Raw genomic sequence first — 57671 nt, 5'->3', positions numbered from 1 at the left:
CCGGGTGGCATCCACGTCGAGCTGACCGGCGAGGACGTCACGGAATGCCTCGGCGGCGCGCAGGAGATCTCGGATCTGGACCTTTCGGGCCGGTACGAGACGGCTTGCGACCCGCGGTTGAACACTCAGCAGTCGCTGGAGCTGGCGTTCCTGGTCGCGGAGATGCTGCGCGGCTGACCTGCCCCGTTACGCGCGCTATGAACGGGCCGTTCCTTGCAAAATTTGCAAGGAACGGCCCGTTCATAGCATTCGCTAGGCGGTGTCCAGCAGGCGCGAAGCGGACTTGAGCACCCCGTCCCGCAGCGAACCCACGTCCGAGACCGCCGCCCCGTTCGCCTGAAGTCCGATGTGGACCGAGTCGCGATAGGTCGCCACCGCGATCCCGATCGCCTGCCGAGGCGCCAGCGGGACGAACGGGTAGACACCCGAGACCTTCGACCCGTCCAGGGTGAGCCGGTTGGGCGGCACCGGCACCGTGGTGACCACGAGGTCGAACAGCAGCGGCGCGGCCAGCCCGGCGGCCTTCGAGCCGAGCCGGTGCAGCATCGGCGGCATCCGGTCGGCGAGCAGCGGGAACGCGCCCGCTCCCCGGGCCGGGCCCGCCGCCTTGTTCCGGCTCATTTCGCGCTGGACGGCCAGCAGCCGCTCGACCGGGTCGTCGAGACCCACCGGCAGATCGCAGAGGTAACCGGACAGCTTGTTCCCGCCGAGCTGCTCGGCGGATCGCCCGCGCACGCTGACCGGGATGAGCGCCCGCAGCGTCCGGTCGTCGGCGCGCTGGCCGCGGTTGATCATCCAGTCGCGCAGCGCGCCGCTGAGGATCGCCAGCACGACGTCGTTGGCGGTCCCGCCGTGGGCCCGGCGGATCCGCCGGATCTCGGCGGTGTCCAGGCGGACGAGGCCGAGCCGTCGTTCGGTCGACGGCGGCGCGCTGATCGGCGACAGCGGCGAACGGGTCGCGCGGACGACCGAGGACGCGATGCCTGCCTGGGCCAGCGTCGAGCCGACGGCTTCCTTGACAGCGTCCACAGGGGAGCGAGGCGCGGGCGGCCCGGTCCCGCTGTGCGGACGCCTCGGCGCGCGGGGGAGTTCGTCGAGCAGGCCCACGGCGACGGCGTACGCGCCGGCCCCGTCGGTGAGGGCGTGGTGCAGTTTCAGCAGCAACGCGAATTCGCCGTCCGGCAGGCCGGTGACGAGATGCAAGTCCCACAACGGTTTTCCGGTGTCGAGCGGCCGTCCCATCCAGCGCGAGGCATAGGCGGAGAGCGGGTCCGGTTCGTACAGGGAGCTCAGGTGGTGATGTGAAATATGTTCACTGGCAACGAAATCCGGGTCCTCGGCCCAGGTGGCGGCGCCGGGCGGGAACAGTGCGGTGCGAGGACGCTGGCGCAGCTTGGGGAGCCGGGACGCGCGTTCGGCGAGCAGCGCGGTCAGCTCGCGCGCGTGCACCTGCCCGTGCGGGCGGAAGGTGACCACCGCCCCCATGTGCATGGGCGTCGTTTCGCTTTCCAGGCAAAGGAAAGCGACATCGAGTGCGCTCAGCTGCAGGCCTGACATCAGTGACCTTTCTCGGTACTCCGGCGGCGATGTGCACAACTGCACCAGCCTGACATGACGGGCGGGTGGTCGTCATGTTTCCTCGGCGCTAACTACCGCCGGTTTCACTCGAACGATGGGATCGCGGTCGGACATGGACCACCGCTCTGCGACAGATGGTGGACAGTTCGTCCCGGGGTAACTCGTTAGCGGATCATCCGAGGAAACCGGCAGACTGCACGACCATGACCGACGAACCGAAGCGTCCCGAACCGCCGCTCACCGGCGACGAGCGCACACAGCTGAACGGCTTCCTCGACTTCCTCCGCGCCACGGTCGTGTGGAAGTGCTCCGGCCTCACCGACGAGCAGGCCCGGCGGCCGCTCGTCCCCAGCGAACTGACCACCGTCGCCGGTCTGCTCGGGCATCTGACCCTGGTCGAGCAGTACTGGTTCAACGTGGTGCTCAACGGGCAGGAGGACGTCTGGAAGGAGGCGCTGGAGGCCGATCCGGACGCCGAGTTCCGGGTCGCCATGCAGACCCCGATCGAGCAGCTGATCGCCGCCTACGAGGCCGAGTGCGAGCGCAGCCGTAAGATCGTCGAGGCGATGGGGCTGGACGACGAGGTCCCCTTCCGCGGTGATCGCAAGGTCAACGTCCGGTTCGTGGTCGCGCACATGATCGAGGAGACCGGCAGGCACGCCGGCCACCTCGATCTGCTGCGCGAGCTGACGGACGGTCTCACCGGGGAGTGAGTTTGCGAGGGGGCAGCGGGAAGAACCCGCTGGTCCGCTCGACGTACGTCGCGTATCCCGGCCGTGAACGCCGCAAACCCTTCTCCAGCAAAGGTTTTCCGGTCCCCTTGGCCAGCGTGTACGTCATCGCGATCGGCGAGAGCACGGTCGCCGCCCCCACCCAGCTCGAACACGCCAGCAGATACAGGCCCCACCACACGCACGCGTCACCGAAATAGTTCGGATGCCGGGTGTAGCGCCACAGCCCGCTGTCGAGCACCTTCCCCTTGTTGCCCGGGTCGGCCTTGAAACGCCGCAGCTGCTCGTCGCCGATCGTCTCGAACCCGAAGCCCACCAGCCACACGGCGACACCGAGCCATGCCGTCACCCCGAAGGTGTCGCCGTACATCGCGAACTGGACCGGCAGCGAGACGAACCAGAGCACCACGGCCTGGACCAGGTACACGCGGACGAAGAGCTTGAGCGCCGGATTCTCCCCGGCGCTCTCGGCCATCCGCACATAACGCGGGTCTTCGGGCAGGTTGTGGTTGCGCAGGTGGAGGTGGACGCCGAGGCGTACGCCCCAGATCGCGGTCAGCAGCGCGGTGACCACGCGCAGCGCGACCGACCCGTCCCCGAGCGGGGCCGCGACCAGCGCGACGAGCGCGAAGCCCGGCCCCCACAGCGTGTCGACGGTGTCGTATCGCTTCCGCCACCGCGCGATGCCGAAGGTGACGACGAAGGCCAGCAGCGTCGCGCCCGCCGTGATCGCGAGTGTTCCGCCGAGCGGCATCAGGACCACTCCCGGGTGGCGGGCAGCGCGCTCAAGCCCTCTTCCGACGACCGGACCGCGAGGATCTGGTCCACGCCCATCCGGTTCTCCTCGAACGCGAGCGCCCCGCCGACCAGGTACAGCCGCCAGACCCGCGCGCCGGATTCGCCGATCAGCGCGACGACGTCGTCCCAGTTGCTTTCGAGCGTCTTCTCCCAGGCCCGGACCGTGCGCACGTAGTGCTCTCGCAACGCGTGGACGTCGCGGATCTCGAACCCGGCGGTCTCCAGATGCCCGAGCGTGCGGCTCAGCGGCCGCATCGTCATGTCGGGGGCGATGTAGCGCTCGATGAAGGCGCCGCCGCCGGGCGCCACCGCGCCGCGGGACATCTGCTGCAGGACCAGCCGTCCGGTGGGCTTGAGCATCCGGTACAGCGTCCGCGTGTACTCCGGGTAGTTCTCCTCGCCGACGTGCTCACCCATCTCGATGGAGGCGACGGCGTCGAAGGGCTCGTCACGCAGTTCGCGATAGTCCTGCCGCCGGACCTCGACGCGATCCTCCAGATCGTGCTGGACGAGGCGGCCGCGGACGTGCTGCAGCTGCTCCGCCGACAGCGTGATCCCGACGGCGGTCACACCGTGATGTTTCGCCGCGTGCACCAGGAGCGAGCCCCAGCCGCAGCCGACGTCGAGCAGCCGCATCCCGGGGCGCAGGCCGAGCTTGCGGCAGATCAGTTCGAGCTTGTCCCACTGCGCCTGTTCGAGGTCGTAACCCTCCTCCTCGGACGTCCAGTACGCCGACGAGTAGGCCATCGATTCGTCCATCAACAGCTGGTAGAAGGCGTTGCTGAGGTCGTAGTGGTGCGCGATCGCCGACTTGTCGCGAAGCAGCGTGTGCAGCTTCCCGGACAGCCGGGCCTCCTCGGCGGGCGGCTTGGGCGGCGGCCCGACGACACCGAGGCTCACGGCGAGACGCAAGGCCTCGGCCCAGTCGCGCGGGCCGAGCTTCGCACCGCGCACGGCACCCGAACGGGTCAGCGCCCAGATCCGGCGGAATCCGTCGGCGAGGTCGCCTTCGACGTCGAGATCACCCGAGACGTAGGCCCTGGCCAGGCCCAATTCGCCGGGGGAATAGAGAAGACGGCGCAGCGCGCGCCGGTTGCGGAGCACCACGGTCGGGGCATCCGGCGGACCGGCGTGTACGCCGTCCCAGGTACGCAGACCGACCGGCAGGGAGCCGCCGAGAAGCCGCTCGACGAAAGGGACTAGGCGGGACACGGGACTGTTCGGCATAGTCGTCATTCGCTCCCGGACCGGAAAGGGATGGGTCGGATGCCGCGCCGGTTCACGAGATCCAATCCTCGCCCGATCCGGCTCCGAATGCTTCACGTGCACACCAAGGGTCAACGCATCGGAGTCATCGGCAGCGGCGTGGCCGGCCTCACGGCCGCCTATCTGCTGCAACGCCGCTACGAGGTACTGCTGTTCGAAGCCGACGACAGGCTGGGCGGGCATGCGCACACCCACGACGTCCCGAGCGCGCACGGCGGCACCGTCGGCGTCGACTCCGGCTTCATCGTGCACAACGAGCGTACCTACCCCAACCTGCTCCGCCTGTTCGCCGAGCTGGGCGTCGCCACCCGCGACACCGAGATGTCGATGAGCATCCGCTGCGACGGCTGCGGGCTCCAGTACGCCGGCGCGAAGGGCCTGAAAGGCCTGTTCGCGCAGCCGCGCAACGTCGCACGGGGCCGCTACCTGCGGATGCTCGCCGACGTCAAGCGCTTCCACCGGCACGCGAGGCGCGTCCTCGAAGCGCCCGAGGCCGGAGACGTCACCCTCGGCGCCTTCCTCGCGATCGGCGGATACACGAAGTACTTCGTCGACCACTTCATGCTCCCGGTCGTCTCGACCGTCTGGTCCGCCGACCGGACCGACACGCTGAAGTACCCCGCGCGGTACCTGTTCGAGTTCCTCCGCAACCACGGGATGCTGTCGGTCGGCGGGTCACCGAGGTGGCGCACCGTCGTCGGCGGCTCGCGCGAATACGTCGAACTGGCCGCCAAGCAGCTGACGGCCGTGCATCTGTCGACGCCGGTCCGCTCGGTGAGGCGCACCGCCCGGGGGATCGAGGTCCGCGACGACGCCGACACGCGGCACCGGCTGGACAAGGTCGTCCTGGCCACTCACGCGGATCAGGCGCTGAAGCTGCTCTCGTCGCCGACCGAGGCCGAGCGCGAGGTCCTCGGCTCGTTCCGGTACTCCAGCAACGAGGCCTGGCTGCACACCGACACCGGCGTGCTCCCGACGGCGGAATCGGCGCGTGCGGGCTGGAACTACGCCACGCCGTTCTGCGGCGCCCACCACGGCGCGGTCCAGGTGTCCTACGACATGAACCGCCTGATGCGGCTCGACGAACCGACCGGCTACGTAGTCACGCTCAACCCGGGCACCGGCCCGGCCGACGGCTCGGTCCTGGCCAAGATGACCTACGAACACCCCGTCTACACGCCGGAATCCGTGGCCGCCCAGCGCCGTCTGCCCGAACTGAACGACGCCACGGTCGCCTTCGCCGGCGCCTACCACGGCTGGGGGTTCCACGAGGACGGCTGCGCGTCCGGTGTCCGCGCGGCCGAGAACTTCGGGGTGCGATGGTGACCGTCATGGCCGTGCTCTACGACTCCACGGTGGCGCATGTCCGGCGCCTCGATCCGCCGATCTCGTTCGCCCACCGGATCTACCTGTGGTTCGTCGACCTCGACGTACCGCCGAAGCTGCCGTGGTGGCTTCGCCCCTTCGCTCGCTTCGACTCGCGAGACCACTTCGCGCCCGATGACACCTCCAGCATCCGGTCCAAATTGGACCGCTGGCTCGCGGCGCGCGGCGTGGACCTCCGCGGCGGCCGGGTGCTGATGCTGGCGGGCGCGCGGATGCTCGGCCACAACTTCAACCCGATCACCCTGTACTGGTGCCACCGGCCCGACGGCGAACTCGAATGCGTCGTCGCCGAGGTGCACAACACCTACGGGGGGAGACACGCGTACCTCCTTCGCCCCGACGCGGACGGGAACGCCTTCGCGGACAAGGAGTTCTACGTCTCGCCATTCCAGTCGATGGAAGGCGAGTACCGGATGGCGGTACCCCGGCCCGAGTCGCTGCTTTCGGTCAAGATCGCCCTCCACCAGGACGGGCGGACGCCGTTGACCGCGTCGCTGCGCGGCGTGCGGCGGCCCGCCACCGCCAAGTGGCTGGCGCACATGCTGATCACCCGTCCGCTCATGCCGCACCGGGTCTCCGCGCTGATCCGGCGGCATGGCGTCAAACTGTGGTTGAAGAAGGCGCCGATGACGCAGAGGACGCCGCAGACGGCCGGAGGCACCCTTGATGGATGAAGCGGCACGCCCGCGCCGGATGGCGCCCGTTCCCGGAGAGGGCGAACCGGCCGGACCGACGGCCGAGGACCTGCTCGTCCGGGTCGCGAAGGGTGACGAGCGCGCCTTCGACGCCCTGTACGACCGGCTGGCCGGTCCTGTTCTCGGCCTCGTGCGCCGGATCCTCCGAGACTCCGCGCAGTCCGAAGAGGTCACCCAAGAGGTGATGGTGGAGCTGTGGCGCACGGCCACGCGCTACTCCCCGGAGCGGGGGAGCGCGCTGAACTGGGCCATGACGCTCGCGCACCGCCGTGCCGTCGACCGCGTCCGCTCGGCGCGCGCCAGTTCGGATCGCGAGGTCAAGGCGACCTTCGAGGCCGCCCGCGCCCGGCCCTTCGACGAGGTGGCCGAGGCCGTCGCGGTCCGCTGGGAACGTTCGCAGGTGCGCCGCTGCCTGACCACGCTCACCGAGCTGCAACGGGAATCCGTGCTGCTCGCCTACTACCAGGGCTACACCTATCGCGAGGTCTCAGAGGTGCTGCAGACCCCGCACGGGACCATCAAGACCCGTCTCCGGGACGGCCTGATCAGGCTCCGGGACTGTTTGGGGGTGACGGCATGACCATGCCCGAAATGCACACGCTCACCGGCGCCTACGCCGTCGACGCGCTGTCCGAAGTGGAGCGAGCGCAGTTCAAACGGCACCTCGCCGAGTGTGCTTCGTGCGCGCAAGAGGTCCTCGAACTGCAGATGACCGCGACCCGGCTCGGTGCCGCGCTGGCCGAGGACCCGCCGCCCGAACTCAAGCGACGCGTACTCGCCGAGGCGATGGCGACCAGGCAGCAGCCGCCGATGACCCGCTTCGGCGCGGGGGAGCGCGTCAAGGACCGGCGTCGCGTTCCGCGCTGGGCGATCGCCGCGGTCGCGGCCGCGGTCGTCGGGCTGGCGGGCACCGCCGTCTTCGGCGGGATCGCCTACGACAACCACTCGCAGCTGACGGCCGCGCGGGAGCGGGCGGCGGAGTACGCGGACCGGTACGCCCCGGTCGCCGACGTCCTTTCGGCCGCCGATCTCCGGACCGGGCACGCCGAGACCTCGGCCGGCGGCGGTGGCACCGTGATGATGTCGCGCGCGAAGGACCGGCTGGTGTTCATGGCGGCGCAGCTGCCGAAGAACGAGCCGGGCCGGATCTACCAGGCCTGGCTCATGTACCCGGGCACCGCGCCCAAGCCCGCCGGGCTCATTCCCGGTGGTCAGGACGGTGCGCTGCTGGTCGCCGAAGGAATCGGCGGCGCCGAGAAGTTCGCGCTCAGCGTCGAACAGGCGGGCGGATCGTCGACCGGGGCGCCGTCGAAGGACGTCGTCATGGTCATGTCGATGCCCACCTGATCTTCGCTTTTACCAGGCCGCCGTTCGCCGCCGCGACCGGGTCTCGCTCTTGCGCCCGCGAACATGTTGTGGCAAAACACCTTTGCGACACACGGCGTGGCTACTGGATTCGAGCCAGCCTGGTGCATACCGTCCTGCTTCAACGTCGGCAGTTGACATAACTCTCAATCTGAACTTCAGCTCGAGGGTTCGGCACAGGCTCAGCGACCGGCGGGCAGCACGAGCACACACGATCAGGAAGGCGGCTCCGATGACGCCCCCGCACAACTACCTTGCGGTGATCAAGGTCGTCGGTATCGGCGGCGGCGGAGTGAACGCCGTGAACCGCATGATCGAGGTCGGCCTCAAGGGTGTCGAGTTCATCGCGGTGAACACCGACGCGCAGGCACTGCTCATGTCCGACGCCGACGTCAAGCTCGACATCGGCCGGGAACTGACCCGCGGCCTCGGTGCCGGCGCCGCCCCCGAGGTGGGGCAGAAGGCCGCCGAGGACCACCGCGAAGAGATCGAAGAGGTCATCAAGGGCGCCGACATGGTGTTCGTGACCGCGGGCGAGGGCGGTGGCACCGGCACCGGTGGCGCGCCGGTCGTCGCCCAGATCGCCCGCAAACTCGGCGCGCTGACCATCGGCGTCGTCACCCGCCCGTTCACCTTCGAGGGCAAGCGCCGCAGCAAGCAGGCCGAAGAGGGCATCCAGCAGCTGCGCAACGAATGCGACACCCTCATCGTCATCCCGAACGACCGGCTCCTGCAGCTGGGCGACATCGGTGTCTCGCTGATGGACGCCTTCCGCTCGGCGGACGAGGTGCTGCTTTCGGGTGTCCAGGGCATCACCGACCTGATCACCACGCCGGGTCTGATCAACCTGGACTTCGCCGACGTCAAGAGCGTCATGTCCGGCGCGGGTTCCGCGCTGATGGGCATCGGCTCGGCGCGCGGCGAGGGCCGGGCGATCCAGGCCGCGGAGAAGGCGATCAACTCGCCGCTGCTGGAAGCGTCGATGGACGGGGCGCACGGCGCGCTGCTGTCGATCGCGGGCGGCTCGGACCTCGGCCTGTTCGAGATCAACGAGGCCGCGTCGCTGGTGCAGGAATCCGCGCACCCCGACGCCAACATCATCTTCGGGACGATCATCGACGACTCGCTCGGCGACGAGGTCCGGGTCACCGTGATCGCGGCCGGTTTCGACGCCGGCACCCCGACCCACAAGAAGCTCGACCCGCCGGCGTTCGGCTCCCGCTCGAACTCGACCGCGTCCGCGCAGGCCGGTCAGGTCAACGGCGGCGGGGCGACCCCGGTGCAGAGCCCGCCGTCGGGCGCCACCCCGGTGCCGTCGACCGGTTCGAACGGCTACCCGGTCGCGCCGCCGCGCACGCACACACCCATGCCGTCCGCCCGTAACGAGGGCAACGGCTCGATGACCGGCGGGCTCCCGCAGCCCGGCGGCGGCTCGCGCGGCTACTCGCCGATCGGGTCGAACTCGAACCACGGCAGCCTGCCCGGCCGCGCCACCCCGGTGCACGACGACCCGTCGGACGACGAGGTCGACGTGCCGCCGTTCATGCGCCGGTAGCTCGCCAGTACGTTCCGTGAAGGCCTCCTTGACTACAGTCGAGGGGGCCTTCACTCAGGTCTAGGAGGAAACGCGTGCGGGTACGGCGGGTTGTCACGACAAGGGCGGGCGGGGCTTCCCGGCCGCCTTACGACACCTTCAACCTCGGTGATCACGTCGGCGACGACGCGGGCGACGTCTACGCCAACCGCAAACGTCTCGCCACCGAACTCGGCCTCGCCGAGGACAGGCTGGCGTGGATGGAGCAGGTCCACGGCCGGACCGCCACCATCGTCGACGGTTCGGAGACCTCCGCCGCCGAAGCGACCGACGCGCTCGTGACGGCCGAGCCCGGCCTCGCGCTCGTGGTGCTCGTCGCCGACTGCGTACCTCTTCTGCTGGCCGACGCCGAAGCCGGTGTCGTCGCCGCCGTCCACGCGGGCCGCGTCGGCGCCAGGGTCGGTGTCGTCCCCGCCGCGGTCGAGGCGATGCGTTCGCTCGGTGCCGAACCGGCCAGGACCGAAGCGCTGCTCGGTCCCGCGATCTGCGGCGACTGCTACGAAGTCCCCGCGGACATGGCCGCCGACGTCGAAAAGCACGTGCCGGGCAGTGCCTGCAAAACCCGCAAGGGCACACCGGGGCTCGACCTGCGCGCCGGACTCTGGCGGCAGCTCGCCGACCTCGGCGTCGGCAAGATCGGCGTGGATCCGCGCTGTACCAACGAAGACAAGACGCTCTTCAGCTTCCGCCGCGACGGCACGACGGGCCGGATCGCCGGGATCACGTGGCTGGACGCGTCGTGAGTGACGCCCGCAAGGGGGAACTCGCCGCCTCACTCGCCGAAGTGGAAGAGCGGATCGCGGCCGCGTGCAAGTCCGCAGGCCGGGCCCGCGACGAGGTCAAGCTGCTCGCGGTCACCAAGACCTTCCCGGCGCTCGACGCCGCGCTGCTCGCCGACCTCGGCGCCCTCGACCTCGCCGAGAACCGCGATCAGGAAGCCGGCGCGAAGGCCGAGGAGGTCGCCGGTCTCCGGCCGGACGCCCGCGTCCGCTGGCACATGGTCGGCAGCCTGCAGCGGAACAAGGCCAAATCGGTCGTGCGCTGGGCCGACGAGGTCCAGTCCGTCGACTCCGAACGGCTCGCCGAGGCGCTCGCGAAGGCGACCAAAGCGGCGCTGGATTCCGGGCAACGCGAGCACCCGTTGGACGTCCTCATTCAAGTAAGTCTCGATGACGATCCGAAGCGCGGGGGCATTCGGTTGAGCGAAGTGAGCCATCTGGCGGAGCGGATAGCCCATGTGGGTGATATTCGCCTCCGAGGGCTTATGGCGGTGGCCCCGCTGGGTACTGATCCCGCGGAGGCGTTCGGGAAACTCGCTCGTGCGTCGGAGCGTCTACGGGAAGAACACCCAAAAGCCCGTGAGATCTCCGCCGGAATGAGCAATGATCTCGAGCAGGCGATCACGTACGGCTCGACCTGTGTGCGTGTCGGAACCGCGTTGCTCGGTGGGCGCGGTTTAGCCTCGCCCTAGGGAATACCGTCTCGTCGTTACGGGGAGTGGCGGCGAGGGCGGGGGAGTACGGTGCGGGACGCGGCTAAGGCTAGGGAGAGGCATGAGCGCGCTGCAGAAGCTGAAGGCCTACTTCGGGATGGTGCCCGCGGACGAAGACGGCTATGACGTCGAGGACGACTACCGGCGAGGTTACGCCGACGACGAGTACGACTACGACGACGAGCCGCCGGCCCGGTCACGGGGTGGACGTTACCGGGACGAAGTTGACACGTATGACGAGCCTGCGCCCCGGCCTCGGTCACGCTCCGTGGCCACCCCGGAGCCTGCCGTCCACGGAGCGCTGGCGATGGACCGTCAGCCGGAGCCGGTCGCGCGGCTGCGGCCGGTCACCGAGCCGGTCCGTCCGGCGGTGCGTGACCCGTTGAGCCGGATCACGACGCTGCACCCGACGAGCTACGCGGAAGCGCGCGCGATCGGGGAGCACTACCGGGAGGGCATCCCGGTGATCATGAACCTCACGGAGATGGAGAACGCGGACGCGAAGCGTCTCGTCGACTTCGCCGCGGGGCTCGCTTTCGCGTTGCGCGGATCGATGGACAAGGTCACCAACAAGGTGTTCCTTCTCTCACCGCCCGATGTGGATGTCACCGCGGAAGACCGCCGACGGATCGCCGAAGGCGGATTGTTCCTGCGCGGCTGATCACCCGGTGACCGCTGAGCGCAGCCGGATGTGATTTTGTCGACTCGTCGCCATCCGCGGCCCGTCGACCGCGTCTTTTGACGCGAGGCATGGCAGAGTGGTTACGTGAATGCTGTGTTGCTGGTCGTCTGGTACGTGCTGTTCGCCTTCTGGCTCCTGCTGACGGCACGGATCGTCGTCGAGCTCGTGCGTGCTTTCGCTCGCGAGTGGCGTCCTGCCGGAGGGGTTGCGGTAACGCTCGAGACCATCTACACAGTGACCGACCCACCGGTTCGTCTGTTCAGACGAATCATCCCGACCGTACGAATCGGCGGCGTCGGACTGGACTTATCGATTATGGTGCTGCTGTTGGTTGTGTTCTTCGCGATGCAGCTGGCAACGCCAGGGTGATTTTCGGGGAAGCCCCGGTGGACCTGCAGGCCATGGAGTGCGTGAGGTGATCTGATGTCGTTGACCCCCGCTGACGTGCATAACGTCGCGTTCAGCAAGCCGCCCATTGGCAAAAGGGGCTACAACGAGGACGAGGTGGACGCGTTCCTCGACCTGGTGGAGACCGAGCTTGCCCGGTTGATCGAGGACAACAACGAGCTGCGGCAGCAGGTCGAGCAGCTCGACAACGAGCTCGAGACCACCCGTGGTGAGCTCGAGAACGCCAAGGCCGGCGCCGTCGGCCCGCCGCCGCAGGTACGCGACGAGCCGTCGCGCCGCCTGGCGCCGGTGCCGCCGCCGCAGTCGGCGATGGAGCAGACCCAGGCCCACTCGATGGTGCCGGACAACGGGGAGCCCAACGTCCAGGCCGCGAAGGTGCTCGGGCTGGCGCAGGAAATGGCCGACCGGCTCACCGCCGAGGCCAAGACCGAGTCGGACGGCATGCTCGCCGAAGCCAGGACCAAGTCCGAGCAGCTGCTGTCGGACGCGCGGTCCAAGTCGGACTCGATGGTGAACGAGGCGCGCACGCGTGCCGAGACGATGCTGAACGACGCGCGAACCCGTGCCGAAACCTTGGAGCGCCAGGCGCGCGACAAGGCGACGACCATGGAGCGCGAGGCTCAGCGCAAGTACACCGAGACCATGAACAACATGAACGCGGAGAAGGGCTCGCTGGGCAAGAAGATCGAGGAGCTGCGCACGATCGAGCGGGAGTACCGCACGAGGCTGCGCGGGTTCCTCGAGTCCCAGCTGCGTGAGCTCGACGACCGTGGTTCGGCCGCTCCCGCGTCGGCGTCCTCGTCGAGCTCGGGGCAGTCTTCGTCCTCCGGCAGCGGACAGGGCTACTCGTTCGGCCCGCGGGCCGAAGCGGGCTGATCCGGTTCGTTTCTACACAGTGGAACGGCCTCGGCACTCTCCGGAGGGTCGGGGCCGTTTCGGCTGTGCGCTCGTGTTGTAATTCACCGTGCTCTACATCGTCCTGGTACTGGTACTGGCGGCTCTGGGGCTGCTCGTCGCGGCGCTCATCACCGCGAACTCCCTGTGGGCTTGGATTTCCATCGGCGTCTCCGTCGTCGCGGGGTTGCTGCTCCTCTTCGACCTGCTGCGGCGCCGGAAGAAGCGCGCGGCTCCGGCTGAGGAAGAAGCGGCCGAAGACGCGTCCGACGAGGACGAACCCGCCGAGGGTGAGGAAAAGAAACCCGAGGACGCCGAGCAGACCGTCCTGATGCCCGCCGCCGGCGAACTGGGCGACGCCGAGGACACTCCTGAGCCTCAGCAAAGCGGCGACCCCGGCGAAGAGAAGAGCGACCCCGAGGACGTGGCGGTCGTCTCCGAACTCGAGGTCGAGGTCGTCGTCGTCGACGAGTACCCGCGTTATCACGTGACCTCTTGCACGTGGCTCGAAACCCGGGACACGATCCCGCTCGGCATCGGCGAGGCGCGGCAGCTCGGGTTCACGCCGTGCGCGCTGTGCAAGCCCGACGCCGAGATCGCCGTACAGCACCGCGAGAAGGCTTAGAGCTTCTGGGCCGCTTCCCCGACCGCCACGACGTCGGCGGCGATCGTGTCGAGCACCAGGCGCTGCTCCTCGTCCGCGTCGCGAGGCACCGGGATCTCCGTTGTCTCGTCTGCCCCGAGTGAGCTGGCCGCCTCGCCGACGGCGTCCGCCACTCCGGCCGAACCTGGCCGTAGCAAGAGCGACGAGGCCGTGACGGACAGACCGCGCAAGGCTTCGGCCGCGTTCTCCAGCGCGTCCCGCTGGCCGGGCGCCGGTTCCTTGGTGCCGGGTTCCGCGGCGAGCAGGCCCTGGTGCGCGATCGCGGCGGCACGGAACTCGCGGCCCAGCGTCCGCGGATCGACGTCCTCGCCGCGCAGGTTCCTCGCCACCGAGCCGAGCAGGGTGCGGGTGGCGGCGACGGCGCTCTCGAACCGCTCCGCCGGGCCGGGTTTCGGCACGCCGGGGATCGCGGCGAAACCGAACAGCAGGGCGATGGCGCCGGCGAGGACCATCAGGAGCAGGTACTCGACGAGTACGTAACGCGGGTCGAGATGCCTGGTGGTCGCGTTCATGCCGACCGACATCAGGACCATGCAGCCGTTGAAGATCGCCGGACGGGTCCGCATGACCGAGAATCCGCCGAGCAACGCGACGAGCCCGATCGGCAGCAGAAGCCCTTGCGGCAGAAGCCAAAGAACAGCAGCGAGCACGACGGCGCCGCCGAGTGAGCCACCGATCCGCTGCCAGGCCTTGCCGAGGCTGTCCCGCCATTCCGGTTGCATGATGGCGAAAGTGGCGAGCAGGAACGACACGGTGAGCGGGTCGCCCGGCCGGAAACTCGCGACCACCAGCGCCAGCCCGACCCCGAGCCCGCAGCGGAGCGCGTGCCGGAACTGCGCCGACCGCCAGGAGAACGCTCCACTCAACTCGATCCGGCGCAGTTCCTTGCGGAGTCCTCTCGGAACGTCCACACGCGACTCGTCGCGTTCGGTCGCCGCGGCCCGGATGGTTTCGAGCGCCTCCCAGACCGCGGTGACGAGCTTCGCCGTGGCGCCGGGAAGCCCGGTGGGTTCCTTGCGCCGCACCGGCTCGACCTCTCCCGGTGCGGCCGGGCTCCGAACGGCGTCGGCGAGCCTGGCGGCTTCTTCCCTTGCGGCGGCGAGCGTCTCGCCGATTTCTTCGCTGTCGAGCCGTTTCCCGCGGATCTCCAGCAAACCGACGGCCGCGCGGTAGCGGAACATGCCGCCGAGGACCCGGCCGGTCCAGCGACGAGGCCGGTCCGCGAGCCAAAGCCTCGCCGCGCTTTCCTGCGTTTCGGACGAGCCGGTCGCGAGCGCGTCGGCCAGCGCGTCACGGGTCGGTTTGGCCGGGTCCTTCGCGCCCATCAGCACCCGCAACAGGATCACGACGCCCACCGCGAGCGCGGGCGCGCCCAGGATCTGCCCCGCCGACGCCGTCCCTGTCAACTGGAAGCCGTACCCGAACAGCGAGGCCATCCCGAGCCCCAGCCCGACCGTGACGAACCGGGTCCCGAGCACGGGCAACAGCCCGGCGACGATCACGATCGCCACCAGCAGCCCGATCGCCGCCCACTGCGACACCGCGCCCAGCAACCGTGGCACCCCGACCGCGAGGATCAGCGCGGGCGCGAACCACGCCAGCAACCGCAGATCCGCCCAAAGCGGCCCGCCGACCGCCGCCATGAGACAGAAGAGCGCGGTGAGAGCCGCCAGGACGGCCGCGTTGCCCAGTCCCAGGAGGAATCCGAGCCCGCTGACGCCGCCGAGGACCACCAGCAGGACGATGAGGAGTCCGGGCCCTTTCATCGGGCCTCGCAGATCGGCATACCGTCAACCTAGAGGCGGTGGCGGGGACGGCAACTCGGGCCCTGCTCGATGGGGCGGCGTTGATCGTGCTCGTGCCTGGTGTTTATGGCGCCTTCGTGTCCTTAAGGTGCTTCGCCACTGTAAGGCTCTGCGAACGCGTGTGTGGTCCATTCTTCGTCGCTCGCCTCCAGTGAATTCCTTTGCTTCGCGTTCTTCGCGCGCTTAAGAGTGCCTCGCGGCTTTAAGGCTCCCTTCGCTGTTGCCATTTTCCGGCAATTTCTCGCGTTGGGCTGTTTGAGCTAGCGCAGGTGTTCGATACGGAGTAGCTTCGGTGTCGTGGCCAGCAACAACGCACCCCCAGAGACGACCGCCGAGTGGTGGCGCGTCGACACCGCGACGCTGCATGCCCGCAAACAGGAACTGGAAGTCCTGAAGCGTCGGATGGATGCGGAGCAGAACGCGATCCTGGCGGAAATCAATTCCCGTGGGATCCGTGGCTGCTCGGGTCATTCGACGCTAACTGGGCTGATAGTCGAAGATTTCCTGGTGTCGGACAAGGAGGCCGCCGCCTGGGCCGATCGGGTGCTGGCCCTGCACCCGGGCCCGTCGATCGGCGGCGACCCCGAACCGCCGTTGGCGCCCCTGACGGCCGAGGCCGCTGCGGAGGGGGCGATCGGTGGTGGTCAGATCGACGCGATCATCAAGACCCTCGCCCGGATCCCGTCGACCGTCCCGGACGAGGACGTCCGTGCTGGGGAGAAGATCCTCGTCGACTTGGCCCGGCGTGCGGGGCCGCGGCAGATCGCCCGCGCCGGACGCCGCCTGCTGGACGAGCTCGACCCGGACGGTAAGGAACCTCGTAACGAGGATCCGAAAGAGACTCGTCCGGAGTTGCGGTTCGTCAAACACCGCGACGGCACCCTCGGCCTCAAAGGTCGGCTCGATCTGGAAACCTACGCCCGGTTGAAGTCCGACCTGGATCCGATGGCCAAGCCGCACAAGGCCATCGACGGGGTCCGTGACTCCAGGACCCAGGACGAGCGTTATGGGGATGCCTTCACCGACTATGTGCGGTTGAAGACCACCAGCCGTAACCTTCCCGGCCAGGCCGGGGAAGCGACGCACATCCTGGTCACCATGTCCTACGACGATTTGATCCGGGATATCGGCGAAGCCCACCTGGATCTCGTCGGGCCGATCAGCGCCACCGACGCCCGGATCCTCGCCTGCGATGCCCGCGTCCGACCCGGCGTTCTCGGCACCGCGGGCGAACCGCTGGACATCGGCCGCTCCAAACGCACCGTGTCGCTGGCCCAGAAATACGCGCTCACCCTCCGCGACGGAGGCTGCGCTTTCCCCGGCTGCGACATGCCGGTACCACGCTGCACTGCCCATCACATTGTTTTCTGGCGGCATCACGGCGAAACGAAGATCGACAACCTGGTGCTGTTGTGCACGAGGCACCACCGGTTGATCCACCGCAGTGAATGGAAAGTCCAGATCGCCCAAGACGGCCTACCCGAGTTCACCCCACCCGCCTACCTTGACCCCACCGGAGCACCGCGACGCAACACCATGCACCTCAGGACATAGGCCGTTTGGTGGCTGTATAACGACCTATATGGCTGCGCTCAGGGCGCGGACTCAGCGATTGGCGCCTGTCACCTGCAGGTGATGAACAGGAGCAGTCGCGGCGATGGCGGGGTGGATCTGCCGCGCGGCCTCTTGCCGAGCATCCGCGGCGTGCTGATGCGCTCGGACAACGGTCCATGCCGCTCGGGTAAGTCACGCCATGGTGCACCCGTGCACTCCAAACAACGGCGATCTCCACCCCCAACCACAACCCGCCGTCCGTACGTGATCACGAACAAATCCCCAGCGCACGAAACTAGGCGCGCAAAAGGTAAGCCCGGTCTCGCAACGCCCTGGCCCGCGCCGTAGGAGCCAGCCGGACGGCCTCCTCGGCGGCATCGGCGGCGTCCTCGAAACGCTCCATCGTCAAGAAGAGCTCCGCGAGATCGGCGCGGGTCCAGCCGAGCGCGTCGGTGTTCTCGGCGGACTCGAAGTTTTCGGCGGCCATGAGCAGCCGGAAAGCCGCCTCGTCGAGATCGCCGAACGACTGCGAGAGTTTTCCGTGGGTGTACAGCACCTCGGCCTGCACCTCGGGATTCCCGCCGACGGGGTCGGGCTTGTCGATCAGGTCGAGAGCGGCCTTCGGATCGCCTGTGAACGCCAGGATCCACACCGCCATCAGCCGTGCGCGGGCGGCCTTCACGTAGTCGCACTTCGCCAGAAAGAGGTCGATGGACTCCCGCGCGAACGTCAAGGCTCGCAAAGGGTCCTCTTCCAGAGGCGGCGCAGCGTCCCAGAACGCGCGTGCCCCGGGATCACGGTCGGTGGCTCCGGCAAGTTCGCGGGAACCTGCGAGGCGGCGCGCGAGCAGTTCGCCTCCGGGGTTCGGCAGGAGCTCGTCGAACCGTTCCCACATGACGGCGGCGAACTCAGGATCGTCTTCGTTGCGTTCCGCCAGGGAAGCCAGTTCCTCCACGGTCGTCGGATAGATCACGAGGCTCGACCCCCTTTGCCTGGTACGGGGCAGCAACGCCGAACCCAGGTCCACCGCGACCGGTGCCGGATCCGCGGCGAGCGACGCCCGGATCCGCCCGCTCTGCACGGAGTTGCCGTTGCGGGCGTCGAACCGGGCGGCAATCTCCAGCGCGAGCGACGCGTGGGAGTCCGTCACCAAGGCCGCCGCGGCGTGGAACTCCATCGTCGCGAAGGGCGCCGATCGCCATCCGCCGTGCCGGTCGACCAGTTTCCGGGCGGCGGTTTGATTCCCCGTGTGCGCGCAGAACTCGACGTGCCGCGCCAGCGAGCCGAGCTCCGCCGGTTCGGTCCAGAACGCCGAATAGGATGCCCGGAACGCTTCCACCGCGTCGTCGAGCCGGCCGGCTCGGGCGAACGGGAGCATCAGGCCCGCGAGCATCGCGTGCGGCTGCCGGGAGCAGCTCTCGTCGTCCGAGAAGAGCTCGGCGGCGTCGTCGAAGCGGCCGATCCGGAGCAGGTGGTCGATCCTGAAGCCGGTGTCGCACTGGCCGCACCGCGAGCTTTCCGCGGGAGCCTCGTACCCGACGTCCGCGTCGGTGCCGAGATGCGACGCGATGATCAAGCGGTTGTCGGGCATCGGGCCGAAGAGCCGTTCGCCTTCGTCGAGCGCGGCGAGGGTGCCCGCGAGCGGAACGCGCGGGTCTTCGGTGAACGCGACGGCCAGGTGGTCGAACACCGGCCTGAGGTCGGGGTCGCCGGAGTCCAGGCACAAAGAAAGCGGCTCGAACGCCTTCGCGGGCTCGCCGCCGAGCAGGTACGCGGTGGCGAGCCGGACACGCGCCTCGTGCCGGTGCGCGGTCAGGCCGAGCGCGTCCACGCGACGAGTCACCTTCTCGAGCGCGGCGATCTGCCCAGGGCCCTCCCACATCCGGTCGGTGACGCGGATCTGGCGCCAGAGCTGTTCTTCGGTGTCCATCACCCGCCTCCTCGGACGGGAGCCTAATGACGGCCGCCGCCCGCCGCCTCCGGGTTTCCACCCACCCCGGACAACCCGGTTGCCCCCGCGCGCTACCCTTGAACGAACTGGCACCGATCCGGCCATCACCGGGGAGCCTCCGGAAGAACAGGGCCCGCGCCCTCAGTAGAACCGGACGGGTACGGCCCGTCACAGCCGTCGAATGAGCGGCCCAGCCGGAACACCACCGGCCGGGCAAGCGGGGTGGTACCGCGGAACGCGCCGGAAACGGCCGTCTCGTCCCCGTGTGGGCGCGAGCCCGTACGAGTGAGACGAATCGCGAGGAGCACCGAAGATGTATCCCAAGGCACAGGTGGACGGCGAGACCGGCGTCCCGTCCCAGCCTTCGTTCCCCGAGTCGGAAAAGCGCGTCCTCGCGTACTGGGAATCCGATCGGACCTTCCAGGCGTCGATCGACGCCCGCGACCCCGGCGTCAACGGTTCGAACGAGTACGTCTTCTACGACGGCCCGCCGTTCGCCAACGGTCTCCCGCACTACGGTCACCTGCTCACCGGGTACGTGAAGGACCTGGTGCCGCGCTACCAGACGATGAAGGGCAAGCGCGTCGAGCGCCGCTTCGGCTGGGACACCCACGGCCTGCCCGCCGAACTCGAGGCCATGCGCCAGCTCGGGATCACCGAGAAGTCCGAGATCGACGCGATGGGCATCGACGTCTTCAACGAGGCGTGCCGCGAGTCCGTGCTGCGCTACACCGGCGAATGGCAGGACTACGTCACCCGCCAGGCCCGCTGGGTCGACTTCGACAACGACTACAAGACGCTCGACCTGTCCTACATGGAATCGGTCATCTGGGCGTTCAAACAGCTGTGGGACAAGGGCCTGGTCTACGAGGGCTACCGCGTCCTGCCCTACTGCTGGCGCGACGAGACCCCGCTGTCCAACCACGAGCTGCGGATGGACGACGACGTCTACGCCAGCCGCCAGGACCCGGCCGTCACGGTCGGTTTCCGCTTGGAGGGCAACGACAACGAGCTCGACGGCACCTACCTGCTGATCTGGACCACGACGCCGTGGACGCTGCCGTCCAACCTCGCGACCGCGGTCCACCCGGACGTGCGGTACGTCGTGGTGGAAAGCGAAGGCAAGCGGTTCCTGCTCGCCGAAGCGCGCGTCGCCGCGTACGCCCGCGAGCTGGGGGAGGAGCCGACCGTCGTCGGGCACTACACCGGCACCGAGCTGCTCGGAACCCGTTACGCCCCACCCTTCCCGTACTTCGCCGGGCACGAGAACGCGCACCGCGTGCTGTCCGCGGACTACGTCACCACCGAGGACGGCACCGGTGTCGTCCACATCGCGCCCGCCTACGGTGAAGAGGACAAGGTCGTCACCGACGCGGCGGGCATCGTCCCGGTCACACCGGTGGACGCGCAGGGCAAGTTCGACGCGACCGTCTCGGACTACGAGGGCCAGCAGGTCTTCGACGCCAACCCGAACATCATCAAGGACCTCAAGAACGGCACCGGTTCGGCCGGCCGTCAGGGCGCGGTGCTGCTGCGTCACGAGACCTACGAGCACCCGTACCCGCACTGCTGGCGCTGCCGCAACCCGTTGATCTACCGCGCCGTCTCGTCGTGGTTCGTCGCGGTGACCGAGTTCAAGGACCGGATGGTCGAGCTGAACCAGCAGATCACCTGGTACCCGGAGAACGTCAAGGACGGCCAGTTCGGCAAGTGGCTGGAGAACGCCCGCGACTGGTCGGTCTCCCGCAACCGGTACTTCGGCACGCCGATCCCGGTGTGGCAGTCGGACGACCCGGCGTACCCGCGCACGGACGTCTACGGCTCGCTCGACGAGATCGAGCGCGATTTCGGCGTGCGGCTGGAGAACCTGCACCGGCCGTTCATCGACGAGCTGACCCGGCCCAACCCGGACGACCCGACCGGGAAGTCCACCATGCGCCGGATCGAGGACGTGCTGGACGTCTGGTTCGACTCGGGTTCGATGCCGTACGCGCAGGTGCACTACCCGTTCGAGAACACCGAGTGGTTCGAGCACCACTACCCGGGCGACTTCATCGTCGAGTACATCGGGCAGACGCGCGGCTGGTTCTACGTCCTGCACGTGCTGGCGACCGCGTTGTTCGACCGGCCGGCGTTCCGCACCTGCATCTCGCACGGCATCGTGCTCGGCTCGGACGGCCAGAAGATGTCCAAGTCGCTGCGCAACTACCCGGACGTCAACGAGGTCTTCGACCGCGACGGCTCCGACGCGATGCGCTGGTACCTGATGGCGAGCCCGATCCTGCGCGGCGGGAACCTGGTCGTCACCGACAAGGGCATTCGCGACGCCGTCCGCCAGGCCGTGCTGCCGCTGTGGAACTCGTACTACTTCCTCGCGCTCTACGCGAACGCCGAGGGCGTGGAAGGCCAGTGGCGCACGGATTCGAAGCACGTCCTCGACCGGTACGTGCTGGCGAAGACGCACGAACTGGTGACCGACGTCGAGCACGCGCTCGACACCTACGACGTCGCCGGCGCTTGTTCGACCGTCCGTGACTTCCTCGAGGTGCTCACGAACTGGTACGTGCGCCGGTCGCGCGACCGGTTCTGGGCGGGCGAGCAGGACGCGATCGACACCCTGCACACCGTGCTGGAGGTGACGTCGCGGGTGGTGGCGCCGCTGCTGCCGCTGACCACGGAGGTCGTCTGGCGCGGGCTGACCGGCGGCCGTTCGGTGCACCTGACCGACTGGCCGAACGCGCTCGACCTGCCCGCCGACGCGGCGCTGGTGACGGCGATGGACCGGGTGCGCCAGGTGGCGTCTTCGGCGCTCTCGCTGCGGAAGTCGAACAAGCTGCGGGTGCGGTTGCCGCTGGCCAAGCTGGTCGTCGCCGCGCACGAGGCGGAGTCGCTGCGCGAGTTCACCGACATCCTGCGCGACGAGGTCAACGTCAAATCGGTCGAGCTGACCACGGACGTCGCCGCGCACGGCGGTTTCGAGGTCGCGGTGAACGCCCGCGCGGCCGGTCCGCGGCTGGGCAAGGACGTCCAGACGGTGATCAAGGCCGTCAAGGCCGGTGAGTGGACGACTTCCGAGAGCGGTGCCGTCGTGGCGGCCGGGATCGAGCTCGTCGAAGGCGAGTACGACCGGCGTCTGGTCGCCAAGGGCGGCGGCGCGGCCGCGGAACTGCCGGGTGGCGCCGGGCTGGTGCTGCTCGACACCGACGTGACCGACGAACTGGCGGCCGAGGGCCTGGCCCGCGACCTCGTCCGGGTCGTGCAGCAGGCCCGCCGTGACGCCGGACTCGACGTCGCCGACCGGATCGCGCTGACGGTGGACGCGCCGGAAGACGTGGTCACGGCCGCGAAGACGCACGAGGAGTTCATCGCTTCGGAGACGCTGGCGACTTCGGTGGCGTACGGCACCGTCGCCGACGGCTCGGCCGGGACGGTCGGGGAGGGCACCAAGGTGACCGTGGCGGTCACCAAGGCCTGACCCGCGCGAGCGCTATGAACGGTCCGTTCCTTGCAAAATTTGCAAGGAACGGACCGTTCATAGCATCCAGGGCGGGTCCCGATCACCGGGATCACGAAACGGATTCGGAATAGCCGCTTTCCCGCCCGAAGCGCGCCTTGCGCGAGGGAAATCGGCAGGCTGGCGCCCGGGGCGCGCGAGGGGCGCGCCGTATGGGGGAGAGCGAATCCATGAGTCCTGCCCGGAAAAGAGGGATCCTGATCGGCGCCGCGCTCGCGGTGGTCGCCATCGTGGTGGCCGCGGTGGTGCTGCTGGTCAGGGAGGACCGGGCGCCGGCGGCTTCCGGCGGTGGCCAGGGGGACGCCACCGAGAGCGCGCAGGAGAGCCCGGCGCAGGTGGCGGGCCGGTTCCTGCGGCTGTTCGACACCGGCGACCTCAGCACCGCCCCGGTCGACGATCCGGCGGCGGCCACGGCCGCCCTGTCCGGAACGCGCGCGGCGCTCAGTGGAGCGTCCGTCAAGACGTCGCTCGGCGAGGTCCCGACGACACCGGGCAACGCGACCACGACGTCGGCCACCTTCCACGTCGCGTGGACCTTCGCGGGCAACAGCGCCTGGAAATACGAGGGCAAGCTGGACCTGGTGCGCAACGCCGGGAAGTGGGTGGTCCGCTGGGCGATGTCGGTGATCCATCCGAAGCTCGAAGCCGGGCAGCGACTTTCGCTCGCCCCCGTCGCGGCCAAGCCGATCGTGGCCGACCGCGACGGCAAGGCACTCGTCGGCGGTGACGCGACGGGCGTCGCGCCGATCCTGCAGGGAGCGTTGTCCAAGGTCGCCTCCGGGGAGAACAGCGGCACCGGAGCGACCGTCACCGTGTCGCGCGTGGACGTCTCCGGCAAACCGGTCGAGACGCTCTTCGGACAGGCGGCCGAGACGGACAAACCACTGGTTTCGACCTTGAGCGTGGCGTCCCAGAACGCCGCTCAGAAGGCCGTCGACGGCTTCGGGGGGCCGGCGATCATCGTCGCGATGAAGACCTCGGGCGAGCTGCTGGCGGTCGCGCAGAACGGCGCCGCCGGGAACCAGCCGAAGGCGCTCAACGGCCTGTACTCGCCGGGTTCGGCCTTCAAGATCGCCACGGCGACCGCGGCGTTGCAGCAGGGCGGGGTCACCGCCGACTCCCCGTTGGCCTGCCCGGGCAGCGAGCAGATCGGGACCCGCACGCTCAAGAACGACAACGGGTTCGACCTGGGGACCGTATCGCTGAAGACGGCGTTCGCCGCGTCGTGCAACACGACCTTCGGGCGGCTCGCCAAGCAGCTGCCCGCGGACGGTCTCGCCAAGGCCGCCGGCCAGTTCGGCCTCAACGCCGACTTCGAGATCCCCGGACTGGCCACGGAGACCGGCAAGGTGGAGCCGTCCGGCAGCGGTGACGAGCAGGTCGAAGCCGGGATCGGACAGGGCAGGGTGCAGGTCAGCCCGCTGGGCGCGGCGCTCATGGCCGCGACGGTCGCGGCCGGGAAGCCGGTGGTGCCGAAGCTGTGGCAGGGGCTGGAGACCAAGGTCAACACCGGGTACCAGGCCCCGCCCGCCGGGGTGCTGAACCAGGTCCGCGCGATGATGCGCGAGGTCTGCACGACAGGGACCGCGAAAGCGTTGCAGGGGAGCGGAGCCGTTTTCGGCAAGACGGGGACGGCGCAGTTCGGCTCGGGGGCGGACGCCAACGGCTGGTTCGTCGGCTATCGCGGCGACGTCGCTTTCGCCGTCATGCTCGAAGGTTCCAACGACTCCAAGCCCGCGGTGCAGCTCGCGGCGAAGTTCCTGGCGGGCTGACGCTTCGGCGGTCACCGAAGCGTGGGTCTTCTACGGTGGACGGATGGAAACGATCGCCCTGGCCGAGGTCGCGGCCGTGCTCGCCGACCCGAGCCGCGCGTCGATGTGCCTCGCGCTGCTCGACGGGCGTGCCTGGACGGTGACCGAGCTGGCGAACGCGGCCGAGGTGGCCTCCTCGACGGCGAGCGAGCACGTGACGAAGCTGACCGACGCCGGGTTCGTCGTGCGGGTCAAGCAGGGGAGGCACAGTTACGTCCGGATAGCCGATCCGCGCGTGGCGGAGCTGATCGAGCATCTGGCGCAGCACGCCGAGCACCGGCCGGTGAAGGGGCTGCGGTCTTCGGTGCGGGTGAAGCGGCTGGAGTTCGCCAGGACCTGCTACGACCATCTCGCCGGGACGGTCGGGGTCGCGCTGCGGGACGGGATGCTCGCCGCCGGGCTGATCGACGACGCCGGCGGCCTGGCCCTGACCGTTCGCGGGCGCGAGGTGCTCGACGCGCTCGGTGTGGAGATCGACGGCGGCCGGCGCCCGATGCTGCGCGACTGTCTGGATTGGACAGTGCGCCGTGATCATTTGGCGGGCCGGGCCCCCGCGGCGTTACTGTCTCACGGAGTGAGCGCCGGCTGGTTGTCCCGTGAGGGCAACCGCGCGGTGAAAGTCCTGCCCGCCGCGGAAAAGCCGTTCGCGGAGCTCGGTGTCGACCTGGTGGCCCTGCGCAGTCCGTAGTGGACAGTCTGTAACACAGGTTATCCGGACGCTTTTCGACCGGTACACGAACGTGTGACGATCACCGCCTCACTATTCTGGAGCCCTCACGGCGACCGGAACGGGAGGCGACATGGAGCAACTCCCGCTCATCCTCGGTACCGGCGGCGCGGTACTTCTCGTCGCCGTGATCGCCGTCCGGGTCTCGATCCGGGTCGGCCTTCCCTCGCTGCTGCTGTACCTGGGGATGGGGGTCCTGCTCGGCGAAGCCGGGTTCGGCATCCAGTACGACAACCCCGAGCTCACCCAGTCGCTCGGCCTCGCCGCGCTCGTGATGATCCTGTCCGAAGGCGGCCTCACCACCCGGTGGTCGGCCGTGAAACCCTCGCTGGGCATCGGGATCGCACTGTCCACAGTGGCCGTGGTGGTGAGCATCGCGGTGACCGGTGCCGCCCTGCACTGGTTACTGGGCCTCGACTGGCGGATGGCGTTGCTGTGGGGCGCGGTACTGGCCTCGACCGACGCCGCCGCGGTCTTCTCGGTGCTGAGATCCGCGGGGATCGGCAAGCGGCTCGTCGGCGCGCTGGAGATCGAGTCGGGGATCAACGACGCCCCGGCCTACATCGCCGTCGTCGTCCTCGCCGAGGGGACGACCATCGACTGGTCGCTGCCGCTGCTGGTGGTCTACGAACTCGCCGCCGGGCTGGTGATCGGCCTGGCCTTCGGCTGGGGCGGGGCGTTCGCGCTGCGCCGGGCGGCACTTCCCGCCACCGGTCTGTACCCGCTGGCCACGGTCGCGGTGTGCGTCGTGGCGTATTCGAGCGGGCAGTTCGCCCACGCGTCGGGGCTGCTCGCCACCTATGTCGCGGCCCTGGTGCTGGGGAACTCGAAGCTGCCGCACCGCTCGGACACGCTGTCCTTCGCCGAAGGGCTCGGCTGGCTCGCGCAGATCGGCCTGTTCGTGCTGCTCGGTCTGTTCGCCTCGCCGAGCCGGATCTTCGAAAGCCTGGTCCAGGGCCTGGTCGCGGGCGCGGTCGTGCTGCTGCTCGCCCGCCCGCTGTCGGTGCTGCTGTCGGCGCTGCCGTTCAAGATCCCCTGGCGGGAACAGGTGTTCCTGTCGTGGGCCGGGCTGCGTGGCGCGGTCCCGATCGTGCTCGCGCTGATCCCGCTGTCGTCCGGGGTGCCGGGTGCGCAAGAGCTGGTCGACGCGGTGTTCGTGCTGGTCATCGTGCTGACGCTGCTCCAGGGGGCGACGCTGACGCCGCTCGCGAGGGTGCTCGGGCTGGCCCAGCACGCCGAGGCACACGAGATCGACGTCGACTCCGCGCCGCTCGACGAGATGGGCGCGGAACTCCTGCAGGTCCGGATCAACACCGGATCGAAGATGCACGGCGTCTACCTGGCCGAACTGCGGCTGCCGGTGGGGGCGACGATCAGCCTCCTCGTCCGGGACGGCTCCGGCTTCACGCCGAACAAGAACACCCGGCTTCAGGAGCGCGACCAGTTACTCGTCGTGACCACCTCCGAGGCCCGTGACGCGGCCGAACGACGCCTGCGGGCCGTCGACCGCGCGGGGCGCCTCGCCAGGTGGAAGGGCGAATCCGGCCACTAGGTCACGAACCGGCACCAGCTGTTCGTCGGTTGATCTCAGAAAATTCTTCCCTTCCGTACTCCTTTTGGATTACTTTCCCGCAATCGACTCCATCGAATGGGTGAGTGTCACGGGGTAAGGAGTACGCAAGGTGACGAGACTTCCTGTGCGGTTCGCCGGTCTGGGGGCAGCTGCGGCCCTCGTCGGAGTGGTTCTCGCCGCTCCGACGGCTGCTGCGGCCGGTGCCTTTCCCGTTTTCGGGCTGCCCTTCGGCACGAGCCAGTCGGTCTACTCGGCGGGGATCCACTCGGACAACGGCACGTCCGGAGTGAAGAACGCCATCGACTTCAGCCCGGGTGACAAGACCGTCCGCGCTCCGCTGGCGGGCACGGTCCGGATCCAGCGCTGCTCCGGCGGCGACTGGGTGACCGTCGACCACGACGGCGGCTGGCGGACCAGGTACTACCACCTGGAGGGTATTTCGGTCACCGACGGCCAGCAGGTCGCCCCGGGCGACGTGCTCGGCCGGACCGGCAACGCGCTGCCGTGCGGTGGCAGCAGCACCGGCGCCCACGTGCACTTCACCCTGTGGACCCTGCCCACGGCCGCCGCCCAAGGCGGCGACTCGCGCGACTTCGGCGTCGGCGCGGGCAACTGGAACGGCCTGTCCTACGACGAGGTCTCGACCAAGGTCGCCGAGGCCTACGGAGAGGCCGTCGACGGCAAGACCTTCGGCGGCTGGCAGTTCGCGGCCGGCACCGATCAGTACTCGGGCACCGCGACCGAGGTCTCCTCCCGCTCGACCATCCCGCTGCCCGGCCGTTTCCGGGTCTGACCTGCCGCTGCCCGGCGCGGCGCGGCGCCGGGCAGCGGTTCTTCCCGCTTGCGGAGCACGTGAGCGGCGTCTCAAGATGCGGACGAGGGCTGGCTCGATCGCCCGCCCATCCGCTAACTTCTTCCGTAGGTCACGAGTGTCAGCGTCAAGCCCCGGCTAGCTGACCGGCAACCCTCCTTCCGCGGTGGGGTGCCCCGGGTGAGGACCTGGCTCGTCGCGTGGTGCGGCGGGCAAGCGCGGGATCCTCGCCGGGTCCCCTGGCCCGGAGGATGACGATGACTCTCGCTCTCGAACGCACCAGCACCCCCGCTGAAACCGTTGCCACCCACGAAATCCCGGCCGTCGCGTGCGCCGATCTGCGGGTTCCGCTGGTCACCGGTGGCGACATCGGCTACGCCAATCTCGATCACGCGGCGAGCGCCCCCTGTCTGGACGAGGTGCGGTCCGCGGTCGACGAATTCCTGCCCTGGTACGCCAGCGTGCACCGCGGCGCCGGGTTCGCTTCGCAGGTCTCGACCAAGCTTTACGAGCGCACGCGCGGAATCCTGCGTGACTTCGTCGACGCGCGGTCGACCGACACCGTCGTGTTCACCCGCAACACCACCGATTCCTTCAACCTTCTCGCGCGCAGCCTGCCGAAGCACACGGCCGTCGTCGTGTTCGACACCGAGCACCACGCCGCGCTGCTGCCGTGGAAGGGGCCGAACGTCCGCCGGATCGAAACCCCTCGGACCCGCCTCGCCGCGGTGTCCGCTGTGGACGAAGCGCTCGCGGACTGCCCGCAGGGCCCGCGCCTGGTGGTGCTCACCGGCGCGTCCAACGTGACCGGGGAACTGTTGCCGGTCAAGGAGATCGCCGCCGTCGCGCGGCGGCACGGCGCCCGGATCGCGCTGGACGCGGCGCAGCTCGCGCCGCACCGGAAGATCTCGGTGCGGGAACTGGACGTCGACTACGTCGCGCTGTCGGGGCACAAGCTGTACGCGCCTTTCGGTGCCGGCGCGCTGATCGGCCGTGCCGACTGGCTGCGCGCGGCCCAGCCGTACCTCGCCGGTGGCGGTGCGACGAAGCTCGTCAGCCGTGACTCCGTGGTCTGGAATTCCGGTCCCGAGCGGCACGAAGCCGGTTCACCCAACACCGTCGGCGTCTACGCGCTCGGTGTCGCCTGCGAGACCCTGGCCGCGAACTGGGACGGCATCGTCGCCCACGAGGACGAACTGCTGGCGCGTCTGCGTCGCGGTCTCGCCGCCATCCCCGGATTCGCCGAACTGCGGCTGTTCGACGCGCCGGTCGACCGGGTCGGCACGCTCAGCTTCGTCGTCGACGGTTTCGACCCGGGCTGGCTCGCCGCCGTGTTGTCCGCGGAGTACGGCATCGGCGTGCGGGACGGCGCGTTCTGCGCGCACGTGGCGACGAAGCGGCTGATCGCCGTCGCCGGTTCGACGGGGCAGCAGGCCGTGCGCGTGAGCCTCGGCCTCGGCAGCACCACCGAGCACGTGGACCGGATCGTCCTGGCGCTGCGCCAGATCGTCGCCCGCGGCGCGCGCTGGCAGTACGAAAAGCCGGAGGGCCGCTGGGTGCCGGAGAACGATCCGAGGGAGCTGCCCCCGTTCTGCGCCTGACCCACTACCCTCACCCCGCATGGGGAACGAGCGGCCGCGTTACTGGTTTCCGCTGGCGTTGCTGGGTTTCGCCCAGCTGGTGGTGGTGGCCTTGTCTCTGGGCGGGATTCGATCCGGGGGCTGGTTCGCGTACGCGCCCGCCGGTGAACGGCATTCGTTCGGGTACGTGGGTTTGTACGGCGTCGAGATGAGCCGCGAGACCGCGACCGCACTGGACAGGTCGTTCGATGTCGTCGGCAGGACCGACGGCTGGCTGTTCGCCGTCTTCGTGGTCTACCTCGGCACGGTGCTCTTCTACGCCCTCCGGACGAAGACCATGCGGTGGTGGAAGGTCGCCGCGATCGCGCTCGGCGGACTGGTCGCCATCGCGCTGGCCGACCTGGTGGGCTACTGGGAATTCGAACTCGACGGCGACGTCCGGAGCGCGATCCTGCTGACGCTGGGCCTGGTCCTGCTGGCGTGGCTGGACCGCAGCGTGCTGGTGCTGGTCGTGGCGGCGGCGTTCGTGGTCTGCGCGGTCGTGCCCGGACGAGGGCAGCTCGCGCTGGTGCTGTCGTCGCTGGTCGTCATCGCCGGGGCGTTCGCGGCGCTGCTGAGCAGGCCGAAGACGGCCGCCGGGGAGTCCTGAACACGCTCAGTGGACAATAGGGCGGTGAGTACTGAGCCCGAAACGGCGCCACCGTCGCCTCCACTGCCCAAGAAGCGCGTCGGCGTGGTGTTCGCCGTCGCCGCGGTGCTGTGGGGGATCGACCTCCTCACGAAGCAGATCGCCGTCTCCACGCTGGAGGGCAAGCAGCCGGTCGAGTTCCTCGGCGGGCTCGTGTACTTCCAGCTGGTGCGCAACCCCGGTGCCGCCTTCTCGATGGCGACCGGGCTGACCTGGGTGCTCGCGCTGGTCGCGATCGCCGTCGTGATCGCCATCGTCTGGCTGTCCCGGCGGCTGCGCTCGGTCGGCTGGGCGATCGGTCTCGGCCTGGTGCTGGCCGGCGCGCTCGGCAACCTGACCGACCGGATCTTCCGTGCCCCCGGGCCGCTGCAGGGGCATGTGGTCGACATGATCTCCGCGTTCGCGCCGAACGGGCAGGGCTGGGCGATCTTCAACGTCGCCGACTCCGCGATCTGTGTCGGCGGCGTGCTCATCGTGATCCTTTCCTTGCTGGGCAAGGACTACGACGGAACATCCACCAGGGACAAGAAGAAAGCGGCGAGCGAATGAGCGCGCGGATGTTGCCCGTTCCGGACGGGCTCGACGGTATGCGCGTCGACGCGGGCCTGGCGAAACTGCTGGGGCTTTCCCGCACTGTCGTGGCGGAACTGGCCGAATCCGGCGAGATCCTCCTCGACGGCAGGCCCGCCGGGAAGTCGGACCGGCTGACCGCCGGCGGACTGCTCGAAGTGACGCTGCCCGATCCGGCGTCGGCCATCGAGGTCGTCGCGGAACCCGTCGAAGGCATGAAGATCCTGCACGACGACGACGACATCGTGGTGATCTCGAAGCCGGTCGGCGTCGCCGTGCACCCGAGCCCCGGCTGGACCGGGCCGACCGTCGTCGGCGGGCTCGCCGCCGCCGGGCTGCGCATCGCGACCTCGGGCGCCGCCGAACGCCAGGGTGTCGTGCACCGGCTGGACGCCGGCACCACCGGGGTGATGGTCGTGGCGAAGAGCGAGCACGCGTACACCGTGCTGAAGCGGGCGTTCAAGGAACGCACCGTCGACAAGGGCTATCACGCCATCGTGCAGGGCCACCCGGACCCGACGCGCGGCACGATCGACGCGCCGATCGACCGGCATCCCCGGCACGACTACAAGTTCGCCGTCGTCCAGGGCGGTCGGCCCAGCGTCACGCACTACGAGGTCGTCGAGGCCTTCCGCGCCGCGTCGCTGGCCCAGATCAAGCTGGAGACCGGGCGCACGCACCAGATCCGCGTGCACTTCTCGGCGCTCAAACACCCGTGCGTCGGTGACCTGACCTACGGTGCCGACCCGGTGCTGGCGCGCAAGCTCGGGCTCTCGCGGCAGTGGCTGCACGCGAAGACGCTCGGCTTCGCCCACCCGGCCGACGGGCGCTGGGTCGAGTTCGAGTCGGAGTACTCGGACGACCTGGCCAACGCGCTGCGGATCCTGCAAGACGAGAACTAGCGTTTAGTCCTCTGAATGCGGCTGAATGCGGCCGGGTACGTGAAGGGGTCCTTCATTGCGTCTAGCGCAGTGAAGGGGTCCTTCACGTACTTGAGGGGGTGCTGGATGTCATGAAAGGGGCGTTCAGGACGAAATGTGTCCTGAACGCCCCTTTCATGACATCCGGGGAGTCGCGAAGGCCGAGTTCCCTCGGCTGAGCCGTGTGAAGGGGTCCTTCACGCGCAACCGTTGAGGCGAGCCGCGTTCAGTCCTCTAAATGCGGGGACAAAGGGGCGCGCTAGTCCTCGATCGACCAGGTCAGCGTGCGCTCGTCCGGCTCCGGTCGCGGCGACCAGCGGACGGCGACCACGCGGGTCGCGTCCGGCAGCACGTAGACGGTGTGCCCGCCCAGGGTCTCCCCGGGCCGGACGCCGATCTTGTGCGGCGGCCGCGAGGTCAGCGAGACCGGCGCCTTCGCGATCGGTTTGCCGTCCGCGGTGAGCAGTTCGAGGTAGTTGTCCGGGAGCGACACGAACGGGATGTTCCCGCGGTTGGTGATCTCGGTGTGCACCACGACCGACCGTTCCCCGGCTTCCAGCGAGTAACCCGCGGCGCTGAACAGGTAGTCCGCCGGATCCTGGACCTCGAGCAGCTGGACGGTGAGCTGCTCACCCTCCAGGCCCTGGGTCTCCATCACGTCGCCGGTCCGGCCCTTCTTGCCTTCCGGGGCGGCCTGCGGCGTGACCTGCTGCTCGTCGCCGCGCGCCCAGGACGCGGTCTGCGGGACGCCCCAGGTGCTCATCACCGGGTCGGCCGGCGCCATCGGCGGCGGCGCGAACTGCTGCTGCGGCGGGGCCGGCGGACGCGGCGGGGGCTGGGGCGGCGCCATCGGCTGGCGCACCGGAGCCGACGGCGGACCGGGGTAGCGGCCCGAAGGCGTGCCGTGCACGTTGTACGCGCCCGAAGGCGTCCCCTGGACGTTGTACGGCCCGGAGGGGGTGCCCTGGACGTTGTGCGGCCCGGAGTGGCCGGGCGGACGAGGGGGCTGCTGTGCCCAGGAGGGCGGCGCGCTCGCGATGGCGGCCCGGAGCCCGTTCGGGTCGCTCTCCACGCCCACGAGCAGCGGCAACCCGCTCCCGGACAGGGCGACCAGGCGGTACGCGACCTCGCGCGGGTCCATCCCGACCTTGGCCGCGAGTTCGTGTACGGCCGCCTTGCCCAGGTCCGCGAGGGCGGCGAGCAGGCGGATGTCCACGGGATCGGTCACGGCCACGTCCGGGAACGCTACCGTCTCGCCCTCGGCGCCGCGGGGAGAGGCCGTCCGAGCGCGGCAAAACCCGGCTTCGGTAGTACGCGGTCTCCATTAGGGTCGGGGACACCGCCTCCATCGACCTCTGGGGAAAGAAAACATGAGCGAAGTCTCCGCCCTCGCCGACGAGTTCGTCGAAGTCCTCTTCGACGCCGAGCCGGTCATGCCCGCCTTGCAGGGCTTCCGTCCGGAATCGACCGGGCTCAGCGATCTCAGCGAGGCCGCGGGGGACGCCTTCCGCGCGCGGCTGGCCGGGTTCGCCGAGCGGGCCGAGGCACTCGCCACCGACGGTCTGAGCGCGGAGGAGAAGACCACCCGTGACGTCCTGATCGCGATGGCGCGGGCGAGGATCGCCCTGCTGGACTCGCGGTTCGTCGAGTTCACCGTCAGTGACCTGTTCATCTCGCCCGCCGCCGAGGTGCTCACCGTGCTGCCGATGATGTCGGTCGGGACGGGCGCGCAGGCCGAGGCGCACCTCGGGCGGATCGCCGCGATCCCGGAGTACCTGCGCCAGGCCGCGCGGCGGCACCGGGACGGCGTCGCCCGCGGCCTGGTCCCGGTCGCGTACCTCGTCGACGCCGCCGTCGCCTACCTCGACCGGCACCTCGCCGAGCCGTCGGCCGACCCGTTGCTTCGCCAGCCCGCGCCCGACGAGGCCTTCGAGACCCGCCGCGCGGAGCTCCTGCGCGACGCCGTCCGGCCCGCGATCGCCGAATACCGCGAGGTGCTCGCGAAGGAGATCGCGCCACACGGCCGTCCGGAGGACAAGCCCGGCGTCTGCTGGCTGCCCGACGGCGAGCGCATCTACGCCCTGCTCGCCGAGATGCACACCACGACCGACCGCACGCCGCGCGAGCTGCACCAGACCGGGCTCGACGTGATCGCGGGCCTGGCCGCCGAGTACCGCGAATACGGCTCGCGGGTCTTCGGCACCAGCGATCTGCAGGAGATCTTCACCAGGCTCCGCTCCGACCCGGCCTTGCGCTGGTCCGGCGCCGACGAGTTGCTCGATTCCGCCCGCGCGGCCATCACCAGGGCCGAGGCCGAAGCGCCGAAGTGGTTCGGCCGGATCCCTCCGCAGCCGTGGACTGTCGAGCCGGTCCCCGCCGAATCCGCGCCGGGCGCGCCCGCCGCCTACTACATGTGGCCCGCGGTCGACGGCTCCCGGCCCGGGATCTACTTCGCCAACACCCACAAGGCGGAGGAGCGGTTCCGGCACGCGGCGGAGGCGACGGCGTTCCACGAGGCCATCCCCGGCCACCACTTCCAGCTGAGCCTCGCGCAGGGCCTCGCCGAGCTCCCGCTTCTGCGCCGCATCGGCGACTTCACCGCGTACGCCGAGGGCTGGGGCCTGTACACCGAGCGACTGGCCGACGAGATGGGCCTGTACTCCGACGACGTCGCGAAACTCGGCATGCTGACCATGGACTCGATGCGCGCCGGACGGCTGGTCGTCGACACCGGGCTGCACGCCCTGGGCTGGAGCCGCCGCCAGGCCATCGACTTCCTCACCGAGAACACGCCGATGGCTCCGGTGGAGATCGAGTCCGAGGTGGACCGGTACATCGCCTTCCCCGGCCAGGCGCTGTCGTACATGGTGGGGCGGCTGGAGATCCAGCGCATCCGGGCCGAGGCCGAGCTGACGCTGGGCAGCCGGTTCGACATCAAGGCCTTCCACGACGTCGTGCTCGGCGGCGGTTCGCTGCCGCTGTCGGTGCTGGACGGCGTGGTCCGCGACTGGGTCGCCGGCCACGGCGACACCCCGAACGGTCTCGCCGACGAGCTGATGGAGCTCAAGTTCAAGGAGCTCCCGCTGTGGCGTTCCCTGCTCGGGCTCCCCGGTGACGAAGGCGCTCTGCCCGACCCGAGCGCGGAGGCCGCGGCCGCGCAGCGCGCGTCGGCGGTCGCCATCGCCGAGCGTGCCGAAGCCCTTGGCACCGAAGGCCTTTCCGCGGCCGAGGCGGTCACCCGTGAGGTCGTGATCCAGCAGGCGAAGGCGATGGTCGACGTCCTCGATTCGCGGGCATCGGAATTCTCGGTCAGCGACGGGCTGGCCTCGCCCGCGCTGTTCATGCTCAACGAACTCTCCGTCCTGTCGCTCGACGACGAGGAGAAGGTCCGCGGCTATCTGAAGCGGCTGGACGGCATGGGCGCCTATCTGGACGCCCTGATCGTGCGCCAGCGCGCCGCGGCGGCCGACGGGCTGGTCCCGCCCGGCTTCCTCGTCGACGGCGGGATCGCTTACGTGGAGCGCTATCTCGGTGACGAGGCGGGGGACCCGCTGGCGCTCACGGCGTCCGTTTCCGTGGAGGGGTACGAAACCGAACGGGACCGGCTGCTGGCCGAGGTCGTCCGGCCCGCCTACACGCGGTATCGCGACTTCCTCGCCGATGAGCTGCGTCCCGTGGCGAAGCCCGAAACCGAGCCGGGTCTCTGCGCGCTTCCCGGCGGGCAGGAGAAGTACGCCGCACTGATCCGGGCGCACACGTCCACCGAGCGCACGGCGCAGGATCTGCACGACACCGGCCTCGACATGATCGCGAAACTGGCGGACCAGTACCGCGAGCTCGGCGAGAAGGTCTTCGGTACCAAGGATCTCGGCGAGATCTTCGAGCGGCTGCGCACCGATCCGGCCTTGCGCTGGCGGGACGGCGACGAGCTGCTCGACGCCGCGCGTGACGCAATCATCCGCGCCGAAGCCGTCGCCCCGCAGTGGTTCTCGACCGTGCCCGAGGACCGGTGCCAGGTCGAGCCCGTCCCGCCCGCGGAGGCGCCCGGCGGCACGCTGGCGTACTACATCGAGGCCTCGCTCGACGGTTCGCGGCCGGGCACCTACTACGCGAACACCTACGAGGCGGAGCTGCGCCCGAAGCACACGAGCGAGGCGATCGCCTTCCACGAAGCGGTGCCGGGGCACCACTTCCAGATCTGTATCGCGCACAAGCTCAAGGGCCTGCCCATGCTGCGCGGGCACGCTGACGTCAACGCCTACGTCGAAGGCTGGGGTCTCTACTCGGAGCGCCTCGCCGACGAGATGGGCCTGTACTCCAGCGACCTGACCAGGTTCGGCATGCTCACCCAGGATTCGATGCGCGCCGGGCGGCTGGTCGTCGACACGGGGATGCACGCGCTCGGCTGGAGCCGTCAGCAGGCCGTCGACTACCTGGCCGAGAACACGCCGATGGCCAGGGTCGAGATCGAGGCCGAGATCGACCGCTACGCCGCCGTTCCTGGGCAGGCGCTGTCGTACATGGTGGGACGGCTGGAGATCGAACGGATTCGCGCGGAGGCCGAGGCCGCGCTCGGCGACCGGTTCGACATCAAGGGTTTCCACGAGGTCGTGCTGAGCAACGGGATCCTGCCGTTGCGCGTCCTGGACGACGTGGTGAAGGAGTGGGTGGCCGCGCAGTGAGCCGGAACACAGGCGAACCGCGCGGTCCCGGCGCATACTGTCGCTAAGCGAGCGCTCAGTAACTTCACGAGGAGATGCCGATGAGGATCGGGACCGCGATCAGCTACGCCGGTGGTTTCGCCGACAGCGTGGCGGACATCGTCGAGCTGGAGAAGGCCGGGCTGGACATCGTCTTCGTCCCCGAGGCCTATTCGTTCGACGCGGTCAGCCAGCTCGGCTACGTCGCGGCGAAGACCGAACGGGTCCAGATCGCGTCGGGCATCTTCCAGATCTACACGCGGACGCCGACGCTGACCGCGATGACCGCCGCCGGGCTCGACTTCGTGTCCGACGGCCGGTTCACGCTCGGCATCGGCGCCTCAGGTCCGCAGGTCATCGAGGGTTTCCACGGCGTGAAGTACGACGCGCCGCTCGGCAGGACCCGCGAGATCATCGACATCTGCCGTCAGGTGTGGCGGCGGGAGAAGGTGGTGCACTCCGGAACGCACTACTCGATCCCGCTGCCACCCGAGCAGGGCACGGGCCTCGGCAAACCGCTGAAGCTGATCAACCACCCGGTGCGCGCGCGGATCCCGATCCTGCTGGCCTCGATCGGGCCGAAGAACGTCGCGCTCACCGCCGAACTCGCCGAGGGCTGGGAGCCGATCTTCTTCCACCCCGAGAAGGCGGCGGAGGTCTGGGGCGCGTCGCTGGCCGAGGGCAAGGCGAAGCGCGACCCGTCACTGGGCGAGCTGGACACCTTCGTCGGCACCGCGCTGGCGATCGGTGACGATGTCGAAGGGCTGCTGGACCACCTGCGCGGCATGCTGGCGTTGTACATCGGCGGCATGGGCGCGCGCGGCAAGAACTTCTACAACAGTCTCGCTCAGCGGTACGGCTACGAGGCCGAAGCGAAGCTCATCCAGGATCTCTACCTGGACGGCAAGAAGGACGAGGCCGCCGCGGCGGTGCCGAAGGAACTGATCCGGGCGATCTCGCTGATCGGGCCCGAGGGGTACGTCAAGGAGCGCCTCGCCGCCTTCCGCGAGGCCGGTGCGACCACACTGGTCGTGAACCCGATGCTTCCCGGTCGTGAGGCCCGCGTGGCGCAGGTTTCGAAGTTGCGCGAGCTCGTCGACTAGGCGCGAGGGGGAGGCGAACCTCTCACCTGTATCGATACGGTATCCTTGACCTGCGCCGCTGTAGCTCCTTCGTGGTCAAAAAACGCACTCCCGGTGGAAAGAGAACGTAAACCACGCCTGAACGGCCGGGAAATCCGCCATTATCAGGAGTGAAAGCGAGACCTCGGGGGAATCCGTTCGCGACGAAGGTGAGGTGCCTCGCGTGCGCAAGCAGATCGGCGAGCCGTCCGCCGCGGTCCTGGACGTCGGTTCGTTCGGCGCGCGGCTGGTGGTACTGGCCAAGGGCGGTTCGCCGCTCGACCCGGCGCTGAACCACCAGACGCGGCTGCGGCTCGACAGGGAACTCGACGATGACGGGAACCTGACCCGGCGTGGTATCGACGCGGTCTCCTCCGCGGTCGAGGCGGGGATGACCATGGCCGCCAAGCACGGCGTCCAGGACGTGTACCCGCTCGCCACGTCGTCCATCCGTGACGCGGCCAACGTGAAGCAGGTCGTCTGCGACGTCGCGAAGGCCACCGGGGTCACACTGCGATTCCTCACCGGCCGCCGCGAGGCCGAGCTGGCCTACGTCGGCGCGCGCCGCTGGTACGGGGCTTCCGCCGGCGGGTTGCTGGTGCTCGACATCGGCGGTGGCACCGTCGAGCTCGCCGCTGGGGACGCCGAGGAGGCCGGGTTCGCACACTCGCTGCCACTGGGCGCCCGGTCGCTGACCCGGGACTGGTTCGCCACCGAATGCCCGTCGCCCAAGGTCGTGCGGGCGATGCGGGAACACGTGCTCGACGAGGTCCGCGACGCGATGCACGACGTCCTGCCGCATATTCGCGACCACCGCGCCGTCGGCTGCTCCAAGGTGCTGCGGCAGCTCGCCCGGCTCGCCGGGGACCGGCCGTCCCGCTCCCGGGAACTGCACCTGGAAGACCTCCGCGCGTGGATCCCGCGGCTGGCGAAGCTACCCGCGAAACGCCGCGCCGAGCTGCCGGGTATCTCGCGGCAACGCTCCCACCAGGCGCTCGCGGGCGCGATCGTCGCCGAGGCGCTGCTGACGCTGGCCGGCGGCCAGGTCGCCATCTGCCCGTGGTCCACCAGGGACGGGCTGCTGCTCGGCTTGCTCGACGGGCTGGTCACGCCGGAGGGTGAACCGGCGAAAGCCGCCTGAAGACTGGCGCATCCGGCCGTGAGCGGGTACCCCGGACACATGAGGGAAAGCAAGAAGAGCTTCGGGCAGGACGAGGAAGAAGACCTCGACGACCTTCGCGGGATCCAGCCGAAGACCGACGTGCCGAGTGCGCCCAACCGTGACGTCGGGCCGCACGGCACCAAGGAGGTCGACGGGGTGCCGGGCAGCGGTGAAGTGCCGGTCGAACCCCCGGACTGAGCTTGCCGCGCGTGCTATGAACGGTCCGTTCCTTGCAAATTTCGCAAGGAACGGACCGTTCATAGCACGCGGAGGGACCGGTCACACGTCCTTCGGCTGCCTCCTCGCCGGAGCGCGGCCAGGCGGCTGAGCCGGCGCCGGACCCGGATCGATCGCCGGGATCGGCAGCCGCACCGGCTCGGCGGTCACCGTGAACGTCTCGCCGTGGTGCCCGAGTTCCAGCGGTTCCCCGGTGATCACGTGGTACGTCGCGCCCTCGCCGTCGATCTCGACCTGGAACCGGGTGCCGCGGAAGGTCAGCCGGAACGCGATCCGCCGCAGCCGCGGCGGCAGCCTCGGCGCGAAGGTCAGCCGGCCGCCGTGGTCGCGCAGCCCGCCGAAACCGGCGACGGTGCCTTGCCACGCGCCCGCCAGCGAGGCCAGATGCAGGCCGTTGCGGACGTTGTTGTGCACGTCGTGCAGGTCGGTGAGCGCCGCCTCGGCGAGGTAGTCGTAGGCCAGTTCGAGATGCCCGACCTCGGCCGCCACCACCGCCTGCGTTCCCGCCGACAGCGAGGAATCCCGTACGGTCCGCGCCTCGTAGTACGCGAAGTCGCGCGCCTTTTCCTCAGGCGTGAAGGAATCCCCGCACAGATGCAGCGCGAGCACGAGGTCCGCCTGCTTGACCACCTGTTTGCGGTACAGGTCGAAGTACGGATAGTTGAGCAGCAGCGGGTAGAAATCCGGGTCCGTCGCCTCGAAATCCCACTCGTCGTGTTCCAGGAACCCTTCGGACTGCGGGTGTACGCCGAGCTCCTCGTCGTAGGGCACGAGCATCGCGTCGGCGGCCTCGCGCCACGACGCGACCTCCTCCTCGTCGACCTCGAACCGCTTGGCCACGTCGTCGTGCCGGCCGACGATTTCGGCGGCGTAGAACAGGTTCCGGCGAGCCATCAGGTTCGTGTAGACGTTGTTGTCCGCCACCGCGGAGTACTCGTCCGGCCCGGTGACACCGTCGATGCGGAACCGGCCCCGCCGGTCGAAATGCCCGAGCGAAAGCCACAACCGCGCGGTTTCGAGGAGCAGTTCCGCGCCGCAGGTCCGCATGAACTCGTCGTCGCCGGTGGCGTTGAGGTAGCGCACGACGGCGTCGGAGATGTCCGCGCTGACGTGGAACGCCGCCGTTCCCGCCGGCCAGTAGGCGGAGCACTCCGCGCCGTTGATGGACCGCCAGGGGAACGCGGCGCCGCGCAAACCCAGCTGTGCCGCCCTTTCCCGTGCTTTGTCCAAAGTGGAGTGACGCCAGCGCAGCGCGTCGCGGGCGGCGTCCGGCATGCTGTAGGTGAGCACGGGCAGGACGAAGGTCTCGGTGTCCCAGAACGCGTGCCCGTCGTAACCGGGTCCGGTCAATCCCTTGCCCGCCAGGGCCCTCGTCTCGCCGCGGGCCCCGGCCTGCAGGAGATGGAAGAGCGCGAACCGCACGGCCTGCTGTAGTTCCGCGTCGCCGTCGATCTCGATGTCGGAGGTCTCCCAGAAGTCGTCGAGGAACTCCTTCTGTTCGGCGAGCAGTCCTTTCCAGCCGGTCTGCCGGGCCCCGGCCAGCGCGGCCTCGACCTGCGCGCGCACGGCGGGCACCGAACGCTGCGCGGACCAGCCGTAGGCGAGGAACTTGGTGATCCGCAGCCGCCCGCCCTTGGGCACGTCGACGGCGATGGTGAGCCGCGCGAGATCGTCCTCGGCCTCGATATGGGTGCGCACGCCGTCGGAGACGTCGATCTTGTGGTCCATCGCGGCGGCCATCCGCAACCCGGATCGCCGGGTCTGGTGCACCAGCACCGCGTGATACGCCTCCGCGTGGTGATATTCCCCGACCAGCGGCGATTCCAGTGCCGCCGCGACCCGCGGATCGCGCGTGTCGGACTCGATGGGTTCGTTCGCCAGCAGATCGGACTGCACCACCAGCTGGAGATCGTCGTCGAGCGGTTCGACCTCGTACCTGATCGCCGCGACGGCGCGCTGGGTGAACGAGACGAGTCGTTCGGTCTTCACCCGGACGCGGCGGCCGGTCGGCGACGACCAGACGGTGTCGCGCGCGAGGGTGCCTTTCCGGAAGTCGAGGACGCGGTCGTGTTCGGTGGCCTGGCCGTACCGCATGTCGAGCGGTTCGTCCTCGACCAGCAGCCGGATGACCTTGCCGTCGGTCACGTTGACGACGGTCTGGCCTTCTTCGGGGTAGCCGTATCCGCTTTCCGCGTAAGGAAGATCGTGCTGTTCGTAGAAACCGTTCAAGTAGGTGCCGGGAAGACCGCGCGGCTCCGCCTCCTCCAGCGTGCCGCGTAGCCCGATGTGCCCGTTGGACACCGCGAACGCCGATTCGGTGCGCTGCAACGCGTCGACGTCCATCCCGTGCCAGCGCAGCTCCCAGGGCGCGACCTCGTAGCCGCGGAAAAGCGCTTCGCTCACTTGCGGTCCTCCAGGAGTTCGGCGAGGTCGTCCACCACGACGTCGGCACCGTGCGCGAGCAGTTCGCCCGCCTGGTGCGCGCGGTTCACCCCGACCACGTAACCGAAACCGCCGTCCTTGCCCGCCTGCACACCCGCGAGCGCGTCCTCGAAGACGGCCGCGCTCGCCGGGGCGACACCGAACGCCTCGGCGCCGGCGAGGAAGGAATCGGGGGCGGGTTTGCCGCGCAGGTTCTTCTCGGCGATCACGATCCCGTCGATCCGCGCTTCGACGAACTTGGTCAGGTCCGCGGCGTCGAGCACCTTGGCGCCGTTGGCCGACGAGGTGACGACGCCGATGCGCAACCCCGCCGCCTTCGCGGCTTCCAGATAGCGCACGGAACCCGGGTACGGGGTCACGCCCTCGTCCTCGATGATCTTCAGCACCAGCTGGTTCTTGCGGTTCCCGACGCCGTTGACGGTGGCGGCGTCGATGCCGTCGTCGGGGCTTCCCTCGGGCAGTTCGATCCCGCGGGAGGTGAGGAACGTGCGGACGCCGTCGGCCCTGGGGCGTCCGTCGACGTAGGCCGCGTAGTCGGTGTCGGTGAACGGCGAGAACGCGTCACCGTCGCGGGCGCGCAGGAACTCGTCGAACGTGCGCTTCCACGCCGCGCGATGCTGGGCCGCGGTTCCGGTCAGCACGCCGTCGAGGTCGAAGAGACAGGCCGTGATGGTGTCGGGCAGACCGATCATGCCTGGCAACGCTACCCCGGCTCGCCGGTACCCGCGCGGGTCACGAGCGCGACATGCCGCGCGGCCCGCTCCAGCGGTTCCGGCGACCGGTGGACCCGGCTCACGAGCAGTGCGCCTTCGAGGTTGTTCATGATGGCCGTCGCGACGTCTTCGGGATCCCGGACATCGCCGAGCAGCTCGACGAGCAGCTCGTGCCAGGCGGCGAACGCGTCCTGGCACGCCTTGGTGATCGCCGGGGAGGCGTGCGCCATCTCCAGGGTGATCGTGGCGAGCGGGCAGCCACCGCGGTAGTCGTCGGCGGCCAGCGCTTCACCCGCTTTGCGATACCACCAGGCCACGGCGTCTTCGACCGTCTCGTTGCGCTCGAAAGCGCGGCGGACCGTCTTCGCCACGACGGCGGTGCCGAGTTCGATCGCGGCGACCGCGAGCTGCTCCTTGCCGCCGGGGAAGTGGTGGTACGCCGACCCCCACGGCGTGCCTGCCTGCTCGACCAGCCGCCGCCACGAGGTCGCCTGGTAGCCCTCACGGCGGAAGAGCGTCATCGCGGTCGAGATCATCCGCTCGCGAGTGGTGGTGTCGGACACGTCGCTCAGCATAGTCCTTGACTAGGACGACCGTCTTAGGAAAGCCTAGGACGATCGTCTTAGGAGGTAGCCATGACCACCGACGTCACCGGGCAGACCAGGCAGAAGACCGTGACCTGGCAGGATCCGCTGCCCACCGCCCGGCTCGGCCGGGAACTGTCCGGGCTCGACTACCTGACCGGGATCGCCGAGGGCCGGATCCCGCCCGCGCCGATCTCGGCGCATTTCGGCATGCGCTGGGTGAGCGTGGCCGAGGGGGACGTCGTGATCGCCGCGACGCCGGACGAGTCGCTCTACAACCCGATCGGCACCGTGCACGGCGGCGTCGCGGCGACCCTGCTGGATTCGGCGGTGGCGTGCGCGGTGCATTCGACCCTGCCCGCCGGCGTCGGGTACACCTCCGTGGAGCTGAAGGTGAACTACCTGCGCGCGATTTCCGGTTCGGTGGGCGAGATCCGCGCGCACGGCTGGATCGTGAAGGCCGGTTCACGCGTCGCGTTCGCCGAGGGCGACATCCGCGACGGGCAAGGCAAGGTGCTCGCGACGGCGTCGAGCACCTGCCTGATCATCAAGCCCTAGAACATTCCGGCGCCCGGCGGCACGGGCTGCTTGACGTCCCAGTGCTCCACGATGAGCCCGTCTTCCACGCGGACGATGTCGACGATGGCTGCTCCGAGCTCCTCGCCCGGCCGGACGACGTGCAGGTGCACGACGACGTGCTCGTCGTCGGCGATCACGCGTTTCACCGAGACGTCCGCGCCGGCCATCGGGGAATTCCGCATGGCTTCGACGAAAGCGTCACGGCCGGAGGGGAAACCCGGGCTATGGGTGACGAAATCCGGGTGCACGTTCGCGCCCGCGGCGACGAAGTCCTTGTGCACGAACATCTTCTCGAAGCAGTCGAGGACGATTTTCTTGGCTGTGGTCATAGGAACAGCGTGCACCCGCTGTCGATTACCGCGGAGGTAAAGGCTTGCCTGTGGAGGCGTGAGGCAAACGTGGCGTGCCGGAGTGAAGAGTCACCTTCTTGACTGTCCACAAGGGACGTTTCGCGGGGCGTCAGTGCCCGAGGTGAGCGATTTGCACGGATTGGCGAGCGGGTCGTGGGTGGCCGGCCCCAGGACGCACTGTGTGGATTTCGGTGCGTTGGATGACCGGAAATCCACACGGTCCCCGCATGACCGGTCCGGTCACGACGGCCACACCCCTCACCCGCGGTGACACTCACGACCCGCTCACAGGTGCAGGCCGACGCGAACTTCCGACTCAGGCCGCGCCCACCTTGCGTTCGAAGACCAGGCCCTCGGCGGCGCGCAACCCGACACTGATCGCGCCGGTCAGCACGCCGTCGTCGCCCAGTTCGCCCTGGACGACCGCCGGGACCAGGGGGGTGAACGAGCGCAGGGCGCGGTCGATCGGGTCGAGCAGCAGATCGGCCGCGGTGCCGATGCCGCCGCCGAGCACGATCAGTTCGGGGTCGATCACCGCCGCCACCGACGCCACGGTGTACGCGAGCCTGTCGGCCTCCGCCTCGACGGCGCGTAGCGCGAGCTCGTCGCCATCACGGGCGAGCCGGAAGACCTCGCGGGCCGATTTCGCCGTGCCGAGGCCTAGTTCCCGCGCGCCGCGCACGACGGACTGCGCCGCCGTCGCCTCTTCGAGGTGGCCCCGGACCGGAGGCGAGTCCTCACCCTCGCCCGCCGCGTGCGACTGCCCGTACGGCAGGTAGCCGATCTCGCCCGCCGCGCCCGTCGCGCCGCGGAAGACCTGGCCGTTCACCATCACGCCCATCCCGACGCCGGTGCCGATGGTGATGCAGCCGAACACCGACGCGCCACGCGCGGCACCGCGTTCCCATTCGCCGACGGCGGTGAGATTCGCGTCGTTCTCGACCATGAGATCCGGGCCGAGGACGCCTTCGAGTTCGTCGAGCAGCCCCGCCTTGCCCCAGCCGGGCAGGTTCGGCGCGTGCCGGAAGCAGCGTTTGTCCGGGTCGGCGACGCCGGGGGAGCCGAGGACCCGCACGACGATGTCCGCCTGCGACAGTCCCGCTTCGCGCACCGTCGCCGAGGCGAGGGCACCCACCGCGCTGACGAGCGCGGTGCCCGAACGCGAGGTGTTCCGCTCGTCACGGCGGGCGACCACGGTGTGGCCGAGATCGGAGACGGCGACGCGGAGATGCTCGCGTCCGATGTCGACACCGAGGACGTAGCCCGCCGTGGGATCCGCTTCGTAGAGGACGGCGGACCGGCCGGTGCCGGTCGAGGTGTGCCCGGTCGCCCTGGCGAGCCCGGCCGCTTCGAGCGCCAGTAACGCTTGGCTCACCGTGGGTTTCGAAAGACCGGTGTCCTTGGCTACCTGGGGCCGCGTCGCCGGGCCGCTGCGGCGCAGGAGGTCCAGCACGGCGCGCTGATTGATCTTCCGCATCCCGGCGGGGGTGCCGACGGGTGGGTTTTCTGCGCCAACCACGAGCTTCGCCTCCTGTCGAACCAAGGTGTTCCACCAAAGTTATCCGCCTCCGGCCCGAAAAGGGCAAGAAGGTTTACATTCGGTGGTCCCAGGCGACGATAAACGTGCCCGCGCCGCGAATCGCGCGCGCCGCGCGCGGAAAACCGTGATTCACCCGGTATCCGGACGCGTGCTCCCAGTCACCGGTAATGGTCTAGACCAAGGTGCTCAGGCCACGTGGCGGCTCGCCGGGCGCCGGAAACCCCTGTGCTGACGGGGTCGTTCGGGCGCTTCGCCGGTGTCGTGGCGGGTTTCGGCGCTGTGGGAATCCGGGTGGTCGGCCGTCGTCGCGGGGCTGGGGCGGTTGCGCAGCCGGTGCTGCCGGTTCACCACGTACAGCAACAGCAGTCCGGCGACGACCAACCCGTGGGTGAGCACCCGTCCGGCGGTCACCTGCCCGGTGACGAGGTCTCCCGCCGACAACGCCAGGAGGAGCGCGACGAAACCGGTCAGCGCGGGAAGCTGCCCGGACGCCGCCTTCGTGCGGACGGCCGCCCAGCCGAGTCCGACGCCGACGGCGAGGTTCCACGCGCTGCTTTCATGCGAAAGATGCCCGATCAGGGATTCCGTGCCGTGCCCCGCGGTGTGGTCTTCGACGCCCAGCAGCTGGGCGAAGGCGAGGCCGAGCTGCGCGATCGCGACCAGCGCGAGCGCGATCCTGGCGGGCCAGCCGTCGCTCGGCGGGGCGGGGGTGCGTTCGAGGATGACGGCGGTGAGGTCCGGGACCGCGGGGGCGGGCCGCAGCAGTATCGCCCGGTGCATCCGCTCGGCGCGCGAAAGCCACGAGCGGCACGCGGGGCAGCCCGCCACGTGCCGGTCGACCACCTCGGGCGGGGCGGGTTCGGTTTCGCCGTCGAGCCGGGCCGACAGGGCCTCACGGCAGGTCTCGCACTTCACGTCTCACTTGTCGGGCGCGGGCCTGCCCCGGTTCCCGGGACGCTGCTACGTTTCTCGTATGGCCAGGCCGCGCAACCACGACGACGAGCGGGTGACCGAGCTCGCCCTCGCCGCCGCCCGCGGCGACCGGCGGGCGCTCGAGGACTGGGTGCGCGCCACCCAGGCCGATGTCTGGCGTTTCGTCGCGCACCTCGCCGACGTCGGCGCCGCCGACGATCTCACCCAGGAGACGTACCTGCGCGCGTTCGGCAGCCTGCGCCGGTTCGCCGGCCGGTCGTCGTCGCGGACCTGGCTCCTGTCGATCGCGCGCCGCGTGGTGGTCGACCGCATCCGGGCGGCTTCGGCGCGCCCGAAGCTCGCCGACGTCGACTGGGAGGCCACCGCCGAGCGCCGTGGCGCCCGCCAGGCCGAGGGCGTCGCCGGGTTCGAGGATCTGGTGGAGCTGCGGATGCTGCTCGACGGGCTCGACCCGGAGCGGCGCGAGGTCCTCGTCCTCACCCAGGTGCTGGGCCTTTCCTACGCCGAGGCCGCCGAGATCTGCGGCTGCCCGGTCGGCACCGTGCGCTCGCGTGTCGCCCGTGCCCGTGAGGACCTGCTCGAAGCGGGCCGGGAGCGCGACTCCATCTGACGCGTTTCGTCCTCTAAACGCGGTAGTTGGCAGCGCGAACTACCGCATTTAGAGGACGAAACGCCACGTGCGCTGTGGCGCGCCACACATTCGGGGCCGCTCGCTGTCACCTCGTCACACAGATGGGGCGACCCGACTACTCCGCGTTGACTAGGCCGAATGCCGATGCCTAGCGTGTCGCCATCCAACCCCAGGCCGCGCGAGGGTCCCCGCCTACTCCGCGCGCTCTCGAAGGGATCTTCCCGATGGCCAGTCCCACCACCGCTGAGGGCCACGGCAGTGAGGCTCCGGACCCCGGAGGCCTCGGCCGCCGCCGGTTCCTGAGCTTCCTCGTCGCCGCGCCCACGCTCACGATCGCCACGAAGATCGGCATCGACACCGTCGCGCCCGGAGAGGCCGAAGCCGTCATCCCCACCCCGCCGGGGCCGGCCGAGATCCTCGACCTCGGCGACGTGCTGATCCTGTCGAACGCCCCGACCGCGAACCTGCTGGTCCTCGAAGTCCGCGAAGACGGCCGGGTCCGGCTGGAACTGCCGCGGACCGAGGTCGGCCAGGGCATCACCACGGCGAACGCGATGCTGGTCGCCGAAGAAATGGACCTCCCGCTCGACCAGGTCGACGTCGTCCTCTCCGACGCCCGCTCGGAACTGCTGTTCAACCAGCTGACCGGCGGCTCCAACACGATGCGCTCGCTCTACACCCCGGTCCGCACCGCGGCGGCCGCCGCCCGCGCCCGCCTGGTCGCGACCGCCGCTCAGCAGTGGGGCGCGAAGGCGGACCGGCTGTCCACAAGGGACGGTGCGGTGATCGCCCCCGACGGCCGCCGCGCGGGCTACGGCGCATTGGCCAAGCCCGCCGCCCGCGCCGACCTCGGCAAGCTCACCGCGACCCCGAAGGCGGAGTCCGCGCACAAGCTGATCGGCACGCCGCAATCGCGCAAGGACGCCCGCGCGATGGTCACCGGGCAGCTGAAGTACACCCTCGACCTGGACATCCCCGGCGCGAAGCCGGTGATGGTCCGCCGCCCGCCGACGATCAACGGCACGGTCGCGAAGGTCAACAACGAGGCCGCCGTCCGCGCGATGCCGGGCATCATCGACATCGCGGTCATCAAAACCGGTGTCGCGGTGATGGCCGAGACCTTCGGCCAGGCGCTGGACGGCAAGAACGCCCTCGACGTCAGCTGGAACGGCGGCACCGTCGACGGGGAGAACAACGCGACGATCAAGAAGAAGCTGCAGGCCGCGGCGCTCCCGTTCGTCGTGCCGCCGCTGCTGACCCAGTACGTCGACGGCGAGTTCGACTTCGCCTTCGCCAGCCACGCCCCGCTGGAGACCAACTCGGCGGTCGCCGACGTCCGCGAGGACGGCGCGACCATCTGGTCCGGGATGAAGGTGCCGATCCTCGCTAAGCAGAACATCGCTCAGGAGCTCGGACTGCCCGAGAACAAGGTCGTCGTGCACGTCCAGCAGGCGGGCGGTTCGTTCGGACGGCGGCTGTTCTCCGACGGCGCCATCGAGGCCGCGCGTGCGTCCAAGGCGTTCAAACGGCCGGTGCGGCTGATGTGGAGCCGCATCGACGACATGCGCCACGGCCGCGCGCGGGCCGCGAGCCACCACAAGATCCGCGCCACCTTCGCGCTCGGCCAGGTGCTCACCTTCGAACACCGTGTCGCCAGCGTGGAGACCGACTGGAGCCATGGGCTCGGCGAGGTCCTGACCGCGTTCGCCGCGGAGCTCCCGGTCGGCGGCAACCTGAGCTTCGCGCAGACGGTGTTCCTGCTGACGGTGAAGTCGCCGTACAACTTCGGCGTCACCACGCAGCTGCTCAACGAGGTGCCGGTCGACTTCCACACCGGTGCCTGGCGGTCGGTGTACTCCGCGAGCACGCGCGGCGCGGAAGAGATCATGGTCGACGAGATCGCCGCGAAACTCGGCAAGGACCCGGTCGAGTTCCGGCGCGAGTTCATCAAGAACGACCGGCAGCGCGCCGTGCTGGACAAGGTCGCGGAACTCGGCGAGTGGGGCAAGAAGATGCCCAAGGGCTTCGCGCAGGGTGTCGCCGTGCACGGCGAGTACAAGTCGTACACCGCCTGCCTCGTCGAAATGGACGCCCGCGACCCGAAGAAGCCGCGGGTCACCAAGGCGACCATCGCGGTCGACGTCGGCAAGCCGATCAACCCGCGCGGGATCGAGGCGCAGATGCTCGGCGGCCTGACCGACGGCATCGCCACGACGCTGACCGCGGGTCTGCACATCGACAAGGGCCTGCCGCTGGAGGGCAGCTACTCGCAGTTCCACTACGCGCGGCAGAAGAACTCGCCGACGGACGTCAAGATCCACGTGATGCCGGAGACGGGCGAGATCGGCGGTGCGGGCGAGCTCGGCGTGCCGGCGCCGGTCGGCGCGATCGGGAACGCCTACGCGCGGGCGACCGGGATCAAGCCGCGCAGCTTCCCGATCAACTTCCCGATCGATTTCGACCCCTTCCCCCGCTGACTTTCCTTCCTCGCCAAGGAGTTCCGATGCCCAATTACACCTTCACGGTGAACGGGAAGACCGTCACCGTCGACGCGCCCGCGGATCTGCCCATGCTGTGGGCGCTGCGGGACAAGCTCGGCGTCCGCGGCCCGAAGTACGGCTGCGGGATCAACGTCTGCAAGGCCTGCACCAGCCACCTCGACGGCGAGGCGTTCAACCCGTGCGTGACGCCGGTGTCCGACTGCTCGGGCAAGGAGGTCACCACGATCGAAGGCCTCGCCGACGGCGACGACCTGCACCCGGTGCAGGAGGCCTGGCTGGAGCAGGACGTCGCGCAGTGCGGCTACTGCCAGCCGGGGCAGATCATGGCCGCAGTGGCGCTGCTGAAGAAGACGAAGAACCCGACCGACGCCGAGATCGACGCGATCCAGAACGTCTGCCGGTGCGGCACCTACTTCCGGATCCGCGAAGCCATCAAGAGCGCGGCCGCGAAGATGTGAAAATACCGCTGGTGCGGCGGGAATCCCGATTTCCCGCCGCGCCAGCGGAGCCTGCGCGCTTCGACAGGCCACTTCCGGGCAAGTCGTGTTAGATGACGGCCCCAGGGGCTCGACGAGGAGTCCCTGCCCCGGAGGACGTCCATGCACTACGAAACTGTGCTCCGCGAAGGCTCGGCCGTCATCGTCGCCGAACTGGCCGTCGAGGTCGAAAAGCAGCTTCCCGGACTCATCGACGGCACTGTCGAGCAGATCCGCGCCGAGATGCCGGTGTACCGCGACGCGCAGTTCGTCACCCTCGCCGAACTGCGGACGTCGGTGCGGAACAACCTCGAGTTCGTCATGCGGACCCTGCGCGGCACGGAGAAACCCGACCTCGCGCAGGCGCGGGCGACCGGGCGCGCGCGGGCGTTGCAGGGCGCGCCGCTGCCGGAACTCCTCCGGGCCTACCGGATCGGGCTCACCGAGGTGTGGAACCGGTTCGTCGAACTGACCGCGTCGGACGAGCACCAGGACCTCCGCGGTCTCGTCGCCGCGACGTCGGCGATCTGGGCGTTGATCGACGACTACGCCGAGGCGCTGACGACGACCTACCGCGACACCACCGCCGAAGTCATGCTGGCCCACCAAAGCCGGCGCTCCGCGTTGGTCGAGGCGCTGTTCGCCGGCGGCGCGGCCACCGAAGGCACGCTGTGGGACATCGCGCGCGTGCTGGAACTCTCGCTCGACGGGACCTACGTGGTCGTCGCCGCCGAGACCCCGCGCGTCGGGCACGAACCGTTGCCCCAGATCGAAAACCGGCTTCGCGAACGGCATCACGCGTCCGCCTGGCGGCTCACGCCGGACCTGCAGGTCGGCGTGGTCTCGATGCGGGATCCGGCGGCGTCGCAGGTGATCATCGAGCTGTTGCGGGAGAACCAGACCGGCCGGATCGGCGTCAGCCCGGTGTTCACCGGCCTCGGGAACACCTCCCGCGCGTTGCACCTCGCCCGTGTCGCGCTCTCCAGCATGATGCCGGGGACGACGGGAATGGTGCAGTTCAACGAATCCCCGCTGGCCGGTCTCGTCGCCAGCGCGCCGGAGGCGTCGGTCCAGCTCGCGCACCACGTGCTGCGGCCGATCCTCGATCTGCCCGGCGACGACCGGAACGTGCTGTTGCTGACGTTGCGGGCGTGGTTCGAATGCCAGGGCTCCACGAAACTGACGTCCGAGCGGATGTTCTGTCATCCCAACACGATCCGGCACCGGCTGAAGCGGATCTCCGAGGAACTGGGCCGTTCGCTGACCGACCCGGCCGACATCGCCGAACTCGGCGCGGCCCTGCGCGCGCTCCACATGTTCCCGGACACTTCGCATCTTCCCTCGCCGAGGGATCCGCTGCGCTAGGTTCGTTCGCATGGAACAGTTCGCCATCGGCGGAGACCTGCCCGTGCGCCGTATCGGTTTCGGTGCCATGCGCCTGCCGACCGAAGCAGGACCCGAACGTGAGCATTCGATCGCCGTCGCGCGGCGCGCGGTCGAACTCGGCATCACCCTGATCGACACCGCGCATCTCTACGGCGGGGGAGCGAACGAGGAGCTGCTCGCCGAGGCGCTGTATCCGTACCCGGACGACCTGGTGATCACCACGAAGGTCGGCGTCGTGCGGACCGGCGACGACTGGAAGTACGACGCCCGCCCGGAATCGCTGCGGGTACAGGTCGACGAAGGGCTGCGGCGGCTGCGCGTCGAGCGGATCGAGCTGCTGCAGCTGCACCGCCTCGATCCGGAGACCCCGCTGGCCGATCAGCTCGGCGCGCTGCGGGATCTGCGCGACGAAGGCAAGATCGGCCGGATCGGGCTGTCGGAGGTCACCGTCGACGAACTCGCGCGGGCGCGGGAGATCGTGGCCATCGCGAGCGTGCAGAACCGCTACAGCCTCCTGGATCGCTCGTACGAGGAGGTGCTGGACGCGTGCGAGGCGGCCGGGATCGCTTTCCTGCCTTGGCGTCCGGTGCTCGGCGCCGCTTCCGAGGCCGGAGCCGAGCTCGCCGCCGTCGCTTCGGAGCTCGGGGTGACCACGGCGCAGGTCGGGCTCGCGTGGCTGCTCGCGCGGTCGCCGGTGATCCTGCCGATCCCCGGCACGGCGAAGATCCCGCACCTGGAGGAGAACTACGCCGCCGCGGAGGTCAAGCTGACCGGCGAGCACCTGGAGCGACTGGGGACCTGAGCCGCGCCATGGCGATCACGCCCAGCAGCGGTCCGGCGGCCAGTACGGGGGCGGCCGCCCGCCAGCCGACGGCGTCGGCGAGCACCGGGAGGCCTTGGATGGTCAGCGCGCTGAGCAGGAAACCGATCGCGGTCTGCGCGGTGAGCGCGGTACCGCCGTAACGGGCGTCCGCGGCCTCGCTCAACGCGGCGGAGAACTGGCCGGAGTCGGCGATCGCGGCGACACCCCAGACGAACAGCAGTGTGCCCAGCATCGCGGGGTGACCGCCGAAAACGAAGGCCGAGACCAGGCAGCACGCCCCGCTGACGGCCAGCGCCGCGAGCGCGACGTCGATCCGCCCGAACCGGTCCGACAACGCGCCGCCGAGCAGGCAGCCGATCGCCCCGCCGACGCCGATGACGGTGAACGCGAGCAGGCTCACCGTGCCCGGCGAGGTCTTCGACGCCGCGGCCGCGTAAGCCGGGATCCAGGTCCACAACGCGTAGAGCTCCCACATGTGGCCGAAGTAGCCGAACGCGATCAGCCGTTGACGCCGATCGCGCGCCATGGTGAGCAGGTACCGCGGTTCCCAAGGCGGCGAACGCCGGGCGGCCGGGCCGGCGTGGACGAAGAGCACGGCCAGCGCCGCCGCGCCGAGGGCGAGAAGGGACGCGACGACGAGCACCGTCCGCCATCCTGGGAGGTTCCCGGCCAGCAGATGGGGTGACGCCGAGCCGAGCGCGAGCGCGGCCAGCAGAACGCCGAGGGCGAGCCCGCGGCTGTTCGGAAACCACGAGACGACGATCTTCATCCCGACGGGGTAGACCCCCGCCAAAGCCATCCCGGTGCCGAAGCGCAGCAGTACCGCGAGCCAGAACTGGTTTCCGCACAAGGGAAAGAGCAAGGTCAGCAAGGCGCCCGTCGCGGCGCTCGCGGCCAGCAGACGCTCGGGCCGGAGCCGGTCGGCGAGATTGGCGACGGCCGACACCAGCGCGCCCGCCGCGAAGCCGACCTGCACCGACGCGGTGAGCAGCACGGTGCCCTGAGTGGACAGCGCCCATTCCGCGCGCAAGGCGGGGACGACACTCGACGCGGAGAACCACAGTCCCATGGCGAGGATCTGGGCCGCGGAGGTGAGCGCCAGCTGGCGCGGTGCGGAGCTGGACACGCCCGCAGGTATCGCACCACGAGCGCGTCCACTCAAGACATCGAGCCGGCGATCACCCGAACGTGTGGCCGGGCTTGACGGCCTCCACGAGCACTCGCCGTGAGTGCGCGACGAACTTCCCGTCGGCCTCGATCATCCGGTGGAGTTCCGCGAGCTTGTCGCGGTATTTCCCGGCCTCGAATCCCGGCACGATCCAGATCACCTTCCGGAGGAAGTGGACGACCGCGGCCAGGTCGAAGAACTCCATGCGCAGTTTCGCCGGTTCGAGCCGGTCCACCCGGAGCCCGACGGCTTCGGCCTCGACGCGCAGCACGTCGGGCGTCCAGCCGCCGTAGTCCTGCGGGCCGAGGAAGAACTCCTTCAGTTCCCGCACCGTGCCGGCGCCGATCTGCTGCGACAGAAAGGTTCCGCCCGGACGTAGCACGCGGGCGATCTCCCGCCACGGATTCGCGATCGGATGGCGGCTGCTCACCAGATCGAAGGAGTCGTCGGGGAAGGGCAGGGGCGCGTCGTACTCGGCCTCGACCACCACGCCGCCCAGCGGCGCGAGGTTCCTTCGGGCGACCTCGACGTTCGGCGGCCAGCCTTCGGTGGCGGCGAGGACCGGCGGCGGATTCGGGATGCCCGCGAGCACCTCGCCGCCGCCGGTCTGCAGGTCCAGCCCGGCGGCGGCCGCCGCCATCCGCTCGCCGAGCAGCCGCGAATAGCCCCACGGCGGCCGTTCCTCCGTGGCCCGGCCCTCGAACCACGAGAAGTCCCAGCCATCGACCGGGACGGCTTCTCCCTCGGCGAGCTGATCTTCGAAAGTCATCCCCGCAGTCTCGGCCCCTCCGCTAGACGGGGCAACGCGATTTCGCATGGTCACGGGTCCCGATGCCACCGAAAACCACACCGCAGGGCCCGCACTGAGCGCTGACTTCAGGTGTCGCGAAAGCCACTTTCGAGACGTCAGACGCCCCGAAAGTGGCTTTCGCGACACGTTCAAGCGCGCACCGGCCCGCTAGCCCGCGTCGGTCGAGCGCTTCCAGAGGTTGATGTCGGCCTCGGTGGCGTAGCGGTCGATCTCGGCCAGTTCCTCGTTCGTGAAGTGCAGGTTCTTCAGCGCGCCGACGTTGTCCTCCAGCTGGGCGACGCTGCTCGCGCCGATCAGCACCGACGTCATCCGGGGGTCGCGCAGGCCCCACGCGAGCGCGAGCTGCGCCAGCGTCTGATCGCGCCGCTGAGCGATCTCGTTCAGCGCCCGGATCTTGCCGAGGGTGCTCTCGGTGATCGTGTCCGGGTTGAGCGACTTCCCTTGCGCGGCACGGGAATTCTCGGGAACGCCGTCGAGGTAGCGGCTGGTCAGCAACCCCTGCGCCAGCGGCGAGAACGCGATGCAGCCCGCGCCTTCGGCTTCGAGCGTGTCGAGCAGTTTGTCGCCTTCGAGCCAGCGATTGAACATCGAGTACGACGGCTGGTGGATGAGCAGCGGGGTGCCCAGCTCGCGCAGGAGCCGCGCGGCCTCGGCGGTCTTCTCCGACGAGTACGACGAGATGCCGACGTACAGCGCGCGTCCGGACCGGACGGCGGTGTCGAGCGCGCCGACCGTCTCTTCGAGCGGCGTCTCGGGGTCGAACCGGTGCGAGTAGAAGATGTCGACGTAGTCCAGGCCCATCCGGCCGAGCGATTGGTCCAAAGAGGACAGCAGGTACTTGCGCGAACCCCATTCGCCGTACGGGCCGGGCCACATGTCGTAGCCGGCCTTGGTCGAGATGACCAGTTCGTCCCGATAGGGCTTGAAGTCCGCCGCCAGCAGCCTGCCGAAGTTCTCCTCCGCCGAGCCGTAGGGCGGGCCGTAGTTGTTCGCGAGGTCGAAATGGGTGATGCCCAGGTCGAACGCGCGCCGCGCGATGTCCCGCTGAGTGCCCAGCGGCTTGTCGTTCCCGAAGTTGTGCCACAGGCCCAGCGAGATCGCGGGCAGCTTCAGGCCGCTGCGCCCGGTGCGGCGGTAGGGGATGCTCTCGTATCGGCCCTCGGCCGCGACATAGGTGCTCACGGCCCGATGCTAGCCGTCGTGAACAGGGCGGCGACGGACGCGAGGTGGTCTTTGAACGCCGAAGGGCTCTCGACCTCGAAAGGCGCGCCGATGGCGGCGAGGATCAGCACGGGCCAGTCGAAGGTGTCGACGTTCATCGTCAGGCGGCAGGACGTCCCGTCGATCGCTTCGAGCGCGCCACCGAGGTACCGCACCGCCGATTCGACCCGGTCCTTCGGCGCTCGCACCCGGACGACCAGCGTGTGCGTGGTGGGCCTGGCCTTGATCTGGGCTTCGACGAACTTGACCGCGTCGCCGCCCGGGATCTCACGTGGCCGGTAGCGCGCGCCGGTGGTGCGAGGCTCGCTGAGCCGGTCGACGCGGAAGGTGCGCCAATCCACCCGGTCGAGATCCCACGCCACCAGATACCAGCGCCGTCCGAGCGAGACGAGCCGGTGCGGCTCGACCAGCCGCGCGGACTCCTCGCCGCCGCGCGCCGCGTAGTCGAACTTCAGCCGTTCGTCGTCCCGGCACGCCTGCGCGATCACGGTCAGGCTGGCGGCGTTGACCCGGGGACCCGTGACGGCCGCCGGCGTCGTGTACGCCTGGAGCGCGTCGACACGTCTGCGCAGGCGGGGCGGCATCACCTGGACGACCTTCGTCAGCGCCCGGACAGACGTCTCCTCGATGCCCTCCACCGAACCGCTCGCCGCCGTGCGGAGGCCGACCGCGATCGCCACGGCCTCCTCGTCGTCGAGCAGCAGCGGCGGCATGACCGTGCCCGACCGCAGCTGGTAGCCGCCCGCGACGCCGCGGCTGGCGTTGACCGGATAGCCCAGCTCGCGGAGCCGTTCGACGTCGCGCCGCAGCGTCCGCTCGCTCACCTCGAGTTTGTCGCTCAGTTCGGTTCCCGACCAGAAGCGGTGTGTCTGCAGCAGGGACAGCAACCGCAGCATCCGCGCGCTCGTATTCGCCATGAATCCAGGTTCGCTCCGATTCCGGTCAGAAAGTGGCCGGAATTGACTTTAGCGTTGTTCCCATGACGATGACACTGGACACCCCGAGCGGTGTGACCACGGAAAACGTGGAGAAGTCCTACCGCTGGCGCTGGCCCGCGCTGTTTGTGATCCTGACCGGATCGGTGATGGAACTGCTCGACATGACGGTCACGAGCATCGCCGGACCGGTCATGCGGGAGTCGCTCGGCGGTGGCACGGCGATGATCCAGTGGCTCGGTGTGGCCTACACCCTCGCGATGGTGTCCGGCCTGCTCACCGGCGGGCGGCTCGGCGACATCTTCGGCCGCAAGCGCATGTTCCTGATCGGCGCGATCGGTTTCGTCGTCGGCTCGCTGTTCTGCGCGATCGCGGTGAACCCCGAGATGATCATCACCGCACGGGTGGTGCAGGGCCTCTTCGGCGCCGCGATGGTGCCGCAGGGCCTCGGCATGATGAAGGAGATGTTCTCCGGCAAGGAACTCCAGTCCGCGTTCGGCATGTTCGGGCCGGTGATGGGGCTCGCCGCGGTCGGCGGGCCGATCCTCGCGGGCTGGCTGGTCGACGCCGATCTCTTCGGCACCGGCTGGCGGATGATCTTCCTGATCAACCTCCCGATCGGTGCGCTGGCCGTGCTCGCCGCGCTGAAGTTCCTGCCCGAGTCCCGTCCCGGCGGTTCGCTCACCCTCGACATCCCCGGTGCCCTGCTCGCGACGACCGGCGCGCTGCTGATCGTCTTCCCGCTGGTGCAGGGGCGTGAGTACGGCTGGCCGCTGTGGACGTTCGCGATGATGGCCGCCGCGGTCGTGGTGTTCGGCGTGTTCGCGTGGTTCGAGAAGCGCAAGAGCCGCCGCGGCGGTGACCCGCTGGTAGAGCCGAGCCTGTTCCGCAAGCGCAGCTTCCTCGCCGGGATGGCGACCGGGACGATCTACTTCGCGGCGTTCTCCGGTTTCGGTCTGGTCTTCACGCTGTATCTGCAGCTCGGGCTCGGTTTCTCGCCGCTCAAGGCCGGGCTGACCGGCGTGCCGATGTCGCTGGGGATGATCGTCGGGATGGGCCTGGTGCAGGCGGTGCGCAAGCACGGCCGCAAGGTGCTGCACACCGGCGCGCTGATCATGACCGCCGGTGTGGTCGCCCTCCTGCTGCTCCTCGGCCCGGAGACGGGTCCGTGGCTGATCGCGCCGGCGTTGCTGGTGGTCGGGATCGGGTCCGGGCTGATCATGGGCCCGTACTTCGAGATCGCCCTGTCCGGGGTGGAACCGGCGGAGGCCGGATCGGCGTCGGGCGCGCTGACGTCGCTCCAGCAGGTCGGCGGCGCGCTGGGACTGGCGCTGCTGGGCACGGTGTTCTTCGACGCCGGTACCGCCGATCCGACCGGTGCGGCCCAGCGGACGTTCTGGGTGGTCGCGGTGATGGTGATGCTCACCTTCGCGGTCGGGTTCCTGCTGCCGAAGCGGATCCGCGACGTAGAGTCGGCCGGGTAGGCGATCGAGCTGGGAGGCCGCGTGGCTGGGACCGGGTACTTCACATCCGTCGAAGACGTGACGGCGAAGCTCGCCGACACCGGCTACCTGGCCTCCGCGGCCGTCGCCACCACGGTGTTCCTCGCGGACGCCCTCGGCAAGCCGTTGCTGATCGAGGGCCCCGCGGGGGTCGGCAAGACCGAGCTGGCGAAGGCGGTCGCGCAGGCGAGCGGCTCCCGGCTCGTGCGGTTGCAGTGCTACGAAGGCGTCGACGAGTCGCGCGCCCTGTACGAGTGGAACCACGCGAAGCAGCTTCTCCGGATCACCGCCGGCAAGGACGAGACGTGGGACGAAGCCCGCAACGACATCTTCGGTGAAGAGTTCCTGCTGGCCAGGCCGCTGCTGACGGCGATCAAGGGCGACGAGCCGACCGTCCTGCTCATCGACGAGACCGACAAGGCCGACGTCGAGATCGAGGGGCTGCTGCTGGAGGTGCTGGGCGACTTCCAGATCACCGTCCCGGAGCTCGGCACCATCACCGCCGGGCGCAAGCCGTTCGTGGTGCTGACCTCCAACGCGACGCGGGAGCTTTCCGAGGCGCTGCGGCGCCGGTGTCTGTTCCTGCACATCGATTTCCCCGACGCGGCACTGGAACAGCGCATCGTGCGCCTCAAGGTGCCGGGCGTCGACGACGCGCTCGCCGCGTCCGTGGTCAAGGTGATCACCGCACTGCGGGCGATGGAGTTGCGGAAGGCGCCGTCGGTCGCCGAGACGATCGACTGGGCGCGGACCCTGCTGGCGCTCGGCGCGGACAGCCTCGGCGAGGACGTCGTCCGCG

At 69.5% G+C, this 57671-nt stretch carries 51 protein-coding genes and 1 riboswitch (2 of these 52 running past the window's edge); of the genes, 35 read left to right on the top strand and 16 right to left on the bottom strand.

Going from position 1 to position 57671, the window contains the following annotated elements; genetic code table 11:
• On the top strand, window positions 1-177 hold the end of the coding sequence (locus tag ACOCEP_RS39225; RefSeq protein ID WP_482334996.1) for a class II 3-deoxy-7-phosphoheptulonate synthase. The gene continues 1215 nt to the left of window position 1, outside the view; only the last 177 of its 1392 coding nucleotides appear in the window; its start codon lies off the left edge, out of view; the stop codon is at window positions 175-177.
• Window positions 178-252: 75 nt separating this feature from the next.
• Here the strand turns inward: ACOCEP_RS39225 and ACOCEP_RS39220 are convergent, their stop codons facing one another.
• Entirely contained in the window at window positions 253-1557 is a 1305-nt protein-coding gene (locus ACOCEP_RS39220) for a wax ester/triacylglycerol synthase family O-acyltransferase (RefSeq protein ID WP_482334995.1), read from the bottom strand.
• A 224-nt stretch (window positions 1558-1781) separates the two neighbouring features.
• Between ACOCEP_RS39220 and ACOCEP_RS39215 the strand changes: the two genes are divergently transcribed.
• Complete coding sequence (locus ACOCEP_RS39215) at window positions 1782-2291, top strand: DinB family protein (RefSeq protein WP_016335940.1); 510 nt, start codon at window positions 1782-1784, stop codon at window positions 2289-2291.
• Here the strand turns inward: ACOCEP_RS39215 and ACOCEP_RS39210 are convergent.
• Window positions 2278-3063, bottom strand: coding sequence for a DUF1295 domain-containing protein (locus tag ACOCEP_RS39210; RefSeq protein WP_482334994.1), 786 nt, complete (start codon window positions 3061-3063; stop codon window positions 2278-2280). The two genes, ACOCEP_RS39215 and ACOCEP_RS39210, sit on opposite strands and share 14 nt — an antisense overlap.
• Window positions 3063-4334 (bottom strand): class I SAM-dependent methyltransferase, encoded by a 1272-nt coding sequence (locus tag ACOCEP_RS39205; RefSeq protein WP_482334993.1) that lies wholly within the window; start codon window positions 4332-4334, stop codon window positions 3063-3065. The genes ACOCEP_RS39210 and ACOCEP_RS39205 overlap by 1 nt, the downstream gene beginning before the upstream one ends.
• Before the next feature lie 87 nt (window positions 4335-4421).
• Between ACOCEP_RS39205 and ACOCEP_RS39200 the strand changes: the two genes are divergently transcribed.
• From ACOCEP_RS39200 to ACOCEP_RS39150, 11 genes are all read left to right on the top strand, one after another.
• On the top strand, window positions 4422-5699 hold the full coding sequence (locus ACOCEP_RS39200; RefSeq protein WP_482334992.1) for an NAD(P)/FAD-dependent oxidoreductase: 1278 nt from the start codon (window positions 4422-4424) through the stop codon (window positions 5697-5699).
• Window positions 5693-6433, top strand: coding sequence for a DUF1365 domain-containing protein (locus tag ACOCEP_RS39195; protein WP_482334991.1), 741 nt, complete (start codon window positions 5693-5695; stop codon window positions 6431-6433). The genes ACOCEP_RS39200 and ACOCEP_RS39195 overlap by 7 nt, the downstream gene beginning before the upstream one ends.
• Complete coding sequence (gene sigK, locus ACOCEP_RS39190; RefSeq protein WP_482334990.1) at window positions 6426-7034, top strand: ECF RNA polymerase sigma factor SigK; 609 nt, start codon at window positions 6426-6428, stop codon at window positions 7032-7034. Before ACOCEP_RS39195 ends, sigK begins: the two co-directional genes overlap by 8 nt.
• Window positions 7031-7801 (top strand): anti-sigma factor, encoded by a 771-nt coding sequence (locus ACOCEP_RS39185; RefSeq protein ID WP_482334989.1) that lies wholly within the window; start codon window positions 7031-7033, stop codon window positions 7799-7801. Before sigK ends, ACOCEP_RS39185 begins: the two co-directional genes overlap by 4 nt.
• Window positions 7802-8051: 250 nt before the next feature.
• A complete protein-coding gene (ftsZ, locus tag ACOCEP_RS39180; RefSeq protein ID WP_126733686.1) occupies window positions 8052-9374 on the top strand; it encodes a cell division protein FtsZ in 1323 nt (440 codons plus the stop codon).
• Window positions 9375-9448: 74 nt separating this feature from the next.
• The gene (gene pgeF / locus ACOCEP_RS39175; RefSeq protein ID WP_482334988.1) at window positions 9449-10156 is read left to right on the top strand and encodes a peptidoglycan editing factor PgeF; all 708 of its coding nucleotides are present in this window, start codon (window positions 9449-9451) and stop codon (window positions 10154-10156) included.
• On the top strand, window positions 10153-10884 hold the full coding sequence (locus tag ACOCEP_RS39170; protein ID WP_482334987.1) for a YggS family pyridoxal phosphate-dependent enzyme: 732 nt from the start codon (window positions 10153-10155) through the stop codon (window positions 10882-10884). Before pgeF ends, ACOCEP_RS39170 begins: the two co-directional genes overlap by 4 nt.
• Before the next feature lie 82 nt (window positions 10885-10966).
• Entirely contained in the window at window positions 10967-11566 is a 600-nt protein-coding gene (locus ACOCEP_RS39165) for a cell division protein SepF (RefSeq protein WP_482334986.1), read from the top strand.
• Window positions 11567-11680: 114 nt separating this feature from the next.
• A complete protein-coding gene (locus ACOCEP_RS39160) occupies window positions 11681-11956 on the top strand; it encodes a YggT family protein (protein WP_005155180.1) in 276 nt (91 codons plus the stop codon).
• Window positions 11957-12010: 54 nt separating this feature from the next.
• The gene (gene wag31, locus ACOCEP_RS39155; RefSeq protein ID WP_192741184.1) at window positions 12011-12871 is read left to right on the top strand and encodes a DivIVA-like cell division protein Wag31; all 861 of its coding nucleotides are present in this window, start codon (window positions 12011-12013) and stop codon (window positions 12869-12871) included.
• An 88-nt stretch (window positions 12872-12959) separates the two neighbouring features.
• Complete coding sequence (locus ACOCEP_RS39150; protein WP_482334985.1) at window positions 12960-13514, top strand: hypothetical protein; 555 nt, start codon at window positions 12960-12962, stop codon at window positions 13512-13514.
• Here ACOCEP_RS39150 and ACOCEP_RS39145 read toward each other — a convergent pair.
• Window positions 13511-15319, bottom strand: coding sequence for an FUSC family protein (locus tag ACOCEP_RS39145; RefSeq protein ID WP_482334984.1), 1809 nt, complete (start codon window positions 15317-15319; stop codon window positions 13511-13513). The genes ACOCEP_RS39150 and ACOCEP_RS39145 overlap by 4 nt on opposite strands.
• A 336-nt stretch (window positions 15320-15655) precedes the next feature.
• On the opposite strand from ACOCEP_RS39145, the gene ACOCEP_RS39140 reads away from it, so the two are divergent.
• Window positions 15656-16912, top strand: coding sequence for an HNH endonuclease signature motif containing protein (locus ACOCEP_RS39140; protein WP_482334983.1), 1257 nt, complete (start codon window positions 15656-15658; stop codon window positions 16910-16912).
• Window positions 16913-17207: 295 nt separating this feature from the next.
• Here the strand turns inward: ACOCEP_RS39140 and ACOCEP_RS39135 are convergent, their stop codons facing one another.
• Window positions 17208-18842: a hypothetical protein gene (locus ACOCEP_RS39135; protein WP_482334982.1), complete on the bottom strand. Its 1635-nt coding sequence runs from the start codon at window positions 18840-18842 to the stop codon at window positions 17208-17210.
• 334 nt (window positions 18843-19176) lie between these two features.
• Here ACOCEP_RS39135 and ileS point away from each other — a divergent pair, with 334 nt between their 5' ends.
• The 9 genes from ileS (at window position 19177) to ACOCEP_RS39090 (ending at window position 31039) form a co-directional block, all read left to right on the top strand.
• A complete protein-coding gene (ileS, locus tag ACOCEP_RS39130; protein ID WP_482334981.1) occupies window positions 19177-22338 on the top strand; it encodes an isoleucine--tRNA ligase in 3162 nt (1053 codons plus the stop codon).
• Window positions 22339-22547: 209 nt separating this feature from the next.
• Window positions 22548-24149, top strand: a complete 1602-nt coding sequence (locus ACOCEP_RS39125) for a penicillin-binding transpeptidase domain-containing protein (RefSeq protein ID WP_482334980.1) — start codon at window positions 22548-22550, stop codon at window positions 24147-24149.
• 43 nt (window positions 24150-24192) lie between these two features.
• Window positions 24193-24876: an ArsR/SmtB family transcription factor gene (locus ACOCEP_RS39120; RefSeq protein ID WP_482334979.1), complete on the top strand. Its 684-nt coding sequence runs from the start codon at window positions 24193-24195 to the stop codon at window positions 24874-24876.
• Window positions 24877-24988: 112 nt separating this feature from the next.
• The gene (locus ACOCEP_RS39115; protein WP_482334978.1) at window positions 24989-26467 is read left to right on the top strand and encodes a potassium/proton antiporter; all 1479 of its coding nucleotides are present in this window, start codon (window positions 24989-24991) and stop codon (window positions 26465-26467) included.
• A 130-nt stretch (window positions 26468-26597) separates the two neighbouring features.
• Entirely contained in the window at window positions 26598-27281 is a 684-nt protein-coding gene (locus ACOCEP_RS39110; RefSeq protein WP_482334977.1) for a M23 family metallopeptidase, read from the top strand.
• Between the two features lie 128 nt (window positions 27282-27409).
• Window positions 27410-27524, top strand: a riboswitch (SAM riboswitch).
• Window positions 27525-27556: 32 nt separating this feature from the next.
• Window positions 27557-28900 carry an aminotransferase class V-fold PLP-dependent enzyme gene (locus ACOCEP_RS39105; protein ID WP_482334976.1) on the top strand — a complete coding sequence of 448 codons (1344 nt, stop codon included), beginning with the start codon at window positions 27557-27559 and terminating at the stop codon, window positions 28898-28900.
• Window positions 28901-28919: 19 nt separating this feature from the next.
• The gene (locus ACOCEP_RS39100; protein ID WP_482334975.1) at window positions 28920-29528 is read left to right on the top strand and encodes a hypothetical protein; all 609 of its coding nucleotides are present in this window, start codon (window positions 28920-28922) and stop codon (window positions 29526-29528) included.
• A gap of 24 nt (window positions 29529-29552) precedes the next feature.
• Entirely contained in the window at window positions 29553-30116 is a 564-nt protein-coding gene (gene lspA / locus ACOCEP_RS39095; protein WP_482334974.1) for a signal peptidase II, read from the top strand.
• Window positions 30113-31039: an RluA family pseudouridine synthase gene (locus tag ACOCEP_RS39090; RefSeq protein WP_482334973.1), complete on the top strand. Its 927-nt coding sequence runs from the start codon at window positions 30113-30115 to the stop codon at window positions 31037-31039. Before lspA ends, ACOCEP_RS39090 begins: the two co-directional genes overlap by 4 nt.
• Window positions 31040-31316: 277 nt before the next feature.
• Here the strand turns inward: ACOCEP_RS39090 and ACOCEP_RS39085 are convergent, their stop codons facing one another.
• Window positions 31317-32291, bottom strand: a complete 975-nt coding sequence (locus ACOCEP_RS39085) for an AsnC family protein (RefSeq protein ID WP_482334972.1) — start codon at window positions 32289-32291, stop codon at window positions 31317-31319.
• 136 nt (window positions 32292-32427) lie between these two features.
• On the opposite strand from ACOCEP_RS39085, the gene ACOCEP_RS39080 reads away from it, so the two are divergent.
• The 4 genes from ACOCEP_RS39080 (at window position 32428) to ACOCEP_RS39065 (ending at window position 38238) form a co-directional block, all read left to right on the top strand.
• Complete coding sequence (locus tag ACOCEP_RS39080; RefSeq protein ID WP_482334971.1) at window positions 32428-35739, top strand: DUF885 domain-containing protein; 3312 nt, start codon at window positions 32428-32430, stop codon at window positions 35737-35739.
• 80 nt (window positions 35740-35819) lie between these two features.
• Complete coding sequence (locus tag ACOCEP_RS39075; protein ID WP_482334970.1) at window positions 35820-36860, top strand: LLM class F420-dependent oxidoreductase; 1041 nt, start codon at window positions 35820-35822, stop codon at window positions 36858-36860.
• Between the two features lie 202 nt (window positions 36861-37062).
• Window positions 37063-38019, top strand: a complete 957-nt coding sequence (locus ACOCEP_RS39070; RefSeq protein WP_482334969.1) for a Ppx/GppA phosphatase family protein — start codon at window positions 37063-37065, stop codon at window positions 38017-38019.
• 39 nt (window positions 38020-38058) lie between these two features.
• Entirely contained in the window at window positions 38059-38238 is a 180-nt protein-coding gene (locus tag ACOCEP_RS39065; RefSeq protein WP_482334968.1) for a hypothetical protein, read from the top strand.
• Window positions 38239-38319: 81 nt separating this feature from the next.
• Here the strand turns inward: ACOCEP_RS39065 and ACOCEP_RS39060 are convergent, their stop codons facing one another.
• The 3 genes from ACOCEP_RS39060 to ACOCEP_RS39050 are packed head-to-tail and all read right to left on the bottom strand — an operon-like array spanning window position 38320 to window position 41995.
• Window positions 38320-40620, bottom strand: coding sequence for a glycoside hydrolase family 65 protein (locus tag ACOCEP_RS39060; protein WP_482339903.1), 2301 nt, complete (start codon window positions 40618-40620; stop codon window positions 38320-38322).
• Window positions 40621-40676: 56 nt separating this feature from the next.
• Entirely contained in the window at window positions 40677-41411 is a 735-nt protein-coding gene (locus ACOCEP_RS39055; RefSeq protein ID WP_482334967.1) for an HAD family hydrolase, read from the bottom strand.
• An 11-nt stretch (window positions 41412-41422) separates the two neighbouring features.
• Window positions 41423-41995 carry a TetR/AcrR family transcriptional regulator gene (locus ACOCEP_RS39050; protein ID WP_482334966.1) on the bottom strand — a complete coding sequence of 191 codons (573 nt, stop codon included), beginning with the start codon at window positions 41993-41995 and terminating at the stop codon, window positions 41423-41425.
• A 72-nt stretch (window positions 41996-42067) separates the two neighbouring features.
• Here ACOCEP_RS39050 and ACOCEP_RS39045 point away from each other — a divergent pair, with 72 nt between their 5' ends.
• The gene (locus ACOCEP_RS39045) at window positions 42068-42574 is read left to right on the top strand and encodes a PaaI family thioesterase (protein ID WP_400562828.1); all 507 of its coding nucleotides are present in this window, start codon (window positions 42068-42070) and stop codon (window positions 42572-42574) included.
• On the opposite strand, the gene ACOCEP_RS39040 is transcribed toward ACOCEP_RS39045, so the two are convergent.
• From ACOCEP_RS39040 to ACOCEP_RS39030, 3 genes are all read right to left on the bottom strand, one after another.
• Window positions 42571-42924 carry a nuclear transport factor 2 family protein gene (locus ACOCEP_RS39040; RefSeq protein ID WP_482334965.1) on the bottom strand — a complete coding sequence of 118 codons (354 nt, stop codon included), beginning with the start codon at window positions 42922-42924 and terminating at the stop codon, window positions 42571-42573. The genes ACOCEP_RS39045 and ACOCEP_RS39040 overlap by 4 nt on opposite strands.
• A gap of 337 nt (window positions 42925-43261) precedes the next feature.
• On the bottom strand, window positions 43262-44464 hold the full coding sequence (locus ACOCEP_RS39035; protein WP_482334964.1) for an ROK family transcriptional regulator: 1203 nt from the start codon (window positions 44462-44464) through the stop codon (window positions 43262-43264).
• 207 nt (window positions 44465-44671) lie between these two features.
• The gene (locus ACOCEP_RS39030) at window positions 44672-45400 is read right to left on the bottom strand and encodes a zf-HC2 domain-containing protein (RefSeq protein WP_482334963.1); all 729 of its coding nucleotides are present in this window, start codon (window positions 45398-45400) and stop codon (window positions 44672-44674) included.
• A gap of 58 nt (window positions 45401-45458) precedes the next feature.
• Between ACOCEP_RS39030 and sigC the strand changes: the two genes are divergently transcribed.
• From sigC to ACOCEP_RS39005, 5 genes are all read left to right on the top strand, one after another.
• On the top strand, window positions 45459-46028 hold the full coding sequence (gene sigC, locus ACOCEP_RS39025; RefSeq protein ID WP_126733658.1) for an RNA polymerase sigma factor SigC: 570 nt from the start codon (window positions 45459-45461) through the stop codon (window positions 46026-46028).
• 245 nt (window positions 46029-46273) lie between these two features.
• A complete protein-coding gene (locus ACOCEP_RS39020) occupies window positions 46274-48526 on the top strand; it encodes a xanthine dehydrogenase family protein molybdopterin-binding subunit (RefSeq protein WP_482334962.1) in 2253 nt (750 codons plus the stop codon).
• A gap of 26 nt (window positions 48527-48552) precedes the next feature.
• Entirely contained in the window at window positions 48553-49008 is a 456-nt protein-coding gene (locus tag ACOCEP_RS39015) for a (2Fe-2S)-binding protein (RefSeq protein ID WP_016335901.1), read from the top strand.
• 141 nt (window positions 49009-49149) lie between these two features.
• A complete protein-coding gene (locus tag ACOCEP_RS39010) occupies window positions 49150-50391 on the top strand; it encodes a PucR family transcriptional regulator (protein ID WP_482334961.1) in 1242 nt (413 codons plus the stop codon).
• A 10-nt stretch (window positions 50392-50401) separates the two neighbouring features.
• On the top strand, window positions 50402-51214 hold the full coding sequence (locus ACOCEP_RS39005) for an aldo/keto reductase (protein ID WP_482334960.1): 813 nt from the start codon (window positions 50402-50404) through the stop codon (window positions 51212-51214).
• Here ACOCEP_RS39005 and ACOCEP_RS39000 read toward each other — a convergent pair.
• The 4 genes from ACOCEP_RS39000 to ACOCEP_RS38985 all read right to left on the bottom strand — a co-directional run bounded on the left by ACOCEP_RS39000 (window position 51174) and on the right by ACOCEP_RS38985 (window position 55352).
• Complete coding sequence (locus ACOCEP_RS39000; RefSeq protein WP_482334959.1) at window positions 51174-52361, bottom strand: MFS transporter; 1188 nt, start codon at window positions 52359-52361, stop codon at window positions 51174-51176. The two genes, ACOCEP_RS39005 and ACOCEP_RS39000, sit on opposite strands and share 41 nt — an antisense overlap.
• Before the next feature lie 52 nt (window positions 52362-52413).
• The gene (locus ACOCEP_RS38995) at window positions 52414-53172 is read right to left on the bottom strand and encodes a class I SAM-dependent methyltransferase (RefSeq protein ID WP_482334958.1); all 759 of its coding nucleotides are present in this window, start codon (window positions 53170-53172) and stop codon (window positions 52414-52416) included.
• Window positions 53173-53361: 189 nt separating this feature from the next.
• Window positions 53362-54396, bottom strand: a complete 1035-nt coding sequence (gene mgrA / locus ACOCEP_RS38990; RefSeq protein ID WP_482334957.1) for an L-glyceraldehyde 3-phosphate reductase — start codon at window positions 54394-54396, stop codon at window positions 53362-53364.
• Complete coding sequence (locus tag ACOCEP_RS38985) at window positions 54393-55352, bottom strand: helix-turn-helix transcriptional regulator (RefSeq protein WP_482334956.1); 960 nt, start codon at window positions 55350-55352, stop codon at window positions 54393-54395. Before ACOCEP_RS38985 ends, mgrA begins: the two co-directional genes overlap by 4 nt.
• A 62-nt stretch (window positions 55353-55414) precedes the next feature.
• Between ACOCEP_RS38985 and ACOCEP_RS38980 the strand changes: the two genes are divergently transcribed.
• Together ACOCEP_RS38980 and ACOCEP_RS38975 are read left to right on the top strand one after the other, a co-directional pair.
• Window positions 55415-56854, top strand: a complete 1440-nt coding sequence (locus ACOCEP_RS38980) for an MFS transporter (protein WP_482334955.1) — start codon at window positions 55415-55417, stop codon at window positions 56852-56854.
• A gap of 21 nt (window positions 56855-56875) precedes the next feature.
• Window positions 56876-57671, top strand: partial view of an AAA family ATPase gene (locus tag ACOCEP_RS38975; protein WP_005155088.1) — the 5' portion only. 86 nt of this gene lie beyond the right edge of the window; 796 of the gene's 882 nt are visible here — the first part of the coding sequence; its start codon is at window positions 56876-56878; its stop codon lies beyond the right edge, outside the window.

The organism is Amycolatopsis sp. CA-211722, assembly GCF_056828465.1.
The sequence above is the reverse complement of the archived record's forward strand: the minus strand, read 5'-3'. Positions and strand labels throughout refer to the sequence as shown.

Bases quoted from the DNA above. Each gene is read 5' to 3' on its own strand.
- ACOCEP_RS39220 (WP_482334995.1), bottom strand. From the start codon at position 1,557: ATGTCAGGCCTGCAGCTGAGCGCACTCGATGTCGCTTTCCTTTGCCTG.
- ACOCEP_RS39215 (WP_016335940.1), top strand. From the start codon at position 1,782: ATGACCGACGAACCGAAGCGTCCCGAACCGCCGCTCACCGGCGACGAG.
- ACOCEP_RS39210 (WP_482334994.1), bottom strand. From the start codon at position 3,063: ATGCCGCTCGGCGGAACACTCGCGATCACGGCGGGCGCGACGCTGCTG.
- ACOCEP_RS39205 (WP_482334993.1), bottom strand. From the start codon at position 4,334: ATGCCGAACAGTCCCGTGTCCCGCCTAGTCCCTTTCGTCGAGCGGCTT.
- ACOCEP_RS39200 (WP_482334992.1), top strand. From the start codon at position 4,422: ATGCTTCACGTGCACACCAAGGGTCAACGCATCGGAGTCATCGGCAGC.
- ACOCEP_RS39195 (WP_482334991.1), top strand. From the start codon at position 5,693: ATGGTGACCGTCATGGCCGTGCTCTACGACTCCACGGTGGCGCATGTC.
- sigK (WP_482334990.1), top strand. From the start codon at position 6,426: ATGGATGAAGCGGCACGCCCGCGCCGGATGGCGCCCGTTCCCGGAGAG.
- ACOCEP_RS39185 (WP_482334989.1), top strand. From the start codon at position 7,031: ATGACCATGCCCGAAATGCACACGCTCACCGGCGCCTACGCCGTCGAC.
- ftsZ (WP_126733686.1), top strand. From the start codon at position 8,052: ATGACGCCCCCGCACAACTACCTTGCGGTGATCAAGGTCGTCGGTATC.
- ACOCEP_RS39165 (WP_482334986.1), top strand. From the start codon at position 10,967: ATGAGCGCGCTGCAGAAGCTGAAGGCCTACTTCGGGATGGTGCCCGCG.
- wag31 (WP_192741184.1), top strand. From the start codon at position 12,011: ATGTCGTTGACCCCCGCTGACGTGCATAACGTCGCGTTCAGCAAGCCG.
- ACOCEP_RS39145 (WP_482334984.1), bottom strand. From the start codon at position 15,319: ATGAAAGGGCCCGGACTCCTCATCGTCCTGCTGGTGGTCCTCGGCGGC.
- ACOCEP_RS39135 (WP_482334982.1), bottom strand. From the start codon at position 18,842: ATGGACACCGAAGAACAGCTCTGGCGCCAGATCCGCGTCACCGACCGG.
- ileS (WP_482334981.1), top strand. From the start codon at position 19,177: ATGTATCCCAAGGCACAGGTGGACGGCGAGACCGGCGTCCCGTCCCAG.
- ACOCEP_RS39125 (WP_482334980.1), top strand. From the start codon at position 22,548: ATGAGTCCTGCCCGGAAAAGAGGGATCCTGATCGGCGCCGCGCTCGCG.
- ACOCEP_RS39120 (WP_482334979.1), top strand. From the start codon at position 24,193: ATGGAAACGATCGCCCTGGCCGAGGTCGCGGCCGTGCTCGCCGACCCG.
- ACOCEP_RS39115 (WP_482334978.1), top strand. From the start codon at position 24,989: ATGGAGCAACTCCCGCTCATCCTCGGTACCGGCGGCGCGGTACTTCTC.
- ACOCEP_RS39105 (WP_482334976.1), top strand. From the start codon at position 27,557: ATGACTCTCGCTCTCGAACGCACCAGCACCCCCGCTGAAACCGTTGCC.
- ACOCEP_RS39100 (WP_482334975.1), top strand. From the start codon at position 28,920: ATGGGGAACGAGCGGCCGCGTTACTGGTTTCCGCTGGCGTTGCTGGGT.
- ACOCEP_RS39090 (WP_482334973.1), top strand. From the start codon at position 30,113: ATGAGCGCGCGGATGTTGCCCGTTCCGGACGGGCTCGACGGTATGCGC.
- ACOCEP_RS39080 (WP_482334971.1), top strand. From the start codon at position 32,428: ATGAGCGAAGTCTCCGCCCTCGCCGACGAGTTCGTCGAAGTCCTCTTC.
- ACOCEP_RS39075 (WP_482334970.1), top strand. From the start codon at position 35,820: ATGAGGATCGGGACCGCGATCAGCTACGCCGGTGGTTTCGCCGACAGC.
- ACOCEP_RS39065 (WP_482334968.1), top strand. From the start codon at position 38,059: ATGAGGGAAAGCAAGAAGAGCTTCGGGCAGGACGAGGAAGAAGACCTC.
- ACOCEP_RS39060 (WP_482339903.1), bottom strand. From the start codon at position 40,620: ATGGACGTCGACGCGTTGCAGCGCACCGAATCGGCGTTCGCGGTGTCC.
- ACOCEP_RS39055 (WP_482334967.1), bottom strand. From the start codon at position 41,411: ATGATCGGTCTGCCCGACACCATCACGGCCTGTCTCTTCGACCTCGAC.
- ACOCEP_RS39045 (WP_400562828.1), top strand. From the start codon at position 42,068: ATGACCACCGACGTCACCGGGCAGACCAGGCAGAAGACCGTGACCTGG.
- ACOCEP_RS39040 (WP_482334965.1), bottom strand. From the start codon at position 42,924: ATGACCACAGCCAAGAAAATCGTCCTCGACTGCTTCGAGAAGATGTTC.
- sigC (WP_126733658.1), top strand. From the start codon at position 45,459: ATGGCCAGGCCGCGCAACCACGACGACGAGCGGGTGACCGAGCTCGCC.
- ACOCEP_RS39020 (WP_482334962.1), top strand. From the start codon at position 46,274: ATGGCCAGTCCCACCACCGCTGAGGGCCACGGCAGTGAGGCTCCGGAC.
- ACOCEP_RS39015 (WP_016335901.1), top strand. From the start codon at position 48,553: ATGCCCAATTACACCTTCACGGTGAACGGGAAGACCGTCACCGTCGAC.
- ACOCEP_RS39010 (WP_482334961.1), top strand. From the start codon at position 49,150: ATGCACTACGAAACTGTGCTCCGCGAAGGCTCGGCCGTCATCGTCGCC.
- ACOCEP_RS39005 (WP_482334960.1), top strand. From the start codon at position 50,402: ATGGAACAGTTCGCCATCGGCGGAGACCTGCCCGTGCGCCGTATCGGT.
- ACOCEP_RS38995 (WP_482334958.1), bottom strand. From the start codon at position 53,172: ATGACTTTCGAAGATCAGCTCGCCGAGGGAGAAGCCGTCCCGGTCGAT.
- ACOCEP_RS38985 (WP_482334956.1), bottom strand. From the start codon at position 55,352: ATGGCGAATACGAGCGCGCGGATGCTGCGGTTGCTGTCCCTGCTGCAG.
- ACOCEP_RS38980 (WP_482334955.1), top strand. From the start codon at position 55,415: ATGACGATGACACTGGACACCCCGAGCGGTGTGACCACGGAAAACGTG.